The sequence below is a fragment of the Azospirillum sp. TSH20 genome (assembly GCF_003115935.1).
Taxonomy (GTDB): Bacteria; Pseudomonadota; Alphaproteobacteria; order Azospirillales; family Azospirillaceae; genus Azospirillum.
The window spans coordinates 1-55657 of sequence record NZ_LGQU01000054.1; the positions used below are offsets into that span (position 1 = coordinate 1).

Genomic DNA, 55657 nt, shown 5'->3' on the forward strand with positions numbered 1-55657 from the left:
CGGCGGGAGGACATCCCGGTGCTGGCCCGCCATTTCATGCAGCGCTCCGCCGAGGCGTCGGGCCTGCCGGTCCGTGAGTTCGGCGAGGACGCGATGGCGGCGCTCCAGGCCTATGACTGGCCGGGCAATGTGCGCCAGCTGCGCAACGTGGTGGACTGGCTGCTGATCATGGCCCAGGGCGACCCGAAGGAGCCGATCCGCGCCGACACCCTGCCGCCGGAAATCGGCGCCATCACGCCGACCGTGCTGAAATGGGACAAGGGCGGCGAGATCATGGGCCTGCCGCTGCGCGAAGCCCGCGAGGTGTTCGAGCGCGAATATCTGCTGGCGCAGGTCACCCGCTTCGGCGGCAACATCTCCCGCACCGCGTCCTTCGTCGGCATGGAGCGCTCCGCCCTTCACCGCAAGCTGAAGTCGTTGGGCGTCCATGGCAGCGAAAAGGGGAAGATGTTCATCGAGTGACGGGTGGCTTGTATGGGAGCGCTAAAGTGGTCATATTGAATTGACCATTTTGGAGGTTGCCATGGGATTGCCAGTGGTGACGGTCAGCGTGACCGAGTTCAAGGCGAAATGCCTGTCGCTGTTCGACGATCTGGAGGATCACCGCGTCGCCAAGATCGTGGTGACCCGACACGGACGCCCGGTGGCTGAATTGAACCCGCCCGATCGGACGTTGTCGCCGTTGTTTGGCGCCCATTCCGGTTCCGTCCAGGTGGTCGGCGGCTATGACTTGACCCGGCCGACCTTCGACGACGACGCCTTCGACGCCGAAAGCGGAATTCTTCACCGGTGACCGCCGAATGATCCTTCTCGACACCCATGCGATCCTATGGCTTGACGCCGGGATCGAGCTTTCTGCCGATGCACGCGAGCGCATAGAGCAGGAACGGTCGGCCGGCGGGATCCTGATCTCGACCGTCTCGGCCTGGGAAATCGGCAAGTTGGTGCGCAAGGGCCGAATTCGGTTGGATTTGGAGCCATCAGCCTGGATACAGCGTTTTCTCGCCGCGGCCGGGCTGCGCTGCCTACCTCTGTCACTCGAGGCGGCGCTGGGGGCATCGAGCTTGCCGGAGCCGCTCCATAACGATCCGGCCGACCGGATGCTGATCGCCACCGCCCGCGAACTCGGCGTTCCTCTCATGACCCGGGACAGGCTGATCCATGAGTATGCAGCCACATCGGGGACCATTCGGGTGCACTCCTGCTGATCCAGGCCCGCCCCTTCCGACTTTGACCGGAGCCATCCCATTGTCCGCCCCCATCACCCTGCCGCGCGCCGTCATCTATGACTGGGACAACACCCTGGTCAGCAACTGGGACACGGTGCGCGAGGCGCTGAACCATGCGCTGGTCTCCTTTGGCCTCGCCCCCTGGAGCGCAGAGGAGGCGCGCGAGCGGATCAAGGCGTCATTGCGCGACAGCTTCCCCCGCATCTTCGGCGAGCGCTGGACCGAAGCGCGCGACCTGTTCTACGGCTATTTCGCCGCCCACCATCTGGATGGGCTGAAGCCGCTGCCGGGTGCGGAGACGCTGCTGCGCCATTTCCACGAGCGCGGCGTCTATCAGGCCGTCGTCTCCAACAAGAACGGCAAGTTCCTGCGGGCGGAGGCCGATGCGCTGGGCTGGAGCCGCTATTTCGGCAAGCTGGTCGGCGCCCAGGATGCCAAGTTCGACAAGCCGCACATCGCCCCGGTGCGGATGGCGCTGGAACCGGCGGGGATCGCGCCGGGTTCTGATGTCTGGTTTCTCGGCGATGCCGACATCGACATGGAATGCGCCCATGGCGCCGGACTCGTTCCGGTGCTAATAGGGCAGGGCGAGGGGAGCGGCTTCGACCGTTTTCCGCCCGCCCATCGCCACACCGACTGTACGGCGCTGCACAGCGTCCTGTATGGCTTGGTGGACGGCAATGGTGATACCATATCCCTGCAAACGGCTGTCGAGACGGTACCTGCGCGCACCATACCTGCACCGTGAAACGGGGAGCGGACCACCTGAAGAAGGGGTCCCAAGAACATTGAAGAAGGGGGCATGAAAAATGTCTGAAAAAAGCCAAAACGTGCAGGACGTGTTTCTCAATCACGTCCGTAAGAACAAGACTCCCGTAACCGTCTTTCTCGTGAACGGCGTGAAACTCCAGGGCATTATTACTTGGTTCGACAACTTCTCGGTACTTCTGCGGCGCGACGCGCATTCCCAGCTCGTCTACAAGCACGCAATCTCGACGGTCATGCCGGCCCATCCCATTCAACTTTTCGAGCCGCCCAAGGAAGGTGAAAGCGTCTGATCCCTTGACCAATGGTAACGGCGCGGCCCCTGAAGGCGCCGCGCGGGCCATCGTGGTCCACCCTGTCCTCCGCATCGAGGCGGACGGGGACATGCGCCCTCCCGAATCCCGGCTCGAGGAGGCGGTCGGTCTTGCCCAGGCCATTCAGCTGGACGTCGTCCATGCCGAATGCGCCAAGGTGAACCGGCCGCAGCCATCGACCCTGCTCGGCTCCGGCACGGTGGAGCAGCTGGCCCAGGTGGTGGAGGAGACCGAGGCGACGCTCGTCATCCTCGACCATGCCCTGTCGCCGGTCCAGCAGCGCAACCTGGAACGGGCGCTGAAGGCGAAGGTCATCGATCGCACCGGCCTGATCCTGGAGATCTTCGGCGCCCGCGCCCGGACGCGGGAAGGCATGCTGCAGGTCGAGCTGGCGTCCCTGACCTACCAGAAATCCCGGCTGGTGCGGTCCTGGACCCACCTTGAACGCCAGCGCGGCGGCTTCGGCTTCCTCGGCGGCCCCGGTGAGTCGCAGCTTGAGCTTGACCGCCGCCTGATCGGTGACCGGATCATCAAGATCAAGAAGGAGCTGGAGGAGGTGCGGCGCACCCGCGGCCTGCACCGCAAGGCGCGCGCCAAGGTGCCGTACCCGGTCGTGGCGCTGGTCGGCTACACCAACGCCGGCAAATCGACGCTGTTCAACCGGTTGGCGAACGCCGACGTCTTCGCCCAGAACCTGCTGTTCGCCACGCTCGACCCCACCATGCGGCAGGTGACGCTGCCGTCGGGGCGGAAGGTGATCCTGTCGGACACGGTCGGCTTCATCTCCGACCTGCCGCACGGCCTCGTCGCCGCCTTCCGCGCCACGCTGGAAGAGGTGGACGCCGCCGACATCATCCTGCATGTCCGCGACATCGCCCACATCGACAGCGAGGCCCAGAAAGCCGACGTCCATGAGGTGCTGTCCGACATGGGCATCGACCCGGAGACGGACGACCGGGTGATCGAGGTGCTGAACAAGATCGACGCTCTGGACGAGGAAAGCCGCGCGGCGGTCCTGGCCCAGACCGGGCGCAATCCGCGCGCGGTGGCGGTCTCCGCCCTGTCCGGTGAGGGGATCGACGATCTTGATCGCCTGCTCGACCAGCGGATGAACGTCAATCGGCAGGTTGTCGACCTGTCCGTCGACCTTGGCGATGGGGCGGCGCTCGCCTGGCTCTATGCCAGGAGCGAGGTTCTGGACCGGCGCGACGACGAGGAGCATGCGCATCTGCAGGTCTCCATCGACCCCGTCGATCTCGCCCGGTTCGAGAAGCGGTTCCAGCCGGCCGAACAGCCGACCGAGCAGGTCCAGCCGCAACCTTAAGCGGCGTGAGCCTGTACTCCTGGCCGAAGGAAGGGGGTGCGACACCGGGTCTATGACCTGTTGCACCCCACTCCGGTCTTACGACGAATGCGGCGTGGTTATTTCCCCGTTGGCGCCCGATTATGGGAACGGAGCAGTGCGCTCCCCCATCAGGAGGACTGCCAATGCGGTTGCAAACCGATCCGTCGTGCTTTTCGATCACGGCTTTCCTCGCCGATCAGGTTGCTATCGTCGCCCGTCAGGAGAAGCTGCCGCCGGGTGCGGCGCTGCTGCGGTTGCAGGAGCTTTCGCGCACCCCCGAAGGCCGTGCGACCCTGATGCGACTGATCGAATCCGCCGCCCAGCGGGAGCCGAATGCCGAAGAGGCCGCGAAGATCGAAGCAATCTGCCGTGAGCTGGCTGCCTGGGGCTATGGGGGTTTCACGGGCGGAACCCGCCACGATCCTCATCACGACCACCGCGCCGCGGCCTGACGGTGATTTGACACATGCTTGAGGGATGACGGCGGGGGCGATGGCGGGCCATAATGGACCGTACGCCATTGCCGCGGTCCTGTCGTGCTCCGTTCCCCTTCCCGTACCGTCCTGATCGGCGCCGGCCGCCTATTCCCGGCACTGCTGATCCCGGCACTGCCGCTGCTTCTGGCAGTCGCCCAGTCCGTGGCGGCCGAACCGGTGCGGTACGGAATGCCTCTGCCGCCGGGCTATGTCGAGGAGCCGGCGGTGCCGCCTGAGGATCCGCTTCCCCCGCCGCCGAAGCCCTTGCCGTTGGCGCCCGACGAACCGCTGGTCGTCGCGCCGGACGCTGCGGAGCTGTTGAAGGATTGCAAGCAGCAGGCCTTCACCGACTGCTTCCGCCTGTGGCAACCGCCGCCTCCCCCCCCTCCGGAACCGGAGAAGGAAACCGCGGGCACCCCACCGCCACCTCCACCGCCCGACCCCAAAGCGCCGCGTGAGCCGGCACAGGGCGGCCCGGTGCCGCCCCCACCGCCCGATCCCGCCAAGGAAGCCGCAGCCGCCGCCGCCGACCGCGCCACCTTCGATGCGCTGTCGAAGGCGCTGAAGGACAGCGGGCTGGACGGCAGGGTTCTGCTGACCGACCCGAAGGGCGACGATCCCACGTTGAAACTGGACAGCGTGCCCGGCAAAACGCCGGCGGCGAGGCGCTGAACCGCCATCACCTCAAGCCATCAGGAACCTTCCGACCATGACGGGTTTCCCGCTTCCCGACATCGATCAGGTTTCCGACCTGATCCGCTCCGTCGCACGGACGGAGATCATGCCGTATTTCCAAAAGCTGGACGCATCAGGCATCCGGCAGAAGACTGGCCCGACCGACCTCGTCACGCTGGCGGACGAGGCGGCGGAGCGGGCCTTGACCCCGGCGCTGTCCACCCTGGTGCCGGGCAGTCGCGTCATCGGCGAAGAGGCCGCGTCGGAGGACGAGCGTGTGCTCGACCGCATCCATGGCGACGATCCGGTGTGGATCATCGATCCGGTCGACGGCACCATCAATTTCGCCCAAGGCCGGCCGATGTTCGCGGTGATCGTGGCGCTTGCCTGGAAGGGCGAGACGGTTGCCGGCTGGATCCACGATCCGGTCGATGGCCGGATGGCGACGGCGGTAAAGGGGCAGGGCACCCGGCTGAACGGCAGCCGCGTCCATGTCGCGCCGGCCGTGCCGTTGCCGCAGATGGTCGGCGCGCTGTCCACGCGGTTCTGCGCGGAGGAGATGGGGCGGCAGTTGGAGGAGCGCAGCGCCGGGCTGGGCGAGCGCGCCTGCCTGTCGAGCGCCGCGCAGGAGTATCTGCGGCTGCTGGATGGGCGGGCGCATTACTCGCTCTATCACCGGCTGATGCCGTGGGATCATGCGGCCGGCGTGCTGATGCATGCGGAGGCCGGCGGCTATTCGGCGCTGATCGACGGCACGCCCTATCGGCCTGGGCTGCTCAATGGGAGCATCCTGCTGGCGCCCGACCGCGACAGCTGGCAGGCGCTGCACGGGCAGCTTTTTGGGTGAGTAGATTGGGTAGGGAGGTGCTGATTGCCCCCTCCCTAACCCTCCCCCGCTTTGCGGGAGAGGGAACTCCGCCTATCCTTTGCAGTGCGTCAGGCTGACAAGCATTCAATCCCCTCTCCTTCGAAGAGGGGGAGGGATAGGGAGGGGGCATCCGCTGCAACCATCCTCCCCGCAACACCTCAATGCGTCAGCAGTGCCGGCAAGGTCAGCCCATCCAGCACCGTGCGGGTCGCGCCGCCCAGCACCAGTTCGCGCAGACGGGAATGGCCATAGGCGCCCATCACCAGCAGGTCGGCGCCCTGGTCGCCGCAGCAGGACAGGATCATGTCGCCGACCTCGCCACCCGACGCGATGACCGACTGCGGGCGGGCGGCGATGCCGTGGCGGTGCAGCCAGTCGACCAGATCGGCGGCATCGTTGCTGTGCTGGCCCGGCGGCTCGACCGACAGGACGGTGACGGAATCCGCCGCTTCCAGGAAAGGCATGGCGGCGCGGACGGCGCGGGCCGATTCCGGGCTGTTCTTCCAGGCGACCAGCACATGGCGGCCGATCGGGGCCGCGGCCGGCTGCTTCGGCGGCAGAACCAGCACCGGGGTGGGGGTCTCCAGCGGCAGGCGGTCGGGAATGTGGTGCAGCGACACCCGTTCGCCGGCCCGCACCGCGGCCGACTGCGCCACCACGACCAGATCGGCGTAGGACGCCCGCTCCGCCAGCAGTTCGACGTGATCGCCCTCTTCGATCGTCCAGTCGAAGGACAGGCCGTCGAGCGCCTGACGCACCTCCCGCTCGATGCGTTCGGCATTCTCGTGGGCGATGGCGGTGGCCTCCGCCATGTAGCCATAGGAGGCGGCGCGGCCGGTGGCGCCCGCCGGCATCGACACCGGGGTGGCGATGTAGAGAGCCTGGATATGGGCGGAGAAGCGCTTGGCCAGGGCAGCGGCCACCGCCAGACGGCTGGCGTAGGCGTCGTCGTTGGCCATGTGCAGCAGGATGGTCTTGATCGGCATGCCCTCGCGTCTCCCAATCTTATGCTTTGGCCCGCCATCGGCTCGACAGTCGGCCGGCGGAGCGCTTTCCTGTCAGATAACGCTCCGCCGGGGCGAATGGCAATGTCTGCAAGCGGACGGTGCTACTTCACCACCACCGCATAGTGGTCGAGCGGCGCCACCGCCTTGATCAGGCCGCGCGCCTTCAGGAACTCGGCGAAGCGGGTGTAGCGCTCGGCATCCAGCGCCGCCGGGCTGTGGGAGAAGCGCGGCAGGGTGTCGGCCCAGGCGCGGCGGTTCAGCTCGTCGTTCAGCTCCGGCCGGCCCTTGACGAAGGCGGCCTGCGACTCCTCCGGATGGTTCAGAATGTAGAGCGTCGCCCGTTCCACCGCCGCCAGGAAGCGCTTGAAGCGCGGGTCGTTCGCCTTGTCCTTGTGGGCGACCAGGACCAGCTCGTCATAGGGAGGGACACCCTCCTCCTCCGGGTAGAAGGCGCGGCCGGGATGCTTCTCGATCTCCATCTGGTTCAGTTCGAAATTGCGGAAGGCGCCGATCACGGCATCGACCTGTCCCGACAGCAGCGACGGCGAGAGCGAGAAGTTGACGTTCACCAGCTCGACGTCCTTCAGGCTCAGCCCCTGCTTCTCCAGCATGGCGCCGAGCAGGGCGTCCTCGAAGCCGGCGATTGAGTAGCCGACCTTGCGGCCCTTCAGGTCCTTCAGCGTCTTCACCGGCCCGTCGCGCAGCACAACGACGGAGTTCAGCGGCGTCGACACCAGCGTGCCGATGCGGACCAGCGGCAGCCCCTCGTCCACCTGCAGGATCAGCTGCGGCTGGTAGGAGACGGCGATGTCGGTGCCGCCGGCGGCGACCAGCTTCGGCGGATCGTTGGGGTCGGCCGGGGCGGTCAGCGTCACATCGAGCCCGGCATCCTTGAAGAAGCCCTTCTCCTGCGCCACCACCAGCGGGGCATGGTCGGGATTGACGAACCAGTCCAGCATCACGGACAGCTTGTCCTGGGCCAGGGCCGGAAGCGAGGTCATCAGGCTGGCGACCATCAGGCCGGCGCCAATTAGGTGTTTCATCGGCAGGTGCTTCATCGGGTGTCTCTCCCCCTTCGAGGGTTGGCGGCTTAAGGGTTGGCGTCGTCGGCAGGTTGGGTATCGGGTTGCCAGGGCAGCGCGCGGCGGGCCAGCGCATCGACGGCGGCGTACAGCGTCACCGCGAACAGCCCCAGCACCAGCACGGCGGCGAACAGAAGGTCGATCTGCATGCGGGCGTTGGCGTGCAGCATGAGGTAGCCGAGGCCGGAGGACGACCCCACCCATTCGCCGATCACCGCGCCGATCGGCGCCACCGCGGCGGCGACACGCACGCCGGACCAGAAGGCGGGCAGGGCGGCCGGCAGGCGGATGCTCCACAGGATGGCGGCGGGGGAGGCTCCCATGGTGCGGGCAAGGTCGAGCCAGCCGGGATCGGTGCGCCGCAGCCCGTCGAACAGCGCGGTCGTCACCGGGAAATAGATGACCAGCACCGCCATGGCGATTTTGGAGGCCATGCCGTAGCCCAGCCACAGGACCAGCAGCGGCGCCAGGGCGAAGACCGGAATCGCCTGACTGACCAGCAGCAGCGGCATCAGCCAGCGCCGCGCGGTGCGGAAGCGCGCCAGCAGAAGGGCACTGACACCGCCCAGCGCCACGCCGGCCACCAGCCCGATCAGGATCTCCGACAGGGTGGTCAGGCCGTGGGTCAGCAACAGGGGCGCCTGCCTCTGCATCGCGTCGGCCACCGCCAGTGGGCTGGGCAGCAGGTAACGCGGCAGGCCGGTGGCCCAGACCAGCGCCTGCCAGCCGGCGACCAGCACCAGCAGGGTGACCAGGGCGCGCAGCAGCGCCTTCATTCCGCCAGCCTCCGCAGCAGCTCGGCCTGATGGGCCAGCAGGCCAGGATCGTCGACACGGCGCGGCACCGGGCCCGACGGCTCCAGCGCCGGCCCCATCACGGCGGGACGGCCGGTCATCACATGCAGGCGGTCGCCGATGCGCAGCGCCTCCAGCGGGTCGTGGGTGACCATCAGGACGGTGCGGCCGGCCAATGTCTCCGCCGCCGTCTCCTGCAGCCGCAGCCGGGTGATGGCGTCAAGCGCGGAGAAGGGCTCGTCCATCAGGACCAGTGGCTTGTCCTCCATCAGCGTGCGGGCCAGCGCCACCCGCTGCCGTTGCCCGCCGGACAGGGCGGCGGGGCGGTCGCGTTCCCGCCCCGCCAGACCGACGCGGTCCAGCAATACGCGGGCCTGCTCCACCCGCGCCGGGCCGGGCCGGCGATGGCGCAGCCGGTCGCCGAGCAGGACATTGTCGAGGACGGTCAGCCAGGGCAGCAGAAGGTCCTGCTGCGCCATGTAGGCGATGCGGCCGGCCAGCGGCTCTCCATCGCCGGTAACGACTTGCGTCGGCGGTTCCGGTTCGGCGAGCCCGGCAAGAATGCGCAGCAGGGTGGTCTTGCCGACGCCGCTCGGTCCCAGCAGGCAGGTGGTCCGGCCGGCCGGCAGCTCCAGCGTCAGGTCGGAGAACAGCAGCGTGCCGCCATAGGTCAGCCGGGCGCGCGAGATCGTCACCGAAAGCGGCGTCATCGCAAGCATGTCGTTCTGGCGGAAAAGGAGTGGGTGCGGTCCCGCATCACTGATCCCTACGCCGGCATGAACCGGATCAGGTTCCAGGGGTCGTCCCGCAACAGGACCTCTCAGCCGCCCATCGGCTCCCCCCAGTGAAGGCGGCGACTATAGGCGCGGACGATCCGCGACCGCAAGCATTGCCGGATCGGAGTTCCGGCCCGTGGAAGCCGGTAGGTGGATGCCGGCCAGTGGAAGCGGGCGCTTGACCGGAGCGTGGCCGCGCCTAGTTTCTGGCGGGCATCATGGAGTGCCAGCCCTGACCACGCCCTTTCGCACCCCGCTGTTCATCGGCGGCGAGATCTATCGCGGCTCGACCTATGGGCCGAAACATCCGCTGGCGATCCCGCGCGTCTCGACCGCCATCGACCTCAGCCGCGCCATGGGCTGGCTGCCGGACGAGGTCTATCTCGACACCCATGTGGCGAGCGAACGGGAACTGGCACGCTTCCATACCGCCGATTACATCGCGGCGCTGAAGCGGGCGGAAGCGGAACAGCGGGTGGATGAAGCCACCGCCGCCCGCCACAATCTCGGCAAGCTGGAGAACCCGATCTTCGCCGAGATGTACCGGCGGCCCGCCCACAGCAGCGGATCGGCGCTGCAGGCAGCCCGGATCCTGGGCGACCGGCCGGCCGGTCTGGTGTATGCGCCGGCGGCGGGGACCCACCATGCGCGGCGCGACCGGGCCAGCGGCTTCTGCTATTTCAACGCGCCGGTGCTGGGCATCCTGGAACTGCTGGACCATGGGCTGGAGAGGGTGCTCTACGTCGATCTGGACGCCCACCATGGCGATGGGGTGGAGGAGGCCTTCGTCGACGACGATCGGGTTCTGACGATCTCCATCCACGAGGATGGTCGCTGGCCCTACACCGGCAAGGCGGAGGATCGCGCTGGCGGCATGGCCCGCAACCTGCCGGTGCCGCCGGGCTTCAACGACAGCGAGATGGAGCATGTGATGGAGGCGGCGGTGCTGCCGCTGGCCCGTGCCTTCCGTCCGCAGGCAATGGTGATCCAGACCGGCGCCGACGCGCTGGCCGAAGACCCGCTGAGCCGGCTGGAGCTGTCCAACCGCGCGCTGTGGGATGCGGTGGCGGCCCTGCTGCCGCTGGCGCCGCGGGTGCTGGTGGTGGGCGGCGGCGGCTATAACCCCTGGTCGGTCGGGCGCTGCTGGGCAGGGATCTGGGCGGTGATGAACGGCATCGACCCCGCGATCAAGCCGACGGCGGAGGCGGAGGCGGTGTTGCGCGCCCTGACCTGGAGCCGCGCCGCCGGCCGCAATCCGCCGGAACACTGGTTCACCACGCTGGGCGACGAACGCCGGCCGGGCCCGGTGCGCGACACGGTGAAACGGGTGGCGGAGATGGCGCTGTCCTGAACCGCAGCAAATCGTTTCATTTGGGTCGAATTTCGAACCAAGCCGTGACGATTCGTTGACGGACCTGGATTGTTCGGTGATCCTCATTCCACTGCGCCGGTGCAGCTTCCGCGTCGGATGATCCGGCCTTGGGCCGGGCTTTGGTAGGAGAACGGGCGGGCGGATGTCGAACACGACCCTGTTCCTGATCGCCATCGTCATCATCATGCTGGCCGCTGTCCCGGTCGCCATGATGCTGAAGGATTTCCTGCCGAACATCATGGAAAAGAGCAGCGGTCTGGAGCAGATCGAGAACCGCGTCTATGTGCTGCATGCGGAATCGCAGGAGCTTCAGAACCGGGTCAACCAGCTGGTTCAGCGCCGCAACAGCCAGTCATCCGACCGCAACCGGCTGGAAAGCGACATCCGCAAGGCGGAAAAGCAGATCCGCGAGCTGGCCGAGCAGCCGCCGATGTTCGTGCATGAGGTCGGTGACCCGCAGGCCGGCCTGATGAAGTTCGTCGCCACCGTCACCCAGGAAAAGGCGTCGGCCGCCGCAAGGGCCGCCGGCGACCGCGGGCCCGTGAACCCGATCTGGCGCTGCGCCAACGTGGCGGAGGTCTGGGCCTCCAGTTTCGACGAGGCGAAGCAGATGTGCGACGTCGCCTTCCCCTTCAAGCTGGGGTTCCAGAAGACCTTCATGCGGGGGGACGCGAGGACCGGCGGCAAGGGGGGCGTGCCGGTGCCGCCCGCCACCGCTCGCGCCAAGGCCGGTGCCGCGACATGATGATCAACTTCATCATCGTCCTGGCGATCGTCGCGATCGGCGCCTGGCTCGGCAATGTGCTGATGACCGTGGAACAGCGGGTGTCGCAGGCGCGCCAGCGCGTGCGCGGCGTGCGCAACAGGCTGGACAAGCTGGACGCCACCATCCACCGCCTGCACCGCGAGGAGGAAAACCTCCATGCCGAGATCGAGGAGCTGACGCGGGACATCGTGGAACTGCGCAAGAAGCAGGTCGAGGTGCAGCAGCGACTGACCGAAGCGCAGTCAAAGCGCCGCCCGCAGATCCTGGTGCTGACCGACCGGCGCAATCCCGGCGACAAGGAATGGCTGGTGACCGTGGTGAACCAGCAGATCGGCGAGATCGACGCCACCCACCCGCTGGCGGTTGAATGGGCACGCGGGCGCAATTATCTGGTGTGGGCGGAATCAGACCGCGAGGCGGCCGAACGCGCCAACCGCCGGTTCAGCGCACGTCCCGGCTATCAGGTGCGGTCGGTGGCACCGGTCAAGGAAGACCTCTACAGCCCCAGTGCCGCCCGCAGCGCGGCGTAGAGACGGAAAAGCCCTTCTCCCTGGGTGGGAGAAGGGCTTCCGGAAACAAGAACAACCTGACCTGTCGGGCCAGCCTCAGCGCGCCTTGGCGGTGGCCGGGGTCTGGCGGAAGGCGTCGTGCAGGTAGGGCGACAGCGCCTGACGCATGTTGCGCAGCCATTCGTGGATGATGATCAGCGAGCGGGAGGCGACCGGCGGGGTCATGCCCAGCTTCACCAGATCCTCGCGGGTCATCGTCGCAACCTGATCCAGCCGGTGGCCGGTCAGGCGCGCCCAGGCCGGAGCGGTGCAGGGCTGCATGGAGATGACCTGCAGGCCCTCGCGCTCCACCATCTCGGCCTTGCGGCGGGCGTACTGGCTGTCCTCAAGCTGCGAGAAGGGGCCGGAGAAGCCGTTTTCGACGAGGACGCGCTTGGCCTTCGGGGCGATGGTCGCCACCCGCTCCAGCGTCGTCATGCCGGTGGAGAGCGAGGCGAGGTCGACGGTCACCGGAACCATGAAGGTCAGCCGTTCGCCGTCGCCGACGTAATAGTCGAAGCCCGACACCTCGGCCCAGTTGAAGAACCACTGCGAGATGTTGCCGCCGAAGTCGTACAGACGGCCGCCGCGCTGCAGTTCCGGACCGATCAGATCCCAGAACTCGTAGAAGCCGTCGCCCGACCCCATCATGTTCATGAAGTCCTGGGTGATGCGGCGATGTTCGACCACGTCCGGGCCGAACAGGCGGGCGAGACGCTCGTTCACCTCGTACTCGACGACCTTCAGTTGCAGGCCTTCCAGCATGGCAGTCGCCATCAGGTGATGGGACAGCAGCGTCTTGCCGACGCCGCCGCGGTCATTGAGGACGAAGATCGTGCCCAGCATGCGATCGCCTTTCCAGTATGCGTTCGTTGATTCGTCTTGGGTCGTCGTGGGAGGCACAGGCGGAGACGCCGGCGAACCGGTGTCCCGCGCAGCCGCCGCGGGGGTCTGGTTGGAGGCCGGCTGTGGTTCCGGCCTGGAGATCTTGGAGTCGGAAGAGGCGTCTTGCGTCGCGCTGTCGTCGGCGCTGCCTTCCTCCGCCGGCCCATCCTCGGCAATCGGGATCGCCGGGGCGAGCAGGTCCTCCGGTGCGGGGGAGGCGGGTTCGGTCTCGTCCGCCTGCGGTGCAGATGCGGCGACGTCGGGCTCTGATCCAGCCGGCTCGGGCTCTTCCATTACCGGTTCATCCACCGCCACGGTATCCGCGACGGCGTCCTGAACCGCTTCCTCTGCAGCCTCCGCCACAGGTTCCGGTTCGGAAGCCGACACCGGCGCCTCGTCCACAGCTTCCGCATCGGAGTCGGCTGCTTCGTCCTCCTCCGCGTCGTTCAAACCGGCGGACAGCGCGGCTTCGTGGACGGCAGCCAGCGTCTCCGCCGGCATAACGGAGGCGCCGGCATGGTCGTCGGCAGCCTCGCCGCGCCCCTCGTTCCCGACAAGGAAGAAGGCGGAGCGCAGGGTGACGGGCGAAATCGGCTGGTTGTCGCGGGCGGTCACGCCCAGCTTCGCCAGCAGATCGGAGATCTCGGCCCAGGACAGGCCGCGTTCACGCATCAGCCCGATGTCGGCGTAGCTCTCGCGCACCGCCTGCATGGCGCTGCGGTTGCCTGCCGGGCGATCGGCAAGGAGCCGTTCAAGTTCCGAGCGGTCGATCGACACCGTATGGGATTCCGGCAAGATGAAATGGCGGCGGGGAAGCGCCTGGATGTTGGATCGCAAGGATTCCATTCCCCTGGGGCCGAAAAAATAGTACAAGCGGCCATCACGCGCAAACGGTTTCCAAACGACATCAACGGCGCTAAACATCGTTGCCCGATCAGGGGCGGGCCGTGACTGGTGCAACTTCGCCGAGGTTCCGGCAGTTCGCGCCATCATGTCGGCTTTTGGAACCGGCCGTCGGTTGCGCGGGTTGCCATACGGGGGCACCGTCGCATCATGCCGGCCGGGCGCCTTCATCGGGCTGGGATTGGAACCGGGGTAAGGCCACGATGCCTCACGATTTTGGTTCATCACGGGACCGGCGATCCGCGCCTCTCCTGGGAGCGGGTATCGGCTTCCACGAGTTGCGGCAGGCATGCGAAATCTCCGCCCTGCGCGAGGATTTGGAGCGGCTGGCGCATGAGGCCGGCGCCCTGCGCGACGGCGTGGAACACGCGGTCGAAATCGTGCGCGACCGCTTCGCCGCGCTGAGCGCGGCGGAAATGGCCGACCCCATGGTTCTGGCCCCGCTGCTGCAGTTGGCGGTCACCACCCTGTTGGATATTCGCGAGCAGGCGCGGCATCTCAACACCCAGACCGGACCGCTGGCGGACGACGAACGCCCGTCCTGGCTGGGCGCCGCCGATGCGCCGCGCCTGCGACAGCCGGCTGCAACCGTTTGGGACGATCATGCCGACCACCGATCGGACAGCGCCGACGGGGGGATGGACGTGGATCCGGCCCCGGTTCCGCTCGATTCGCAGCCGCCGCGTCCGACCAGCCCGCCGGCTCGCGCGGGGCAGCAGGCGCTGGCCGCACCGCACCCGCCGGAGCCTCTTTCGCCCGTACCGGTCCCGGAGCCCTTCCTGACTGCACCGGCGGGCGCCCGGACGCGAGCAAAGCCCGAGGTCCCTGTGGCAGAGGAGGCCAAGCCAGAGGCGCCTGTGTCAGAGCGACACGCATCCTGGCTGGCTGGTGAACCGGCGCCGCCGCCGCCGCCTTCGCGCGCCGCGACGGTGCGTGCAAGCGGCGGAGGGCAGCGCACCCCGGGCGGTATCGACTGGCTCGGTCCGGCAGGGCGTTGACCCTTTTTCGATGGCTGGAGACTTATTGGCCGGGTCGCGACTCGGGTCGATGACTCTCGTGCACATCGGTGCGCAAAAGGTCAGGATCTGAACGATAGAGCTTGCAAATTCGGGTTGGTTCTAGTACAAACGGCCTATCAGTAAAGAAAAATTTACCAAAATTCGCCGCTTATTCCGCAACACTGGGAACGCCCGAGGTCGGTCACATGCTCAGGATCGACTCCATCGCCAAGCAGAATATGTCCCAGCGCGTCCGTTCGCCCGGGCAGCCGCTTCGCGTGCTGGTGCTTGAACATGACGACGCCGTTTCCGACGCATTGTCCGTCCTGGTGGCGGACCTGGGCCACACCGTCTGCGGCGTCGCGCGGACGGAGGTCGAGGCGGCGGCACTGGCCGGACGTGAGCGGCCGGATCTGGCGTTGACCGATGTGCGATTCGGCGGCGGGGACGGCATCGCCACGGCGCGGAGGCTGAACCTGGACCATGGCCTGCGGTCCATCTTCCTGTCGGGAAACAGCGACCACGGCACCATGGCCCGCATCACCGAGACCTATCCGCTCGGCGTCGTGCACAAGCCGTTTTCCCATGCCCAATTGAAGATCGCCCTGGATCTGGCCGCCCGCCGCCTTCGTTGAACCCGGCTTTCCTGGAATATCGACTTCGGTGGTCCCGCTTTGGCCAGCAGGAATCCTGCGCTACGGCGAAGGAATCGGTTTTCCGGTGCCCACTGCTCTGCTATATTTGTTCTTGGAGTGTTCTGGTGCGGAGCGGCTGGGCGAGTGCGTCGGTCCGGGCATCGCCGGGGCATGTCCGACGGCGGTTGACCGGCGTCGGTCCCTCGTGCTTCGTTGCGCGGGACCGGGGGGATGGTCGCCATTGAACAGCCGGCCCTGCGAATGGGAACCCTCGGCATCTGGATGCCTCCGCCGGGCATCCTGACGGGTCGGCATGGATGCTGGGACACTCGCGCTTAGGAGCAACGAGCGATGAATGTTTGGACGTTTACGGGACGCCTGGGCGCGGACGGCGAATTGCGCACGACCCAGAGCGGCGAGAAGGTGCTGGGCTTCCGCGTCGCCAACGACGTCGGCTTCGGCGAGCGCAAGACGACCCAGTGGGTCGATTGCTCGATCTGGGGCCGCCGCGCCGAGTCGCTCGCTCCGCACCTGACCAAGGGCAAGAGCGTCGTCGTGTCGGGCGAGGTGACCCTGCGCGAGTATGAGAAGCGCGACGGCACCCGCGGCGCCGGCCTGTCGGTCCGCGTGGCCGAGATCGACTTCACCGGCGGTGCCCGTGAAGAGGGCGGCGGCAACTTCGGCGGCGGTGGCGGCGGCTACGAATCGCGTGGCGGCGGCAGCGGTGGCGGCAGCGGCTATGGTGGTGGCGGCGGCAACTACGGCGGCGGCTCGTCGGGCGGCGGTCGCAGCGGCGGCGGTGCTCCGCCCCGTCACGAGGATCTCGACGACGAAATCCCGTTCTGAGGCGCCACGCCACAGCGGTAGGATCCATCGGCCGGATGCCCGTCATCCGGCCGATTTCTTTTTCGGGCCCATCAATCCGCGAGCATCGCCCGCAATCGCGGCGCCATGTGGTCCAGGAAGGCGCGGACGCGACGCGGCGCACGGTCGCGGCCGGTGTAGACGGCGTGGATTTCCTCGGTGTCGACCAGCGCGTCGTCCAGAACCGCCACCAGCCGGCCCTCGCGCAGATCGGCGCGGACGTGATAATCGGCCAGCCGCGCCAGCCCGAGGCCGAGCAGTGCCATATGGCGCACCGTCTCGCCATTGTTTGCCAGGATGCAGGTCGGCACCTCGCGGTCGATCAGACGGCCGCCGGATTTCAGCGGCCAGACCGCGGCGGCGCGGCGGAAGTTGAAGCCCAGGCAGTCATGCGTCTCAAGGTCGGCAGCGGACATCGGCACGCCCTTGCGTTCCAGATAGGCGGGCGAGGCGACGATCCGGCGCCGGACGACGCCCAGCCGCTGGGCCAGCAGTGCCGAATCGCTCAACGGTCCGGCGCGGAAGGCGACATCGACGCGGGCGGCATAGAGGTCGACCACCTCGTCGGTCATCGTCACGTCCAGCGTAATGCCGGGATGGTCGCGCAGGAATTCCGGCAGCAGCGGCAGCAGGCAATGCTGGCCGAACGGGACCGAGGCATTGGCGCGGATCAGACCGGTCGGCGCGCGGGCCCCGCCGGCGATTTCCGCGTCGAGCGCGTCCATCTCCCCCAGCAGCGCGTCCGCCCTTTCGCGGTAGAGTTCCCCTTCGGCCGTCAGCCGCAGCTTGCGGGTGGAGCGTTCGACCAGCCGCACGCCCAGCCGTTCTTCCAGCCGCCCGATCAACTTCGCCGTGGATGATGGCGTCATCCCGACATCCCGGCCGGCGGCGCTGAAGCTGCCGCGGGCGGCAACCCGCAGGAACACCCGCATTTCCCAGGCGCGTGGATCGCTCATGCCGGCATCTCCGCTCTCACCTTGTCTCTGAATGACAAAATCATGGGAATGCGGTGGGCATTCCCGTTCCCGACCTTATGGCGCACATCGTCTTCCCAGCACAGTCATTCCTGGAATGGAGAGTTTTGAAATGCCTCTCGCACTGCTGGCGCTGGCGATCAGCGCCTATGCGATCGGGACGACCGAGTTCGTCGTCGTCGGATTGCTTCCTACCGTGGCGAACGACCTGGATGTCAGCCTGCCGCTGGCCGGCATGGTGGTCAGCGTCTATGCGCTGGGCGTCACCTTCGGGGCGCCGGTGCTGACCGCGCTGACCGGCCGTGTGCCGCGCAAGCCGCTGCTGCTCGGGCTGATGGGGGTGTTCGTCGCCGGCAACCTGCTGGCCGGTGTCAGCCCGAATTACGAAACGCTGCTGGTGGCGCGGGTGCTGAGCGCTTTTGCCCACGGCGTCTTCTTCTCGGTCGGGTCGACCATTGCCGCCGATCTGGTACCGGAGGACAAGCGTGCCTCCGCGATCGCCATGATGTTCTCCGGCCTGACCATCGCCATCGTCACCGGCGTTCCGCTCGGTACCTGGATCGGCCAGACCTTCGGCTGGCGCGCCACCTTCCTGGCGGTGTCGGCGCTGGGCGTCATTGGCGGGGTGGGCGTCGCGGCGCTGGTTCCGGCACGGCTCAGCCAGCCGCCGGCTGCCGGCTTGGGGGTGCAGGTCGGCGTGCTGGCAAAGCCGCGCCTTCTGCTGGCCTTCGCGATCACCGCGCTGGGCTATGGCGGCACCTTCGTCGCCTTCACCTTCCTGGCGCCAATCCTGGAGACGATCACCGGATTCTCCAGCGCCACCGTCAGCCTTGTGCTGGTTCTTTATGGTGCCGCCATCGCGGTCGGCAACCTCGTCGGCGGCAAGCTGGCCAACCGTAGGCCGGTGCGGGCACTGGCCTGGCTGTTCGCCCTGCAGGCACTGGTTCTGATCGTCTTCACCTTCACGGCGGATTCCAAGATCCCCGCGCTGGTCACGCTGGCGGGCATGGGGGCGTTGGCCTTTGCCAATGTTCCGGGGCTGCAGCTCTATGTCGTCCAACTGGCGCAGCGCCATGCGCCGGGGGCGGTCGACGTGGCGTCGGCGCTGAACATCGCCGCCTTCAACCTGGGCATCGCGGCGGGCGCCTTCTTCGGCGGGCAGGTGGTGTCCTCCCCGCTCGGTCTCGGCGCCACGCCTTGGGTCGGCGGACTGTTCGTGCTGGGTGGTCTGGTCCTGACGCTGGCGAGCGGTGCCCTCGACCGGCGGGAACAGGCCGTTCCGGCGGCTTGCTAAACCGCATCGACCTCCAGCGTCAGCGTGTCGAGCAGGAAGCTGCCGTCGTCGGTGATGTCGAAACGGTTGTGGACTTCGGCCGCCGCGCTGCGCTGGAGCGAACGGATGGCCTGGGCATGGAGGTCGGGCGTGCGGGTGCGGGCGGTCCAGACCGGGAACTCCATGCGCAGGCGACGCGGGGTCAGCGACCGGACGGCGAAGCCCGCCCGAGCCAGGGCCGCCATCCATTCCGCCGCCGTATAGTTGCGGACGTGGGAGGGGTCGCGCAGCACCTCCACCACCTGCAGGTGGGTGTCCAGCACGGCGGCAGCCGGGGCGATGCAGTCGATGAAGATCGCGGTGCCGCCGGGCGCCAGCACCCGCCGCGCCTCGCGCAGGCCCGCCTCGAAATCACGCCAATGGTGGGCGGTGAAGCGGCAGAGCACCACGTCGAACCGGCCGTCATCGAAAGGCAGCCGCTCGGCCGCGGCCTGCCGGGTGGCGATGTTGGTCAGGCCGCGCTCCGCCGCGGTACGGGTCACCGCCTCCAGCATCTCCGGCGTCAGGTCGACGGCCGTTACCTCCGCCACATGCGGCGCGGCGCGGTAGCTGACATGGCCACCACCGCAGCCCAGATCCAGCACCCGCGCGTCGGATCGGCCGCGCAGAGCCTGTTCGATCTGCTCGAGGTCGGCACCGCCGGCATGGACGGCGCTGGAGACATAGGCGTCGGCGCGCGGGCCGTAATTCTCGGCGATGACGCCATGGTGGCTTTGGGTCATGGGGGCTTCCTTGTGACGGGGTGGCTGATGGGGCAAGCGTCGCGCCGATTTCAACCGGGTACAAGGCGGGTGGTTATCCTGGTATAAACACTGCCACCATGACCTCTGCGACCTCTGAAATCACTGCTCCCGCCGCCGATCCGTCCGCAGAACGCCGGCGCCTGCTCGGCGCCTTCCTGCGCCGCCATCGCGAGCGGCTGACTCCGGCGGAAGCCGGTTTGCAGGGTGGTTCCACCCGCCGCCGTACACCCGGCCTGCGGCGCGAGGAACTGGCGCAGCTCTGCGGCATCAGCCCGACCTGGTACAGCTGGCTGGAACAGGGGAGGGACGTATCGGTTTCGTCCGCCGCGCTGGCCCGGTTGGCCGAGGCGTTGCACCTGACCACGGCGGAACGGGCCTATCTGTTCGAAATGACGCGCAAGCGCGATCCGGATGCGCCGCCGGCCGGTCTAATGGATCGCCCGCCGCCGTCGCTGCTGGCGGCGCTGGAAGCGATGACCGCTCCGGCCTATCTGCTCGACCGGCTATGGACGGCGGTCGGCTGGAATCCTGCGGCGGAGCGTCTGTTCGGCGGCTGGCTGGGGCAGGGGGGTACAGAGCGCAATCTGCTGCGCTACGTCTTCCTCGATCCCACGGCGCGGAGCTTCATCCTGGATTGGGACAATCGCGCCCGTCGCCTGCTGGCGGAGTTCCGCGCAGAAACCGCCCGTCATCCCGAAGACCCGGCGGTGCAGGCGCTGGTCGCCGGGTTGCGGCGGGAGAGCACGCTTTTCTCAAGGATGTGGGAAGACCATGGCGTGCTGGAGCGGGAAGGGGGCCTGCGCCGCTTCGACCATCCGTTGGACGGGCCGTTGACATTGGAACAGCTGACCCTGCGCCCCGGCGGCCGATCCGCCTACACGCTGGTCATGCTGCTGGAGCCGGCGGAAAGCGCGGCTTAGCCCACTTGTTTGAGCGAGTTGTAGCGCTATCAGGATGAAGTCCCGCCTCGACTCCGTCTGCGTGTCTTTGCATACTCCAGTTGCGCCGAGGTTTTTCGGATTATGCACCAACTGGAGAGATAAATGAATCGTGCCGTTTTGGTCGTCGTTACCTTGGGGCTGTATGCAACCGTCGCGTCTTCGGCACTCGCTGAGTCCAAAAATCTGACACCCTCCTATGCTACCTGTATGGAGAATAGTGGGGGCGCAACCTTTTCGATGATCGACTGCATGACGGTTGAATACGAACAGCAGGACAAGCGCCTGAACGCCGCCTACAAAGCTGCAACAAAACAGCTTGAAGGCAAGCGTGTGCAGGAGCTTAAGGAGGCACAGCGTGCCTGGATCAAATTTCGCGATTTGAACTGCGGCTTCCTGGCCGGGGGCGAAGGGCAGATGGCTCGTATCGAGAGCAACTCGTGCATGCTGCATATGACAGCGGAACGAGCGGACGAATTGAAAGGTTTCACACAGGAATAGAAAGCGGGTGCAAGAGCGCGGCTGTCTCATCCGCGCTTCCAACCACCACGCTACGAAGCCACGGGACGATCAGAACCGACAATGCGCGTGCAGTTTGGGTAACTTGGCAGAACGTTGAAATTTCGGAGCTTCGACACAGTCTTCAGGATTGGCAGGAAGCGTGCAGTTTGGGTAACTTGGCAGAACGTTGAAATTTCGGAGCTTCGACACAGTCTTCAGGATTGGCAGGAAGCAAGCCAACTGGGCCGATGCCTGAAACGATTTTGCCGGTTTTTGGATTGAAAGAAAATTGGCTGGGGCGCCAGGATTCGAACCTGGGAATGGCGGTACCAAAAACCGCTGCCTTACCACTTGGCGACGCCCCAACCGGCGCGGCGATCGTTCGTATCGCCGGAAGGAGCGGCACCATAATCGGAAGCCCGGCTGAACGCAACAGGCTGTTTTCAGAAAATTTTCGCTGCCAAATTAGACATCCGAGAAGTCGCTCAGCGGCCCTCCCGGCGCCATGCCATCAGCAGTCCGCCCAGCACCAGGGCCAGCACCGCGCCCACCGGCAGAAGCGGCACGTCGGTCACACCGGTAACCGTGTAGTCGCCGTTGGCGCGCAGGCCGATCCAGCCGGAGCCGGTCTGGCTGCGGTCGGGCTGGGTGCGGCGCACCTCGATTCCCGGATTGGGGCCGCTGTCGGTGTCGGTCACCCAATGGATGCCGCCGCCGGTCGCCTCGGCCACCGGCTTCATGCGGTCGCCGGTGGAACGAACGTCGGCCAGTTCCGGCGTGTTCACCGCGCCGACCACGGCCAGCGTCGTCCGTTCCCCATCGGAGATGCGGTAGATGCCGGGGGCGGCGGCGGTCACGGTGGCGACGGCGCGGCCGGTGCGGTCGTCGGTCAGCTGCAACGTGCTGGTCTGGTCCGACGGGTCGGTGATGGTGACGGAGCGCGGATCGGGGGTGAGGGAGCGGCGTTCGACCGTGATGCGGTTGCCGTCGACATGGGCGCGCAGGTCGTTCTCCTCCAGCTCCGGTTCCTTCATCAGCCAGTGGGCGAGGCGGCGCAGAAGCTCCGCCTGCGGGCCTCCGCCCTCGAAGCCACGGCTCCACAGCCAGATCTGGTCGGAGGCGAGCTGAGCCACCCGGCCCTTGCCGACGCGGTCGAGCACCAAAAGCGGCCGGTTGTCGGCGCCCTGCATCACCACCGTGCCGTTGTTCGGCGTCACATCGACCTGATGGAACCAGCGGCCCCAGGTCGGCGGCGCGTTCAGCCGGTCGCCGGGAAGTCCGGCGGTCACCGGATGACGGCGGCCGACATCGGTGACGGTCGGCAGGAAGGGACGGTCCACCGTCTGGCCGCTGGGGGCCGCCGGCAGGATCGAGCCCAGCGGGGTGCGGTAGAGCGACAGCGGGCCGGCATAGCCCTGGCCGGAGGTCTCCAGCAGCGCACCGCCCTTGCGGACGTAGTCGGCGATGTTCTCCAGATACATCTGCGGCAGCACGCCACGGCGGCGGTAGCGGTCGAAGATGATCAGGTCGAACTCGTCCAGCTTCACCTCGAACAATTCGCGGATCGGGAAGGCGATCAGCGACAGCTCGCGGATCGGCGTGCCGTCCTGCTTTTCCGGCGGACGCAGGATGGTGAAATGGACCAGATCGACCGCCGGGTCGGCCTTCAGCAGGTTGCGCCATGTGCGCTCCCCGGCATGGGGCTCGCCGGAAACCAGCAGAACACGCAGCCGGTCGCGCACGCCGTTGACCACCACCGCGGCGCGGTTGTTGGCGAGCGTCAGTTCCTGCTTCGCCGGCTCGACCTCAAGCTCAAGCACATTCTGGCCGCCATGGGTGACGGGGAGGTCGACGCGGACGTCGCGGCCGACCGGCACGCGGATGGTGCCCGGCGTGCCGCCATCCTGGCGCAGCGTCACCGCGGCGTCGGCGGACTGGTGGCCGGGCATGTCGTCGACGCGGATGGTCAGTTCCACCGGCTTGCCGACGATGCCGTAGTTCGGCGCCTGCACGATAGCGATGCGGCGGTCGCCCTCGTCGCGGTCGCCGGTCAACAGGGTGTGGATCGGGCCGATGTCGGCCAGCTTGCCGGGCACTTGCGGGACGTCGTGCACCTGACCGTCGGTGATGAAGACGGCGCCGGCCATGCGGCGGCGGGGCACGTCGGCCATGGCGCGGTTCAGCGCGTCGAACAGGTGGGTCTCGTTGATCGAGCCGCCATTTTCCGCACCTTCGGTGCTGCGGACGACGCGCACCTCTAGGTCGTCGAAGCGCTTCAGCCGCTCGGTCAGCTGTTCGGCTGCCCGTTCGGTGCGGGCGCGGCGGTCGCCGATGGCCTGACTCGGCGAATCGTCGATCACGACGACGGCGACGTCCTTGATCGGGTCGCGCTTCTCCTGGACCAGCGACGGGTTGATGAGCGCCAGCGCCAGGACCGCCACCGCCAGCAGGCGCAGCAACGTGCCGCGTGCCCGGCGCAGCGCCGCGACCAGCACCACCAGAAGGGCGAAGCCGATCAGGACGCCCAGCACCGGCCAGGGCAGCAGCGGCGCCAGCGCCACGGAAAGTCCGGAGAGCAGATCGACGGGCATTTACTGGCCGAGCCTTTCCAGGATGGCGGGCACATGGACCTGATCGGCCTTGTAGTTGCCGGTCAGCGCGTACATCACGAGGTTGACGCCGAAGCGATAGGCCATCTCGCGCTGGCGCTCGCCACCGGGGATCACGGCGAACATGGGCTGGCCATTGCGGCCGACCGCCCAGGCCGACGCCCAGTCGTTGCCGCCAATGACGACGGAGGACACGCCGTCATTCGCCTTCCCCTCCCGCGCTTCGATCCACAGTTGGCCGCCGGCATAGCGGCCGGGGAAGTCCGACAGAAGGTAGAAGGATTTGCGCAGCACATGGTCCTGCGGCACCGGGGCCAGCGGCGGAATGTCCAACCCCTCGACCAGAGTCTGAAGCACCGCAGGGCCGCCGCCCGGCGCCTGATCGCGGGTGTCGAACAGGATGGTGCCGCCGTTGCGCATGTATTCGTTCACCCGCTGGCGCGCCTGATCGGACAGCGGCTTCTGCCGGTCGGACACCGGCCAGTAGAGCAGGGGATAGAAGGCCAGCTCGTCCTGTTCGGGATCGACGCCCACCGCGCCCGCGGCCTCCACCGCGGTGCGCAGGCCGAGCACGCTGACCAGCCCCTCCAGCCCGGCGCGGGCGGTGTCGTCGACGCTGCTGTCTCCGGTGCGGACATAGGCGAGGTAGGTTTCCTCCGTCACCTTGATCGCCTTGTCCTGATCCAGCGCGCGGGCGGGCTGCGGTGCCGACGTCAGCGCCAGGGCGAGCAGCAGGCCGGCCGCGGCACCCCCGGCGCCACGGCTGAGACGCGGCGGGCGCAGCAATCCGCGCAGGGCCAGCGCGATCAGCAGGTCGATTGACAGCAGGGCGAGCGCCGCCGCCAGCAGCGACGGCTTCAGCGGAACCTCGCCGCGGGCGCCATAGCCGTCGCGCCCGACCCCGGCCGGCATCGGCGGCAGCGGGGAGAGGGTGGTGACGGCGGCGGTCAGGTTCAGCGCGCGCCGAGCATCGTCGGTGCCGTAGAATCCCGGCGGGTGGCGCGGCCCGATCACGTCGGCGGTGGCGTTGCCGGGGATCGGGAAGGCGGTCGGCGGCGGCGGAACCAGCCGGCCGGTGCCGTCCAGCACCTCCACCGGATCGAGCGAGGCGGTCGCCGCCGTTCCCGTCACGCCGCCGCTGAGCGCCACCAGACGGCGCAGCATGTCGACGAACAGGCCGGACAGCGGCAGGTTCGACCAGTCCGGGCTGGCGGTGGTGTGGACCAGCACGACCCAGCCGTCGCCGCGCTTCTGCGAGGTGACCAGCGGCGTGCCGTCGGCCAGCCTCGCCCAGGTGCGGTCGGCCAGATCCAGCGCCGGTTCGGCAAGCACCTGCCGGTTGACCTGCACATCGGGCGGGATGGTCAGCCCCTCGAAGGGCGACTTGGGCGGGAACGGCTGCAGCCGGGCCGGCTCCGACCAGGACAGGGCACCGCCCAGAGCGCGGTCGCCGATGCGCAGCCGCTCCGGCACCAGCGTGTCGGCATGCTGGGCGAGACGCGGGCCGGCGAAGCGGATCAGCACGCCACCCTTCTTCACCCAATCCTCGATGTCCTGCACCTCGGTACCGGTCAGGGCGCCGATGTCGGACAGGATCAGCACGGCCAGATCGCGTTTCAGCAGGTCCAGCGTCTCGCCGCGCCGCACCTCGTTGTAGGGCGACAGCGCGCGTTCGAGGTAATAGAGGTCGGACAGCAACGGCTGGCTTTCCCCCTCCGACCGGCCGGAAACGAGGCCGACGGGACGGCGGCGCCAGCGCTCGTCGAGCAGGACGGTGGCGCCGGCGGTGGTGTCGCCCTCCACCCGCAGGCTGGCGGCGTCGTTACGCAGCTCGGTCGGCACGTCCAGCCGGACCTCCCGCATTTTCTGGCCGGGTTCGAAAGCGACCGTCTGGCGGGTCAGCAGCCGGCCGTCGGTGGCGGCAAGACGGACGGTCACCGGCTCCGGCTTGGATGGGTCGGCGCGGACGACACGGGCGGTCAGGGCGGTGCCCTCGCTAGACGGCGGCAGCAGCAGGTGGGGCGGATGCTCGGCGGAATCGTCGAGAACGTCGGCGGACCCCAGCCGCTGCAATCCGGCGGCCAGCGCGGCGGCCTGGTTGTCGCCGACGCCGTCGCTGAGCCAAACCGCGTGGATGGAACCGCGTCCATTGGCCTGCGTCGCCACCGCCTTGAGGGCCTCCAGCGCTGCGGCGCGATCGGTCGGCCAGGGCAGGGGGACCATCGCCTGGGCCAGACGGCGCGCCTCCTGCGCCGGCACGATGGCGCTGGCATGGATCGGCTGGCCATCGGCCGGCGGGGCGGTGGGCAGCAGGATCACCGGGCGCTGCTGGCGGTCGGCCTGGGCTATCAGCTCGTCCATCGTGCGCTTGCGGGTCGGCCAGTCGCGTCCGGCGGCCCAGCCATTGTCCACCACCAGCAACAGCGGCCCGCCACCGGGCAGGGCTGCGCGCGGATTCAGCAGCGGCCCGGCCAGCGCCAGGATGATGAGCGCCGCCACGATCAGCCGCAACAGCAGCAGCCACCAGGGCGTGCGGGCCGGCGTCTCCTCCTGAGCGGTCAGGTCGCGCAGCAGGCGAATGGCGGGGAACTGGATGGTGCGCGGCGCCGGCGGCGTGACGCGCAGCAGCCACCACAGGACCGGCAGGGCTGCCAGTGCGGTCAAGACCCAGGGGGCGGCGAAGGCGATCGGTCCTAGACCCAGCATTGGCGCGTCTTCAAGAGGGGAAAGGGCAAGAGGGTGACGTGGTTGGCCGGCGCGTCACACCGCCTCCATCGCCATCGCACCCCACAGGGTGAGCAGCGCGGATTGCGGCGAACGGTCGGTGCGATGGACGGCGAAGCTCCAGCCGGCGGTGCGGGCCAGCGCCGCCAGCCCGTCCTGCTGGGCCTTCAGCCGCTCGCGGTAGGCTTCGCGGACGGCCTCCACCCGGGGGACCAGAAGGTTCGTTTCACCCTCCATGCCGTGGAAATCGACACGGCCGTCATAGGGCAGCGTTTCTTCCGCCGGATCGAGGATCTGGACCAGATGGCCGCGCAGGCCGCGGCCGGTCAGCCCGGCGACGGTGGCGTGGATCTCCGGCAGGGGAGACAGCAGGTCGCCGAACAGAACCGCCTGGGCATGGCGGGGCAGGGGCTCCACCCGCGGCAGCGGGTCGGGCGCCGCGGCGGCGCGCGGGTCGGTCATCAGCCGGGCGATGCGGTCGATGGCGGTCTTGCCATGGTCGGGCCGCACGCCGCTGTTCAGCAGCGCCACCCGCTCGCCGCCGCGGGCCAGCAGGACGGCGGTGGCAAGCGTCAGCAGATCGGCCCGCTCGCGCTTGGTCGGCAGCCCGGATGCCGAGCGGAAATCCATCGAGGCGGAGCGGTCGCGCCACAGCCAGACGCTTTGCGCCGCCTCCCATTCATTCTCGCGGACATAGACGGGCTGGGTCTTGGCCGACTGGCGCCAGTCGATCATCGACGGCGCGTCGCCCGGCTGGTAACGGCGGAACTGCCAGAAGGTCTCGCCCAGACCGACACGGCGGCGGCCGTGGACGCCCTGGGCGACGGTGGCGGCCACCCGCTCCGCCGCGACCAGAAGCGGCGGCAGGGCGGACGCCAGCTCCTCCGCGCGATGGCGCGCCAGCAGGGTGTTCGACAGCTGACCCGGTTGCGGGGAGGTTGGGCTTCGCGGCATTGCGGCTCCGCTGCGGAGGGTCACATCAGGGGGGCGCAGAGGCGGTCGATGACGTCGTCCAGCGTCACCCCGTCGGCCCGCGCGGCGAAATTCAGCGCCATGCGGTGCTTCAGGATCGGCTTGGCAAGCGCCACCACATCGTCCAGCGACGGCGACAGCCGGCCATCCAGCACCGCGCGGGCGCGGGCGGCGAGCATCAGCGCCTGACTGGCGCGCGGGCCGGGGCCCCAGGCGACATGCTGGCGCACCTCCAACAGCTCCGACATTTCCGGCCGGCCACGGCGGACGAGGTCGAGGATGCCGTCCACCACCCCTTCACCGACCGGCACGCGGCGGACGAGGCGCTGTGCAGTCAGAAGATCGGCGGCCGACAGCACCGTCACCGCGCGCTCGTCGGTCGAGCCGGTGGTGGCGATCATCATCCGCCGTTCGGCCTCGCGATCCGGATAATCGACGTCGATCTGCATCAGGAAGCGGTCGAGCTGGGCTTCCGGCAGCGGATAGGTGCCTTCCTGCTCCAGCGGGTTCTGGGTGGCCAAGACGTGGAAGGGCTCGGGCAGGGGATGGTATTGGCCGGCCACCGACACCCGGTGCTCCTGCATCGCCTGGAGCAGGGCGGACTGGGTGCGCGGGCTGGCGCGGTTGATCTCGTCCGCCATCAGCAGCTGGCTGAACACCGGGCCGGGCAGGAAGCGGAAGGACCGGCGGCCGCTTTCCCCCTCCTCCAGCACTTCGGAGCCGAGGATGTCGGCGGGCATCAGGTCGGGCGTGCATTGGATTCGCTTTTCGGCGAGGCCCAGCACGGTGCCCAGCGTTTCCACCAGCCGCGTCTTGGCAAGGCCGGGAACGCCGATCAGCAGGACATGGCCGCCGGCCAGCAGCGTGACCAGGGTGCGGTCGATCACCTCGTGCTGGCCGAAGATCACGCGGCCGATGCGGTCGCGGACCGAGGCGAGCCGGTCGCCCAGCGCCTCGATCTCCTCCATCAGCCGTTGCGGGTCCTCTGGCACGGGAGGCTGCCCCCTCAGGATGTCCTGTGCGCTCAAGGTCTGCTGCTCCCCGATGATGGGCCGGTCGGTGTCGTCGTCGCGGCCACCCTTGGTAAGGTTGCCGTGACGTGAAACACGGGATCCGCATGGTTGGCCCTGTTCCTGCGCCTTGTCGACACCCATTTTCCGAATTCCGCCGCCGGATGGACCGCCGGACGGATGGCCGCAGGACCAACAGGGTGGACCTAGCGGTCGAGTGTGGCGAAAATGCGCATGTCCGGGGACAAAACGGCTCCCAACTCCATGAAGGTCGGTAACGCGATGGCGAATGACAAGCGCTCAGATGGACAAACCGTTTCGGGGACGCCGCCGGACCTGCCGTCTGACCTGCCGGCCGCGCTGGGCCGGACGCCGACTCTGGAGCAGTACGACATCCGCATTGCGCGCGACGGCACCTGGTTCCACAATGGCGATCCCATCCGCCGGATCGAACTGGCGAAGCTGTTCTCCACCGTTTTGAAGCGCGACGACGACGGCGATTACTGGCTGATCACGCCGGTCGAGCGCGGCAAGATCGTCGTGGAGGACGCTCCCTTCGTCGCGGTGGAGATGACGGTGGCCGGCAGCGGGGCCGAACAGGTCCTGTCCTTCCGCACCAACCTGGACCATTGGGTGGAGGCCGGCCCCGAACACCCGATCCGCGTCGCCGTGAACCCTGAAACCGGGGAGCCGGCACCCTACATCGAAATCAGAAGCCGGCTGGAGGCGCTTATCCTGCGGGCCGTGTTCTACGACATGGTGGAGCGCAGCGAGACGCGCCGCACCGAAACCGGCGAGTCCGAGGTGGGTCTATGGAGCAACAAGGTCTTCTTCGCGCTGGGCAAGCTGCCTGGCGACTGAGTCTGGACGAGGTCCGCCGACGCTTTCCGGCGATGAGCACCGATGCGGCTGTCGAAAATGCCGTTCATTCGAACCGGATGCCGCCCAGGACGGCGGCCAAGATCAGGGGCGACCACGACCTCAATCCGGAAATGGGTCCGCCATCCACCCTGCGCGAGGCGGCGGTTCTCGTCCCCCTGGTCGACAGGCCGGAGGAACTGACCGTCATCTTCACCCAGCGCACGACGACGCTGAGCGCCCATGCCGGCCAGATCAGCTTCCCCGGTGGCCGGATGGAGCCGGAGGACGGCAGCCCGGAGGAAACGGCGCTTCGCGAGACGGCGGAGGAGATCGGGCTGGAGCGCGGCCGGATCGAGATCGTCGGCCGGCTGGACACCTATGTCACGCGCACCGGGTTCCGGGTGACGCCGGTGGTGGGCGTGGTGACGCCGCCCTTCATGCTGACGCCCGACCCGACCGAGGTGGCGGAGGTGTTCGAGGTGCCGCTGTCCTTCATCCTCGACCCGTCCAACCCGCAGCGCCACAGCCGCGAATTTCTGGGCAAGCCGCGCTGGTTCTATGCCTTCCCCTATCCGCAGCGCTACATCTGGGGGGCGACCGCCGGCATGCTGGTGAACCTGCGCGACGTGCTGGGCGCCGCCGTGCGGGAGGCGGGGGAGGGACCAAACTGACAACGGTGGAACGGGAAACGGGAATCGGATAGCGTCCCGCGCCATGACCGTTGCCGCACGCCTGTCGCCCCAACCCTGGATGACCGCGCCCGAAAGCCTCGCCGTGTTCGATGCCCTGGCGTCTGGCGGCGCCGATGCGCGCTTCGTCGGCGGCTGTGTGCGCGATGCGTGGCTCGGCCGGCCGGTGAAGGACATCGACATCGCCACCCATGCTCCGCCGGAACGGGTGATGGAATTGCTGGAAGGCGCCGGGATTCGCGTCATCCCCACCGGCATCGCCCATGGCACCGTCACCGCGCTGTGCGGCGGCAAGCCCTATGAGATCACCACTCTGCGGCGCGATGTGGAGACCTTTGGTCGTCATGCTCGCGTCGAGTTCACCGACGACTGGATCGAGGACGCCGCCCGCCGCGATCTGACCATGAACGCGTTGAGTTGCACGCCCGACGGCGCCATGTTCGATCCGTTCGGTGGTCTGGCCGACCTTGCCGCCGGCCGCGTCCGCTTCGTCGGCGAGGCGCGGCGGCGGATCGAGGAGGACGTGCTGCGCCTGCTGCGCTTCTTCCGCTTCCATGCCCATTACGGCCGCGGAGAGCCGGATGCGGAGGCGATGGCCGCCTGCCGCGAGCTGGCGCCGCGCCTGCCGACCCTGTCGGGCGAGCGGGTGCGGGGGGAGCTGTTCCGCCTGCTGACGGCCCCCTGCGCGGCTTCGGTCTGGCGCCTGATGATGGGGCAGGGGATCATGGTCCACCTGCTGCCGGAAGCCATGGACACCGACCGGCTGGAACGGCTGATCGCGGTGGAGCGCGACCTGGCGGTGACGCCCGATCCGACCCGCCGGCTTGCGGCGGTGCTGGACAGCGACCGGCCGGGCGCGCTGCGGGCCGCCGAGGCGCTGCGCCTGTCCAACCACGAGCGCGACCGTCTGCTGGCCATGGTCGAGCCGCCGGTCGCCTTGGCGCCGGCCGCACTAACGCCCGCTGGCGACCGCAAGGCTCTGCGACAGGCGCTCTACCGCCTTGGCGACGCCGAGCTGTTCGGCGACCTGCTGCTGATCGCCGCAGCCATTCACGACGGCCCGCTGGACCTCACGGCATTGCGCCGGGCGACGGCGGTGGCGGCCGACCTGCCGGGCTTGAAGCTGCCCATCGCCGGCCGCGACCTGCTGGAATTGGGAGTCCCGCGCGGTCCGGCGGTCGGCGAGACGCTGAAGCGCGTCGAGGAACGGTGGATCGCCGAGGATTTCCAGCCGGGCCGCGACGCCTGCCTGGAGATGGCGACGGGGTTCCTCGATCAGCCGTCCGGGCGTTCGGCGTAGCGGCGGCAGTGTTCCAGATAGGCCGCCTCGTGGCCGACGATCAGATCGACGATGCTGGACCACAGCCAGGACGGCGCATCCAGGCTCTTGGTGCGGTTGCGCACCAATTCGGCCTGCCATGACTTGCGTGTCGCCTCGTCCATCTGGCGGGCATGCGCCTTGCCGACCACGGCGGCCAGGAAGAAGGCGGCGCGGGTCGCTTCCTCGCGCGTCAGATGGTCGAAGTCGAGCTTGATGTCCTGCGGCAGCAGTTCGCGCAGGAATACCGCGCGGTCGAGCAGGCGGGCAGGGCGCATGCGGTCGCCGAGATAGGGTGAGAGATTCTGCGCGCCGGTCACCACACGCTCGGCATTGTCGCGCGGCATGCCATTTTTCGTAGCGCGGGGAGCGGCGGCCTGCACCGCCTCCTTGATGTCGATCAGGCTGAGACCGCCCTCGTCGTAATGACCCTCGCCGACGCCGAGCAGCACCGCAACCCGCAACCGGCCCAGCGAACTGCAGCCCTTCACCCAATAGGCGGCGTCCAGAAGCTCGATCGGGTCATCGTCGTCGCGGGAGTGCAGGGCGGTCACCAGACGGCGCACCTGATCCCTGGCGAACAGTTCCTCCACCGCCGCGCGCTCCTGGTCGGTCAGCGGCCAGAAGCGCTTGCCGAGCGGGATCGTCGGGCGGATGTCCTTGATCCGGTCCTTGGCCAGATGCTTCCAGGTGCGGCCGATGGCCTGACGCATGCCGACGCGGACGACCGACGGCTTCTTCCGCAGGGTTTCGCCGCCGAGATCTCCGTCGAGGGTCATCATGTAGCCCTCGATCATCTGCTCCAGCATCAGCGCGGTGGTGACGCCGGGCAGATCCGACCCGCGCGCCGCAGTGGCGAGCGACAGGCCGAGGCGGATCAGGTCGTGGGCGGGGTTGCCGACCACCGTCTGGTCGACGTCGCGAATCTGGATGTCGATGCGGCCCTTGGCATTGGCGACCGGCCCGAGATTGCCGACATGGCAGTCGCCGCAGATCCAGACCGGCGGCCCGTCCGGCACCTTGCCGCCGGACTGCTCAAGCCATTCGTAAAACTTAACCGTGCTGCCGCGCACATAGGCGTGGGCGGATTGGGCCATCTTGAGGTTGCGGCGCTGGGATAGAACCGCCTGACGCTGGTCGGGCGGGGTGGGCTGGTTCTTCAACGACATCATCCATCCGGGTCAGAAGGTGCGACGCCGGAAATGGGTAGCGGAAATCCGAATTGCCACGGCTCAACCGGTCAACCAACTGAATGCGCGAAATTTGAAGTTTTCCCGCTGGATGCGACTCCCGCAAGAAAACGCCACTGGATATAACCGGTGAGCGGACGCGGTGGCGGACTGGCCGCCACCGCCGCCGCTCAGCTGGGAGACAGAGGATGTCGGATATCCTCAAGCTCCTGATCCTGCTGTTGCAGGTGGTCAAGCTTGTGCTTGAGTACCTGAACCGCTGATCGGGCGGGCGCGTTGAGGCTGGTACCCTCGGCGCGCCTTCCCAGAAGATAGTAAGAATCACACAGCCTAACAACTGCGCTCTGGCGTTACGTCGTCACAGCATTATTTGGAAATGCCGCCGGTGAGGGCGGACAAGAAACACATAAGGAAGGTTATGGAAATTAACCCCATCGTTAGCCGCTCCAGCCTTGCGAATTCGAAAGCAAGAACCGGATAGCCCGGACAGCACCAAATTCGCGACCCTCGGGCCGTTCATCGCAAGGGAGAATGGCAATGAGACAGCTCGACGGGAAAACTGCAATCGTCACGGGCGCCAGTTCCGGTATCGGACGCGAGGCGGCGCTGCTGTTTGCCGAACATGGCGCGAAGCTCGTGCTCGTGGCCCGGCGGCGCGGCGAACTGGAACGGCTGGCCGACGAGATCCGGGACAATGGCGGCAATGCCGTCGCCGTGGCCGGCGATGTCGCTGACTCGGAGACCGCGCGGGAAGCCGTGGAGGTCGCCACGCGACAGTTCGGTGGCCTTGACGTCGCCTTCAACAATGCCGGAACGACCGGCGCGATGGTGCCGGTTCCGGAAATGACGGCGGAGATGTGGCATGAGGTGATCGCCACCAATCTGACCAGCGCCTTCCATGCCGCCAAACACCAGATTCCGGCTATGCTCGCCCGTGGTGGCGGATCGCTGATCTTCACCTCGACCTTCGTCGGCCACACGGTCGGCTTTCCCGGCATGGCCGCCTATGCGGCCAGCAAGGCCGGACTGATCGGGCTGATGCAGGTGATCGCCGCCGAGTACGGACCGCACGGCATCCGTGCCAACGCGCTGCTGCCGGGCGGCACCGACACACCGATGGGACGCGCCGTGTCAAACACGCCGGAGGCTCTGGCTTTCGTCCAAGGTCTTCATGCGCTGAAGCGGCTCGCCACGCCGCGTGAAATCGCACAGTCGGCGCTCTATCTGGCGTCGGATGCGTCCAGCTTCACCACCGGAACCGCGCTGCTGGTCGACGGCGGCGTGTCGATCACCCGAACCTGACGGGGTAGGGCCGCCTGTCATTCGTCGACCGGCGGCCCACCTGCCCTGCCCTATTCCGCCGCCTGCGGCCGCAACGGTTGGACCACGTCGCCCTTGAGATTCATCGCCTTGGCAAGCGCATCGATGCGGCGCTGGACCGCTTCACCCGACGGGACACTGCCATCGTCGGGCAGGGTCAGCACCACCCGGCCGTCGCCGACCTTCAGACTGCTACGTTCCAGCAGCGCCGTAGCGCCGCCGGACAGCGTGTGGGCGAGACGGAGCGCCAGACCCAGCACCAGCGCCTTCATGCCCTGCCCTTCGGTTACCAATGTCCGCACCGGTGCGGTCAGCGGCACGTCAATGGTGCCGGAATAGCGGGCGTGGGCTGCGAGCGCCAGGAACGCCCGCTCGTCATGGTCCAGCGCCGGAAACGGATAGCGCAGCACGCGCAGGAAGGCATGCTCCGCCCGGTAATCGGGATGGTCGGCCCAGCCGACATCGCTCAACAGGCAGGCGGCGTGGCGCAGGCGGATGGCGTTGTCGTCCTCCCCGGCGAACAGCCCGGCGGTCCAGGACATCAGCAGGGCCGGATCGCCCATCCGCACGAAGCGCTGCGCCCAGTCGGCGGCCGACGCCATCAGCGGATCCTCGCGCTGCCCCTCCGGCGAGAGCAGCGAATAGAGGTGCCCCTCGCGCAGTCCATAGGCGGAGAAGACCAGCTTCGAGGGCTGGGCGATGCGCAGCAGCCGTTCAAGCACCAGCCCGGCCAGGGGCAGCGTGTCGAGCCGGCGACGCGATCCCGCCATCTTTTCCAGCGACGAGCGGCTCTGCCGGCCGATCAGCCCGGTGAACTCCCGCGCGTCGGCGGCGGGGATGGTGTAGTGGTGGATGATGTGCAGCGGATGGCCGGACTGCTCCATATGCAGCTTGGCGATGGCGCGCCAGCTTCCGCCGACCGGATAGAAGGGCCGCCCCTTCATCGCCGACAGCCAGGGCAGCGATTCCAGATGCTGGTCGATCAGCTTGGCCGGACCACCCTTGGACGAGCCGACCTCCATCAGCCGCAGCGGGCCGAGCGGCAAAGTCACCTGCCTGCCGATCACGCCACGGTCGAGCGGGACCAACTCCAGGCTGCCGCCGCCGAGGTCGCCGACGAGCCCGTCGGCGCCGGGGGTGCCGGACAGCACGCCCATGGCCGACAGCCGCGCCTCCTCCTCACCGCTGATGACGCGGACGGTCAGGCCGGCGCGGCGGCGGATGGCATCGACGAAGGCGGCGCCGTCGCGGGCGTCGCGCACGGCGGCGGTGGCGATCACGTCCAAACGGCCGACGCGCATGCCCTGGGCCAGCGTGGCGAAGCGTTCCAGCGCCACCAGCCCCTGGGCGACGCCATCGGGGTTCAGCACGCCGGACTTCTCGACACCGCGGCCGAGACCGCACAGCACCTTCTCGTTGAACAGGGCGAGCGGAGACCGGGTCAGCCCGTCATAGACGACCAGACGGATTGAATTGGAGCCGATGTCGATCACGCCGACGCGCTCGCGGGCGTGGTCGGGGGCGCGATCGGAGGCGGCAGCCATGCCGAATCCGCCGACGCCCGCCTGTCCGACGTCGCCGGGGATGGCGGCCGCGCGTTTGTCCTTGCTCATACTCTCGCTCCCGTCACCCGCCCTCAGGACACCGCATGCAGCATAAGCCGCGGCGGCGTGCGCTTGCTGCTGAGCGCGCTGCCCCGGCCGGACAGGCTGGGGTTGGTCATGAAGTAATTATGGGCGCTGAACGCGTCCGGGCCAGCTTTGATCCGATGGTACACGCCATCGGGCCCCAGCTTCCAGGTGCTTGCGTCGTCCTTCATGTTGGCGACCATGATCTGGTCGAGCACCTGTTCGTGCACGGTCGGGTTTTCGATGGGAACCAGCGTTTCGATGCGGCGGTCCAGGTTGCGGGTCATCCAATCGGCCGAGGAGATGAACACCTTGGCCTGATTGCTGGGCATGGGATGGCCGTTGCCGAAGCAGATGACGCGGCCGTGCTCCAGGAACCGGCCGACGATGCTGCGCACCCGGATATTCTCCGACAGCCCCTTCACACCCGGCCGCAGGCAGCAGATGCCGCGGATGATCATGTCGATCTGCACCCCGGCCTGCGACGCCTTGTACAGCTTGTCGATGATGACCGGATCGACGAGAGAATTCAGCTTCACCCAGATCGACGCCGGACGGCCGGCGGCGGCATGGGCGATCTCCGCCTCAATCAGGTCGAACAGGCGCTGGCGTAGCGTGATCGGCGCGATGGCGATCTTCTCCAGCACCTTCGGCGTCGCGTAGCCGGTCATGAAGTTGAACATGACGGCGGCGTCGTGGCACAGTGCCGGATCGCAGGTGAAGAAGGACAGGTCGGTGTAGACCTTCGCGGTGATCGGGTGATAGTTGCCGGTGCCGAAATGGACGTAGCTGCGCAGCGCCTTCTTCTCGCGCCGCACCACCAGCGACACCTTGGCGTGGGTCTTCAGGTCGACGAAGCCGTAGACCACCTGGGCGCCGGCGCGTTCCAGATCGCGCGCCCAGCGGATGTTCGCCTCCTCGTCGAACCGGGCCTTCAGCTCGACCAGCGCGGTCACCGATTTGCCGGCCTCCGCCGCCTCGATCAGCGCGGCGACGATGGGGCTGTCCTTGCTGGTGCGGTAGAGCGTCTGCTTGATCGCCACCACCTGCGGGTCGCGGGCCGCTTGCCGGATGAACTGCACCACCACGTCGAAGGATTCGTAGGGGTGGTGGACGACGATGTCCTTGTGACGGATCGCCGCGAAGCAGTCGCCGCCGAAATCGCGGATTCGTTCCGGGAAGCGGGCGTTGAAGGGGCGGAAGACCAGATCCGGCCGCTCGTCGACGATCAGCTGCTTGGTGTCGGTCAGGCCGATCAGCCCATCCAGGATGAAGACGTCGTCCGAGGCGACGTTCAGCTCATGGCGCAGGAAATCGCGCAGGTCGGCAGCCATGCCGCTGTCGGTGGCGAGCCGGATGACGCTGCCGCGCCGGCGGCGCTTCAGCGCGCTTTCGAAGGTGCGGACCAGATCCTCCGCCTCTTCCTCGATTTCAATTTCGCTGTCGCGCAGGACGCGGAAGACGCCGTGCGCCTTGACCTGGAACGGAGGGAACAGGCGGTCGATGAACTGCATCACCACCTTTTCCAACTGAAGGAAGCGGATGTCCGAGCCGGGCAGGCGCAGGAACCGCTCCAGCTGCGACGGCAGCGGCACCAGGGCGTCGATGTGCCGGCCCTTGACCGGGTCGTGCAGTTGCAGCGCCAGCGAGAATCCCAGATTGGGCAGGAACGGGAAGGGGTGGGCGGGATCGACGGCGATGGGGGTCAGGATCGGGAAGATGTCGTCCAGGAACTTCGCTTCCAGCCAGTCCAGCTCGCCCTCGCTGAGGTCCCTGGGATCGACCACGGAGATTCCGGCCTCCCGCAGTTCGCCCTTCAGCGTGCGCCACATCGTCTGCTGACTGTCCATCAGCAGGGAGATGCGCTGCTTCACCGCGGACAGCTGCTGGGCAGGAGTCAGATTCTCCGGGCTCGGCGCCTTCACGCCGGCGGCCACCTGCCCTTTCAGGCCGGCGACGCGAACCATGTAGAATTCATCGAGGTTGCTGGCGGAGATCGACAGGAAGCGCAACCGCTCCAGAAGCGGGTGATTGGGGTTTGCGGCCTCGTCCAGGACGCGCTGGTTGAAGGCCAGCCACGACAGCTCCCGATTAATGAAGCGTTCCGGAGCGTTTGGCTCGATACCGACCGAATCGAGTTCCTGGAGTTGCGTCACGTCGACCTCTGAAATCTTGAAACCCTGGGCGCCGGCGCTTGCCTTTGAGCGGTGCCGACGACGGTTATATGGTGGGCAGACAGAGTATCCCATATGCGTTACGGTTTCAGGACTCCCATTTGGCTATACGCTGCGACTGCGCCCAGTCCTCTCCCTCCCCTGCCCCTCCCCTGACGCGACCGATTTCAGCCATGAAGACGCTGTTCCTGCTGCGCCACGCTAAATCCTCCTGGGACGATCCGTCGCTGGGCGACCACGACCGGCCGCTGAATGCCCGTGGCGAGAAGGCGGCCACCCTGGTCGGCGGCCATCTGGCCAAGCATCACGCCCACATCGACCTCGTCCTGTGTTCCACAGCGGTGCGAGCGGTGGAGACACGCAAGCGCGTGATGGCGGCCATCGGCGCGCCATACCCACCGGTGGAGCATGAGCGGGGACTTTACCTGTGCGGCGCCCGCACGCTGCTGGAACGGCTGCGCGACGCGCCGGATAGGGCGACCGGCCTGATGCTGGTGGCGCACAATCCGGACCTGCACGAGCTGGCGAACGCCCTGACCGGCAGCGGCGACCATGGGCTGCGCCATGCGCTGGCCGACAAGTTTCCGACCGGCGCCTGCGCCGTGCTGGTCTTCGAAACGCTGCATTGGGCCGACCTGGAATTGGGGGCCGGGCGGCTGGCGGATTTTGTGCAGCCGCGTAAACTCTCTTAACCTGCGGCGACGGTTGGGGTATCCACGGAGCCACCTGGTTCATTCGAGGCCGCGCTCCGGCCGGATTCGGGAGGATGCCGACCCTTGCCACCCGCCATTCCGCCCGTCAGCCCGTCCGTACTTCCCGATGCGCAGCCCTCAACCCCCGCCGCTTTCCGCGAGGTGGAGCTGAAGCTCCATGCCGCATCGGCGGATCTGGCTCGGGTTGCCTCCCTTCCGGGGCTGCTGGCGCTGGCCGACGGGCCGGCGACGACGCAGCGGCTGCGCACCGCCTATTTCGACACCCCCGACCTGAAGCTGGCGGCGAACGGCGTGGCGTTGCGCGTGCGGCAGGAGGGCGACCGCTTCATCCAGACGCTGAAGACCGTGAACAGCGCCAGCCCCGGCGATTCCGCCGCCGTGGCGGTGCGGCGGGAATGGGAATGGGTCGTCGCGGGCGAAGCGGTGGATATCGGCGTGCTGAGCGATCCCGGCGTCGCCGGGCTGGTTCCGGCGGCGGCACTCGATGCGCTGGACTGCCTGTTCATCACCGATTTCCGCCGCACCACCCTGCTGCTGCGCCCCGATACGCTGACGGCGGTCGAGCTGGCGGTGGATGACGGCGCCATTTATGCCGGCGGCAACTCTCTGCCGGTCGGCGAGGTGGAACTGGAGCTGAAGGCCGGCAAGGTCGCCAGCCTGTTCGACCTGGCGCTGACCCTGCAAGCCGCCATCCCCATGCGCATCGGCACCGAAAGCAAGGCGGAGGCGGGGCTGCGGCTGGTCACCGGCAAGGCGCCGGGGCCGGTGGAGGCCGAACCGCTCGGCCTGTCGCCGCTGACCACGGTGGCGGAGGCCTACCGGCACATCCTGCGGCAGGCGTTGCGCCAGTTCCTCGCCAACGAATCCTGCGCGCTTGCGGGCGGCGATGTGGAGGGGCTGCACCGCATGCGCGTCGCGTTGCGGCGGCTGCGCATCGCCCATCGCTTCTTCGCGCCGCTGGTCGCCTCCCCCGAGGCCGACCGGCTGGTGGAGGAAAGCCGCGCGCTCGCTAAGCGGCTGGGGCCGGCGCGCGGGTGGGACGTGCTGATGTCCGGCGTCATCGACCCGCTTCTCGCCAATCCGAAGGCAGCGCCGGGCATCGACCGCACGGCGTTGGAGCGGCTGGCCTCGCTCGCCCGGACCGCGGGTGCCGGACCGGCGCGGGAAGCGATGGCGGCGATCCTGGCACCGGGCTGCACGACCATGGTCCTGGCGCTCGCCGCGTGGCTGGAGCATGGCCGCTGGATGTCGGAGGCCGACGGCGACCGCCGGGCCGCGCTGTCGGCCCCGGTCACGACGGTGGCCGGCGGCTGGCTGTCGGCGCGGATGGCGAAGCTCGGCAAGACGGCGAAGCCGCCGGAGGATGCCAAGGCGCGCGACAAGCTGCGCCGGCGGCTGCGCACGCTGCGCTACACCGCAGACTTCTTCCGCGGCCTGTATCCGGAGGCCGCCACCCTGCCCTTCTTCGCGGCGCTGGAACCGTTGCAGGCGGCGCTGGACGCCGAGCAGGACGCCATCACCGGCGCCCGCATGCTGGGATCGTTGAAGGGAGGGGAACAGAAGACGGCCGCTGCCGTCGCCGCCTGGATCGACCGCCAGTCAGACAAGCGGCGCAAGGCGCTGCCCGATCTGTGGAAGCGCTTCCGCGCGGTGCCGCCCTTCTGGTCATGACCGACCCGCGCCGGGCGCCGGTGGCAATGGCGCGCCCAGCGCATATATCGTCAGCCGGCCGGCCTTAGGGGCACCGCTTTTCGGCCGGCCGTTTTTCGTCATGCGTCGCGGCGCCTTGCCGCTTTCCATCCGGAAAAGCTTCGGGTAAAAGAACACTCCATGAACAAGTACATCAGCGTCCGCGGCGCGCGGGAACATAACCTGAAGAACGTCGATGTGGATCTGCCGCGCGACGAGCTGATCGTCATCACCGGCCTGTCGGGATCGGGCAAGTCATCGCTTGCCTTCGACACGATCTATGCCGAGGGGCAGCGGCGCTATGTGGAGAGCCTGTCGGCCTACGCGCGCCAGTTCCTGGAGCTGATGCAGAAGCCGGATGTCGATTCGATCGAGGGGCTGTCGCCGGCCATCTCCATCGAACAGAAGACGACGTCGAAGAATCCGCGCTCCACCGTCGGCACGGTGACGGAGATCTACGACTACATGCGCCTCTTGTGGGCGCGCGTCGGCATCCCCTATTCGCCGGCCACCGGCCTGCCCATCGAAAGCCAGACGGTCAGCCAGATGGTCGACCGCATCATGGCGATGCCGGAGGGCACGCGCCTGCTGCTGCTGGCCCCCTTCGTCCGCGGCCGCAAGGGCGAGTACAAGAAGGAAATCCAGGACCTGCGCAAGCGCGGCTTCCAGCGCGTGCGGGTCGACGGCACCATGTACGAGATCGACGAGGTGCCGGCGCTCAACAAGAAGCTGAAGCACGACATCGAGGTGGTGGTCGACCGCATCGTAGTGCGCGAGGGGCTGGGCAACCGTCTGGCCGATTCGCTGGAAACCGCGCTGGGGCTGGCCGACGGCATCGTCTGGGTCGAGAATGCCGAGACCAACGAGCAGACCGTCTTCTCGCAGAAGTTCGCCTGCCCGGTCAGCGGCTTCACCATTCCGGAGATCGAGCCGCGGTTGTTCTCCTTCAACAACCCGTTCGGCGCCTGCCCGGCCTGCGACGGGCTGGGCAGCAAGATCTATTTCGACCCGATGCTGGTGGTGCCGGACGAGCGGCTGACGCTCGCCAAGGGTGCCATCGCGCCGTGGGCCGGATCGACCTCGAAATATTACGACCAGACGCTGGAAAGCATCTGCGAGCATTTCGGCGCGTCGATGACCACGCCCTGGCAGGATCTGCCGGAAAAGGTGCGCCAGACCATCCTGTTCGGCTCCGGCGGCTCGGCCATCACTATGACCTATGACGACGGGCTGCGGCGCTACCAGACCAACAAGCCGTTCGAGGGCATCGTCAACAATCTGGAACGGCGCTATCGCGAGACCGACAGCGCCTGGACGCGCGACGAGCTGTCGAAATACCAGTCCTCCCAGCCCTGCGAGGTCTGCAAGGGCGCGCGGCTGAAGCCGGAGGCGCTGGCGGTCAAGATCCGCGGTCGCAACATCTCGGAGGCGGCGGAACTGTCCATCGCCGGCGCCGGTGCGTGGTTCAGCGAGTTGAACGAGCATCTGCGCCCCAAAGACCGCGAGATCGCCTATCGCATCCTCAAGGAGATCAACGAGCGGCTGGGATTCCTCAATGCCGTCGGGCTTGAGTATCTGACGCTCAGCCGCGGGTCGGGCACACTGTCCGGCGGCGAGAGCCAGCGGATCCGGCTGGCCTCGCAGATCGGCTCCGGCCTGACCGGCGTGCTTTATGTGCTGGACGAACCGTCCATCGGCCTGCACCAGCGCGACAACGACCGGCTGCTGGAGACGCTGAAGCGTCTGCGCGACATCGGCAACACCGTTATCGTCGTCGAGCATGACGAGGACGCCATCCGCAGCGCCGACTATCTGGTCGACATGGGTCCCGGCGCCGGCCAGCATGGCGGGACCGTCATCGCCCAGGGCCGCCCGGAGGAGGTTCAGAAGAACCCCAACAGCATCACCGCCCAGTATCTGAACGGCACCCGCTTCGTGCCCGTGCCCGACACCCGCCGGCCCGGCCATCCCGGCCAGTTCCTGGAGGTGCAGGGCGCCCGAGCCAACAATCTGCAGAACGTCTCGACCAAGATTCCGCTCGGCACCTTCACGTGCGTGACCGGCGTGTCGGGCGGCGGCAAGTCGACGCTGATCATCGAGACGCTCTACAAGGCGGTTGCGCGCAAGCTGATGGGCGCCCGCGAGCATCCGGCGGACCATGACGCGGTGCTGGGGCTGGAGCATCTGGACAAGGTCATCGACATCGACCAGTCGCCGATCGGCCGCACCCCGCGCTCCAACCCCGCGACCTACACCGGCGCCTTCACGCCGATCCGCGACTGGTTCGCCGGCCTGCCGGAATCGAAGGCGCGCGGCTACGGCCCCGGCCGATTCTCCTTCAACGTCAAGGGCGGGCGTTGCGAGGCCTGCCAGGGCGACGGCGTCATCAAGATCGAGATGCACTTCCTGCCCGACGTCTACGTCACCTGCGACGTCTGCCACGGCAAGCGCTACAACCGCGAGACGCTGGAGGTAACCTACCGCGACAAGACCATCGCCGACGTGCTGGATATGACGGTCGAGGAGGGCAAGGAGTTCTTCAAGGCCGTCCCCGGCATCCGCGACAAGATGGACACGCTGGAGCGGGTCGGCCTCGGCTACATCCACATCGGGCAGGCGGCGACCACGCTGTCTGGCGGCGAGGCGCAGCGCGTCAAGTTGTCCAAGGAACTGAGCCGCCGCGCCACCGGCCGCACGCTGTACATCTTGGACGAGCCGACCACCGGTCTGCATTTCGCCGACGTCGAAAAGCTGATGGAGGTGCTGCATGCGCTGGTCGACCAGGGCAACACGGTGCTGGTGATCGAGCACAATCTGGAGGTCATCAAGACCGCTGACTGGATCATCGATCTGGGTCCGGAGGGCGGCACCGGCGGCGGCGAGATCGTCGCCGAAGGCACCCCGGAGGATGTCGCAAAGGTGGAGCGGAGCTATACCGGACGCTACCTCGCCCCCTACCTGAAGGCGAAGCCGGCGGTGCGGAAATCGGCAACCCGAAAGAGGGCGTGAACAAACACAAGCTGCGCCACGTTCTCCCCTGCAGAGTTCGCATTGCATGGGAGACGAGAGGCATGAGCAAGACGCTTCTGACCGGCTTGGGGGCCGCCGTGGGTGCGGCCCTCCTGCTGGCGGCCTGCGGGTCTGACAAATCCACCACCAGCACGACGACCACGACGACCACCAGCCCCGGCTATGGTTCGACGGCCGTGCCGCCGCCGCCCACCGGTTCCACCACCGTCGAGCGCAGCACGACGACGAAGAGCGAGTGAGCCGTCGCTCCGGTTGACGTTTCTGGCTCGATGTTCTGACTGACTCCTGATCGACTTGCAGCCGGCCTTCTTTGCGGGGGCCGGCCTTTTCCTGTGACCGTATCCTGTTCTGAATTGTGTTAAACTGCGGTCATGATGAACCCGGTACGCCTGCGCGCTCTCGACGCCGTGAAGCGCATAGTCCTTGAGCAATTGGCGGGGCATCCAGCCCGCGTCTACCTGTTCGGCTCCTGTGCCCGCGGCGACGTAGGGCACTGGAGTGACATCGACGTAGCCATCGACCCGCTCGAACCGCTTCCTCCCGGTCTGATCGGGGAGATCAACGAAGAGTTGGAAGAGAGCACTGTTCCATACTTCGTCGATGTGGTGGACCTGCGGACGGCTGGACAGGAGGTCCGGCAGGAGGTCGAACGGGAAGGTATAGAATGGACAAGGTAAGCCGGAAGCTCGACAACGCACGCCAAGCCCTGGCACGTTTTCAGGAGGTCCTCGCCCGCCCCGTTGATGATGTCGTTCGCGATTCCGCAATTCTGCGCTTCACCTTGGCAAGCGAGACGGCCTGGAAAGCTGCAAGGTCGGTGATCGACGACCAGATGGGAGCCGAACACCTCACTTCGGCAAGTCCGAAAGCCATGGTCCGAGAAAGCCAGATTGCCGGCTTTCTGACTGAGGAGCAGGCTGAGGCGGCAATGAGAATGATGAACGACCGTAATCTGACGATTCACACCTACGATGAAGAAAAGGCGAACGAGCTGTTTTCGCGCCTACCTGCCCATGCCGCACTCATTGAATCCTGGATCTCGGCGATGCAGAGCGCCATAACCCGCCCCTGATCCGCCTGCTCCTACAGTGTTCTGGAAAGTCCAATGACCGACACCCTTCGCCCCGTCCATGTCATCGGCGGCGGTCTCGCCGGCTCGGAAGCCGCGTGGCAGCTCGCCTCCCGCGGCGTGCCCGTCGTGCTGCACGAGATGCGGCCGGTCCGCAAGACAGAGGCCCACGACACCGACAAGCTGGCGGAGCTGGTCTGCTCCAACTCCTTCCGGTCGGACGATGCCGAATACAATGCGGTGGGACTGCTGCATGAGGAGATGCGGCGCTGCGGCTCGCTGATCCTGCGCTGCGCCGACGCGCACAAGGTGCCGGCCGGCGGCGCGCTCGCCATGGACCGCGACGGCTTTGCCGATGCGGTGACGGAGGCCGTCTCCACCCACCCCCTCATCACCATCCAGCGCGAGGAGGTCGCCGGCCTGCCGCCGGAGGAGTGGGACAGCGTCATCGTCGCCACCGGCCCCCTCACCTCCCCGGCCCTGGCCGAGGCGGTGCGCAGCCAGACCGGCGAGGAGTCGCTGGCCTTCTTCGACGCCATCGCGCCGATCGTCTATCTGGAGAGCATCGACCTGTCGAAGGCGTGGTTCCAGTCGCGCTACGACAAGCCCGGCCCCGGCGGCACCGGCAAGGACTACATCAACTGCGCCTTCGAGAAGGATGACTACCGTGCCTTCATCGACGCGCTGATCACCGGCGAGAAACTGGACTTCAAGGAGTGGGAGAAGAACACCCCCTACTTCGAAGGCTGCCTGCCGATCGAGGTGATGGCGGAGCGCGGCGTCGACACCCTACGCTACGGGCCGATGAAGCCGGTCGGCCTGACCAACCCGCACAAGCCGGAACGCCGGCCCTATGCGGTGGTCCAGCTGCGCCAGGACAATGCGCTGGGCACGCTGTACAACCTCGTCGGCTTCCAGACCAAGCTGCGCCATGCCGAACAGGCGCGCATCTTCCGCATGATCCCCGGCCTGGAGAACGCCGAGTTCGCGCGGCTGGGCGGCATGCACCGGAACACCTTCCTGAACAGCCCGCGCATCCTCGATGGCGCCCTGCGACTGAAGTCGCTGCCGCGCCTGCGATTCGCCGGGCAGGTCACCGGCTGCGAGGGCTATGTCGAGAGTGCAGCCGTCGGCCTGCTCGCCGGCCGCTTCGCCGCCGCGGAGCGTCTGGGCCAGGAAATCAGCACGCCGCCGGTGACTACGGCGCTCGGCGCCATCCTCGGCCACATCACCGGTGGAGCCGAGGTGGAGACGTACCAGCCGATGAACGTCAATTTCGGCCTGTTCCCTCCGGTGGACGACAAGATCCGGGGCCGCGACCGCAAGCTTGCCTACACCCGCCGGGCTCTGGCCGATCTCGACGGCTGGTTGAAGGACTGACCGGCAATCGCAAGCGCGGGCGTCAGTAGCGCCCGCGCATCGCCGCCCAGCCCAGCCGAAGCTGACGGAACGGGTTGGCCAGCATCACGCGCGGGGCAAACACGTCGTTGTCCTCCCGCGCGATCACGCTCAGATGCAGGTCGGCCAGCGTCGCCGGCAGCAGCGCCGGAACCGCGGCCTTGGGCACCTCGCGGCGCAGGGCGCGGGCCTCGGCCAGATGCTTGCGGGCGACCTCGGCGATCTCCCCCACCACCGGCCGCAGCTGCGGCGTCGAGCGGCCGGCGAACAGATCCTCGCTGCCGGCGCCATGCCGCTGCATCAGGTCGTCCGGCAGACGCTGCCGGTGCTGGCGGGCGAGGAAGGGAACCGCGCGCAGAATGCCCGAAAGGGCATAGGCGATGCCGACATGACGCGCGGCCGTCATCGCCGCCGCATCCCGCACGCCAACGATTTCCAGGGCCAACTGGACCAGCGGCGCCCCCGTCACCTCGGCATAATTGACGAGACAGGTCAGGTCGGCCGGTGGCGTATCGTCCAGATCGGCTTCGCGCGCGTCAATCAGCCGGTCGAACAGGGCACGGCTCAGCCCCAGTCCGCGCGCGGCCTGGGCCAGCGGCTCCATCACCTCGTGGCGCGGTACGGATCCATCCTCATAGACGGCTTCGATGCCGTCGCGCCAGAATTGCAGCCGCATCTGGCCCAGGATCGGTTCGCTGACCACCTCGCGCGTCTTCGCGATCTCCAGGTTGAAGGCGTAGAGCGCAAAAGTCGCCTCCCGCCTGTCGGCTGGGGTAAACAAACCTGCCAGAAAGTGGTCGTTGTCATATTTCCGAACCTCCCGTCCGCAATAGGACAGGTCGGTCGCAGCCTTCACCATGTGATGCTCGATTGGAAAAAGAGGGGAGGAGCGATGGAAGGACGGGCCAAAGCCAGTTGCTACGCCTATATGAAGCACACACGGTCGCACCGCCAGCCCCGACGCGCAGCAGGCAGGGATCCCATGACGGATTTCAATATCGCCCCGACGAAACCCCGCAAGACCGGCCCGGTCGCCCGCAAGGACGAGACGGGTGAGAATTTCCCGGTCGCCTCCCGCCTGATTCCGAAGCACCTGCGTCCCCATGTGATCGCTTTCTACCGCTTCGTGCGTCTGGCCGACGATATCGCCGACGATCCGGATCTCGAACCGGAGACCAAGCTGGCCTATCTGGAGGCGCTGGAACGGGCGCTGACCTCCGGCCAAGCCAAGCACGCTTATCTGAAGCCGGCCACCGAGCTGCGCGAGAGCCTGCAGAAGACCGGGGTCAGCGACCGCCATGCCCGCCAGATCCTGCGCGCCTTCCGCCGCGACTCCGTCGGTGCCCGCTGCCACAGCTGGAGCGATCTGCTTCTCTACTGCCGCTTCTCCGCCAACCCGGTCGGCCGCTACCTGCTGGATCTGCATGGCGAGGGGGTGGCCGCCGGGCCGGCGTCGGACGCGCTGTGCTCCGCGCTGCAGGTATTGAACCATCTGCAGGACGCGCGGGAGGACTGGACCCAGCTCGGCCGCTGCTACATCCCGCTGGCCTGGTTCGACGAGGCGGGAATCAGCGTCGAACGCCTGGTGGAGGTCGAGAGCGACGCCCGCATGCGCGCCATCTTCGATCAGGCGCTGGAGCATACCGACCGGCTGCTGGAGCGTGCCGCCGCCCTGCCCGGCCTGATCCAGCACCGTGGCCTGCGGATGGAGGCGGCGGTGATCCTCAGCCTCGCCGAATCGCTGTCGCGGCGGCTGAAAGCGCGTGACCCGATGAAGGCGCGGGTTACCCTGGGCGCCCATCACAAGCTGGCCGCCGTGGCGCGGGGGCTGGCGCGGAGCTTCTCCGCCGCATAAACTCCGGGGCCACACGTCGCGACGTGCGCCAAAATGCACGTCAGGACGGGCAATGCCCAGGATGCTACAGATGACCCCTCCGCCGCTGGAGACGGCCCCGCTGGAACCGGTATCCACGACGTTGCCGGACGACAAGTCACCCGATACGGCGACCAGCGTCACCGCGAAATCGGGCAGCACCTTCTACTGGCCGATGCGTCTGCTGCCCGCGTCCAAGCGGGCGGCGATGTTCGCGATCTATGCCTTCTGCCGCCGCATCGACGACATCGCCGACGATCCGGGCGAGCCCGCCGCCAAACGGGCGGCGTTGGACGTCTGGCGGTGCGACATCCGTGATCTCTATGTCGGCGGGGCTCCCGGCGGCCCGCTGACCTCGGCACTGAAGGGCGCGATCGAGCGGTACGGCCTGCCACGGGCGGAGCTGGAGGCCCTGATCGACGGCATGGCGATGGATGTCGCTGGCGAGGCACCCGGTTCCGGCGGCATGCGGGCGCCCGACCTCGATACGCTCCGGCTCTATTGCCGCAGGGTCGCCGGTGCCGTCGGCATGCTGGCGATTCGCGTGTTCGACCGCGCCGATCCGGCAACGGAGCGCTTCGCCCTGGCATTGGGCGAGGCCCTGCAGCTCACCAACATCCTTCGTGATCTGGCTGAGGATGCCGAATTGGACCGGCTCTACCTGCCGCGGGAACTTCTGCTGGCCGCCGGCATCGACAGCGACCGCCCGGACGAGGTCCTGGCCCATCCCGCCCTGCCCCGCGCCTGCGAGGCGCTGGCCGAACTGGCCGAGGCCCGCTTCGCCGAAGCGCGCTCCGCCATCGCAGGTCATGCGCGGGGTTCGCTGTGGGCGGCCACCGCCATGATGGTGCTGTATCACCGGCTGCTGAGACGCCTGCGTGCCGCCGGCTGGCGCGACCTGAACGCGCGTGTCCGGGTCGGCCGGCGTGAAAGCGCCTGGGTGGCGGTGCGCTGCATGCTCGGCTTCCCCCCGGCCGCCTGATGAGCGAGGCGGGCATCGTCCATGTGATCGGCGCCGGGCTGGCCGGGTTGGCCGCCGCCGTCCGGCTGGCGGAGGCCGGTCGGCGTGTCGCGGTCTATGAGCAGGCTCCGCAGGCCGGTGGGCGTTGCCGCAGCTTTCACGACGCCACGCTCGGCCGGTCGATCGACAACGGCAACCATATGGTGCTCAGCGGCAATCGGGAGCTTCTCAACTATGCGAAGCGGACCGGCGGTAGCGATGCACTGGAAGAGTTGCGGCCGGCGGCCTTTCCCTTCCTCGACCTGCGCGACGGCGCCAGTTGGACGCTTCGCCCTGGCGGGCTGTGGTTATTCGACCCGGCCCGCCGGGTGCCCGGCAGCCGGCCGCGAGACTATCTGGCATCACTCCGTTGCCTGACCGCCCGGCGGGGGCAGTCGGTCGCCGATTGCCTGTCACCCAACGGAATGCTGTTCGAGCCGCTGTGGCGCCCGCTGGCGGTCTCCGCGCTCAATGGGCCGGTGGAGCGCGTCTCCGCCCGTCTGTTCGGCGCCGTGCTGCGCGAGACGCTGTTGCGTGGCGAGGCGGCCTGCCGGCCGGTGCTGGCTCCGCGTGGCCTGTCCGCCGCCTTCGTCGATCCGGTGCTGGCACGGCTGCGGGCCGCCGGTGCGGCGCTGCATCTCGGCGCGCGGGTGGAGGGGCTGACCTTCGACGAGGACCGCGTGACCGGCTTTTCCGCCGGCGGCAGTGCGGTTGCGCTCGGTCCGCTCGACAGCGTGGTTCTCGCCGCGCCGGCCTGGGTGGCGGAGCGACTGGTGCCGGGGCTGACCGTGCCGCCGCCGGGTCCGGCCATCGTCAACCTACATGTCCGACTGGACGGGTCGGTGCGGCTGCCGGGCGGCCTCCCCTTCGTCGGGCTGGTCGGCGGCACCGCGGAATGGCTGTTCGCCCGCGACGACCTGCTGTCGGTCACTGTCAGTGACGCCGACACGCTGGCCAACCTGCCGGCCGAGGAGATCGCTGCCCGACTGTGGGCCGAGATCGCCCCGCACCTGCGACTCGGAGGTGCGACACCGCCCTTCCGCGTGGTGAAAGAGCGGCGGGCGACGCCGGAGCAGTCGCCCGAATCGGTCGCGCGCCGTCCGGGCGCCCGCACCCGCTGGAGCAACCTGACGCTGGCCGGCGACTGGACGGAAACGGGGCTTCCTGCCACGTTGGAGGCTGCCGTGCGCTCGGGAAACCGGGCTGCCGATGCCACTTTATCGAATGGAAATAACCCTATACGACGGTCGGGACCGTTTCCGGCCTTCACAAGCTTCCGTCATCGGCCTATTTGGACGGACGGAGGTGCCGTGCTCGCAAGGCCCGGCCCGGAAGGACAATCAAAGAAGAGAGGGTAAATCAAATGGCGTTCGAACTTCCGCCGCTTCCGTATGCGTACGACGCTCTGGCTCCGTACATCTCGTCGGAGACCCTGCACCTGCACCATGACAAGCACCACCAGACCTACGTCACCAACCTGAACAACCTGACCAAGGACACCCCGCTGGCCAACGCCAGCCTGGAGGAGGTCATCAAGGCTTCCGCCGGCGACGCGTCCAAGGTCGGCATCTTCAACAACGCCGCCCAGGTGTGGAACCACACCTTCTTCTGGCAGTGCCTGAAGAAGGACGGCGGCAAGATGCCGGCGGCCCTGGAGCAGCGCATCGTCGCCGACTTCGGAAGCGTCGAGAAGTTCAAGGAAGAGCTGACCCAGGCCGCCCTGACCCAGTTCGGCTCGGGCTGGGCCTGGCTGTACCTGGACGGCGGCAAGCTGAAGGTCGGCAAGACCGGCAACGCCGACACCCCGCTGGCGCACGGCCAGAAGCCGCTGTTCACCATCGACGTGTGGGAGCATGCCTACTACGTCGATTTCCAGAACCGCCGCGCCGACTTCGTCAAGGCGGTCATCGACAACCTCGCCAACTGGGACTTCGCCGCCGAGCAACTGGCTGCGTAATTTTCCATTCCCCCCTCCCCTGCGAAAGCGGGGGAGGGTCGGGGTGGGGGCAAGCGCCGCCAGGTCTTGCCAAAAACGAAGGCGCCCCTTTTGGGGGGGCGCCTTCGTCGTTTCCAGTGCTGTGGCTTGCCTTAAACCGGCAGCATCGCCGCCGCGACCCGCCGGCCTTCGGCCAGCAGGACGTTGTAGGTGCGGCAGACCGCCCGGCTGTCCATCAGCTCCACCACCACGCCCTGTTCGCGCAGGCCGAGGCGCAGGTCCTTCGGGATCATCCGCATGGTGGGGCCTGTGCCGAGCAGAAGGATTTCCACCTTCGGCTCCGCCTCAAGCACGGGGGTGAAGTGGCCCACCGACAGGGAGGCGGCGTCGGACGCCTCCCATGCCAGGGTGCGGTCGGGCAGGACGATCACCGCGCCGACGCGCCACTGGCCGGAAATGCAGAACTGTCCCGGACCATAGCCGTCGATGACCTGACGGTCAGACGGGATCATCGGCATGATGTCGGCCATGCTGCCCTCTCCTTCCCCAAACGTCCGGCGTTACGGCGTGGTCGCCGGGGTGTTGCCCGCCGAGGCGGCATCGGGCGTACCGCGCCGCAGGCGGTTCTCGCCAAGGAACAGCAAGATGGGGGCGGCGATGAACACCGACGAGCTGGTCGCAAGGATAACGCCGAAGATCAGCACGATGCCGAAGTCCTGCAGCGCCTCGCCGCCGAACAGCGCCAGCGGAATGATCGACAGCAGGGTGCAGACGGAGGTGCCGACGGTGCGGTTCAGCGTCTCGTTGATCGACATGTCGATCAGGTCGCGCAGCGGCATCTTCTTGTAGATGCGAAGATTCTCGCGCATGCGGTCATAGACCACCACCTTGTCGTTCACCGAATACCCCATGACGGTCAGGATCGCCGCCACGGCCGTCAGGTTGAACTGGATGTCGGTGATGGCGTAGAAGCCGACGATCTTGGTGATGTCGAGGATCAGCGTCACCACCGCGCCGAAGCCGAACTGCCATTCGAAGCGGAACCAGATGTAGACCAGCATCGCCAGCATGGCGAGGCCCAGCGCCAGCATGCCGTTGGCGAACAGTTCGCCGCTGACCGACGCGCCGACCGCTTCGACACGGCGGACCTGGGTGCCGGGGATCGCCTGCGCCAGCGTGTTGCGCACCTTGTCGGCGGCCACCTGCTGGGCGGCATCGTCGCCGGGCTGGCGTTCCAGGCGGATCAGCACGTCCTGCGTCGATCCGAACTCCTGCAACGCCACCTGCCCCATGCCAAGGCCGGACAGGGTATGGCGCAGCGAGGCGAAGTCGGCGGCCTGGGGCGTACGGGCTTCGATGACGATGCCGCCACGGAAGTCGATGCCGTAATTCAGGCCGGGGTGGAAGAACAGGATGACGGACGCGATGGACAGGATCGCCGACACGACGAGGCCGGCGATGCGGCCGTTCATGAACGGGATCTTGGTGTTGTCGGGGACGAGGCGGAGATGGAACATCGTAAGACCTCTCAGACCGGCAACGCGGCCGGACGCGTCCGGCGCAGCCAGGTCACCATCATCAGGCGCACGAGCACCGTGGCGGTGAACATGGAGATGAGGATGCCGAAGGTGATGGTGACGGCGAAGCCCTTGATGGTGCCGGTGCCGAAGACGAACAGCAGCGCCATCTTGATGGCCGTCGTCAGGTTGGAGTCGACGATGGTGCTGTAGGCGCGACTGAAACCGGCCTCCATCGAGGCGAAGACCCCGCGGCCCTTCTTCGTCTCTTCGCGGATGCGCTCGTTGATCAGGATGTTGGCGTCGACCGCCAGACCCAGCGTCAGCAGGATGCCGGCGATGCCCGGCAGCGTCAGCGTGGCGTGCAGCAGCGACAGCGCCGCGATGGTCAGCACGATGTTGACGAGCAGGGCGAAGCAGGCGAAGGCACCGAACAGCCCGTAGCAGGCGATCATGTAGACGCAGACCATCAGGAAGCCGACGACGACGGCGGTCAGGCCGGCGCGGATCGAATCGGCGCCCAGGTCGGGCCCGACGGTCCGCTCCTCGATCACCTTCAGCGGGGCCGGCAGGGCGCCGGCGCGCAGCAGGACGGCGAGGTCGTTGGCGTTGGCGGCGGTGAAGTTGCCGCTGATCTGGCCGCGGCCGCCGGTGATCGGCTCGCGGATGACGGGGGCGCTGATGACCTTGTTGTCGAGCACGATGGCGAAGGGCCGGCCGACATTCTGCTTGGTCACCTCGGCGAAGCGGTTGGCGCCCGCCGTGTTGAATTCGAAATTCACCACCCATTCGCCGGTCTGCGGGTTGGTGCCGGCCGATGCGTTCTGCAGCGTGGCGCCGTCGACCTCGACCTTCTTGCGGATGACATATTTGGACTGGTAGCGGTCGCCTTCGGCCGACGGCAGGATCTCCGACCCCGGAGGGGCGCGGCCGGTGCTGGGATCGGCGTTCACGTCGACCAGCCGGAAGGTCATCTTGGCGGTGGTGCCCAGCAGCCGCTTGATGCGGTCGGGGTCTTCCACGCCGGGCAGCTGGACCAGGATGCGGTCGTTGCCCTGGCGGGCGATGGTCGGCTCGTTCACGCCGGTCTCGTCGATGCGGCGGCGGACGATCTCGATCGACTGTTCGATGGCCTGGGTGGCGCGGTCGCGCAGCGCGACCTCGCTCAGCGCCACGGTCACCGTGCTGCCGTTGACGGTCACGTCCAGGTCCGGCTGCCCACCGCCAAGCGCCGTGCGGCCCACCGGGCTGGAGAGCTGGCGCAGGGCCTTCACCGCCTCTTCGGCCTGGGCCGGGTCGCGCAGCTGGACGGTCACGGCGCGCTCGCCGGCGTTCAGCGCGGTGTAGCCGATATTGGCGGTGCGCAGTTGCTGCCGGGCGCCATCGACCAGACCTTCCACCCGGTCGCGGATGACGGTGGCCATGTCGACTTCAAGCAACAGATGCGATCCGCCGCGCAGGTCGAGACCCAACGACACCCGGGTGTTGGCATACCAGGACGGCAACGCCGCCAGCGTGTCGCGGCCCAGGAAGTTGGGCAGCATCAGGATGAAGCCGGCGATGCAGGTCGCCAGGATCAGGTAAATCTTCCAGCGCGAAAAATAGAGCATGCGTCACTCGAATCCGATCAGACACCCGGTCCGGGCGACCGGTCCGCCGCTTGCGGGCGGACGACGGCCGGGCCGGACGGGAAGCGCCTTCGGGCCGACCCGCGGAAGAGGGGCCCGGCTGCGGCTTACTTGCGGCCGAACAGCTTGCCGATCCCGCCGGCGGCGGTGGTGTCGGCCGGCTTGGCCTCGCCCTCGGTGGCCGGGGTGGTGGCGTCGCCGCCGGACTTGCCGGCCGGCTCGGTCTTGGCGAGCACGAGGTTCACGGTGGAGCGCAGGCAGCGCACACGCACGTTCTCCGCGATCTCGACGGTGATCTCGTCGTCGGTGCCGACCTTGGTGACGGTGCCGATGATGCCGCCGCCGGTCACGACGCGGTCGCCGCGGCGGATGGCCGACAGCATGGTCTTATGCTCCTTCATCTTCTTCTGCTGCGGACGGATCAGCAGGAAGTAGAAGACGACGAAGATCAGGATCAGCGGCAGAAACTGGACGAGCATGTCACCGCCGCCGCCAGCCGGGGCCGCCGTCTGTGCATAAGCCGTCGAAACGAACATCTGGAAGCTCCTTACAGGTTTGGTCTCGGCACCCAATCGGCGTTCCGCCGGGACGCCGCGACTATAGCCGCCCATGACTGGGATGCAATGGTGATGCGCCACAATCCGCAGGGCGGCCACAGCTTGTGTGCTTGCCCTGCTGTGTTACCGTGCGAAGGCGTCGGAAAGATGGCTGCGCGGGCGCCCACTTTCCATGGAACATCCTGAAAAAATATCCGGAAAATTATGTCGCAATCCGTCAATAGCTCAGGCATGGGCGCTGGTGCAGATCAGTCGCTTCTCCCCCTGCTGACCCGCATCGCCGAGGCGCTGGAGCGTCTGGCCCCGCCGCCCGACCGGCCGCTGGACTTCGGCGGGGCGGACGCCTTCGTCTGGCATCCCGATCCCGACCGGCTCGAAGCGGTGCCGGTGGTCAACCGCGTCGACATCATGCTTCTGCAGGGGATCGAGCGGCAGCGGGAAATCCTGCTGGACAACACCCGCCGCTTCGCCGCCGGGCTGCCGGCCAACAACGCCCTGCTGTGGGGGGCGCGCGGCACCGGCAAAAGCTCGCTGGTCAAGGCGGCCCACGCCGCCATCTGCCTGGAGCGGCCGGGCGAGCTGGCGCTGGTGGAAATCCACCGGGAGGACATCCCCACCCTGCCCCGCCTGCTGACCCGTCTGAAGGGAGAGGCGCGGCGCTTCATCCTGTTCTGCGACGACCTGTCCTTCGACCATGACGACGCCCATTACAAGTCGCTGAAGGCAGTGCTGGACGGCGGCATCGAGGGACGGCCGGATAATGTGGTGTTCTACGCCACCTCCAACCGCCGCCACCTGATGCCGCGCGACATGATCGAGAACGAGCGGTCGACCGCCATCAACCCGGCGGAGGCGGTGGAGGAGAAGGTGTCGCTGTCCGACCGCTTCGGGCTGTGGCTGGGCTTCCACAACTGCGACCAGGATACCTACTTCGCGATGATCGAGGGCTATGTCCGCCATTTCGGACTGGACATCCCGGCGGACCGGCTGCGCGCGGAGGCCGTGGAATGGTCGATCACGCGCGGAAGCCGGTCGGGCCGGGTGGCCTGGCAGTTCATCCAGGACCTGGCCGGTCGCCTCGGGCAGCCCCTTCGCTGACCTTGCGGTCCATCTGATCGCTCGGGTCGACGGCCTGGCTGCCCTTGCGCAGCTCGAAATGCAGCTGGGGCGAGGATACGCCGCCGGTCTGGCCGACCCGGGCGATCACCTGCCCCCGCTTCACCGTCGCGCCGCGTTCCACCTCGATCTTGTCGAGATGGGCATAGGCGGTGATCCAGCCGTCGGAATGCTTCAGCAGCAGCAGGTTGCCGAAGCCGCGCAGCTCGTTGCCGGCGTAGGCGACCACGCCGTTGTCGGCGGCGACCACCGCGGTTCCCTTCGGCGCCGCGATGTTCAGGCCGTCATTGTGCAGCCCGTCGGGCTTCGGACCGAAGCCGGAGATCAGCTTGCCCTTCACCGGCCACAGGAAGCGGGCGCTGCCACGCGGCGGCGGCGCGCCGACTTCGGCCTTCGGCTCCGGCTTGGGCGGCGGCGCGGCGGTGGCCACCTCCTGCTGGGGCGCAGCCGGGGGCGGCGTGGTTGCCGCCGGGGCCGGGGCGGGGATCGGCGTCGGAGCCGGCTTGCTGCCGGGCGGCCGCAGCATCGTCGGCGCCTGCCCCGGCTGATAGGTCGTGTCACCCTGGGCGGCCGGCGCGGCGGGCGACTGCTGGGCCGACGGCTCCGGCATGGCGCCCGGCTTCGACGGCGGCGGCAGCGGCGTGGCCGAGATGCCGCCCGACGGGGAGGATGCACCCGGCGGCGGCAGTTCGGCCGACTGGATCGAGCCAGACCCGGCGGTAGAGCCACCCGGCGCGTTCCCCTGCGGCGTCAGGGAGATGGCACCGCCACTCGCCACGCCGCCGGATGCCACCATGGTGCCGCTGCCGTCGTTGGCGCCCGGCAGGCGCAGGGGCTGGCCGACC

At 67.8% G+C, this 55657-nt stretch carries 54 protein-coding genes, 1 tRNA gene and 1 riboswitch (1 of these 56 cut by a window edge); of the genes, 34 read left to right on the top strand and 21 right to left on the bottom strand.

The window, feature by feature from the left end; all coding sequences use genetic code 11:
- The 9 genes from TSH20_RS15800 to TSH20_RS15840 all read left to right on the top strand — a co-directional run.
- Positions 1-462, top strand: a 462-nt coding sequence (locus tag TSH20_RS15800) for a helix-turn-helix domain-containing protein (protein ID WP_146207482.1), incomplete at its 5' end; no start/stop codon positions are given.
- A gap of 61 nt (positions 463-523) precedes the next feature.
- Positions 524-793, top strand: a complete 270-nt coding sequence (locus tag TSH20_RS15805; RefSeq protein ID WP_109075641.1) for a type II toxin-antitoxin system Phd/YefM family antitoxin — start codon at positions 524-526, stop codon at positions 791-793.
- Positions 794-800: 7 nt separating this feature from the next.
- Positions 801-1208: a type II toxin-antitoxin system VapC family toxin gene (locus tag TSH20_RS15810; RefSeq protein ID WP_109075642.1), complete on the top strand. Its 408-nt coding sequence runs from the start codon at positions 801-803 to the stop codon at positions 1206-1208.
- 40 nt (positions 1209-1248) lie between these two features.
- Entirely contained in the window at positions 1249-1977 is a 729-nt protein-coding gene (locus TSH20_RS15815; RefSeq protein WP_109075643.1) for an HAD hydrolase-like protein, read from the top strand.
- Positions 1978-2038: 61 nt separating this feature from the next.
- Complete coding sequence (gene hfq, locus TSH20_RS15820; protein ID WP_012974114.1) at positions 2039-2287, top strand: RNA chaperone Hfq; 249 nt, start codon at positions 2039-2041, stop codon at positions 2285-2287.
- A 91-nt stretch (positions 2288-2378) separates the two neighbouring features.
- Positions 2379-3632 carry a GTPase HflX gene (gene hflX, locus TSH20_RS15825; protein ID WP_247871360.1) on the top strand — a complete coding sequence of 418 codons (1254 nt, stop codon included), beginning with the start codon at positions 2379-2381 and terminating at the stop codon, positions 3630-3632.
- Between the two features lie 164 nt (positions 3633-3796).
- Complete coding sequence (locus TSH20_RS15830; protein ID WP_109075644.1) at positions 3797-4105, top strand: hypothetical protein; 309 nt, start codon at positions 3797-3799, stop codon at positions 4103-4105.
- A gap of 84 nt (positions 4106-4189) precedes the next feature.
- Positions 4190-4801 (top strand): hypothetical protein, encoded by a 612-nt coding sequence (locus TSH20_RS36155; RefSeq protein ID WP_109075645.1) that lies wholly within the window; start codon positions 4190-4192, stop codon positions 4799-4801.
- Between the two features lie 37 nt (positions 4802-4838).
- Positions 4839-5651, top strand: coding sequence for an inositol monophosphatase family protein (locus TSH20_RS15840; protein ID WP_109075646.1), 813 nt, complete (start codon positions 4839-4841; stop codon positions 5649-5651).
- Between the two features lie 179 nt (positions 5652-5830).
- Here the strand turns inward: TSH20_RS15840 and TSH20_RS15845 are convergent, their stop codons facing one another.
- The 4 genes from TSH20_RS15845 to TSH20_RS15860 all read right to left on the bottom strand — a co-directional run bounded on the left by TSH20_RS15845 (position 5831) and on the right by TSH20_RS15860 (position 9265).
- Positions 5831-6658, bottom strand: a complete 828-nt coding sequence (locus TSH20_RS15845; RefSeq protein ID WP_109075647.1) for a universal stress protein — start codon at positions 6656-6658, stop codon at positions 5831-5833.
- 122 nt (positions 6659-6780) lie between these two features.
- Positions 6781-7722 (bottom strand): ABC transporter substrate-binding protein, encoded by a 942-nt coding sequence (locus tag TSH20_RS15850; RefSeq protein ID WP_109075719.1) that lies wholly within the window; start codon positions 7720-7722, stop codon positions 6781-6783.
- Between the two features lie 47 nt (positions 7723-7769).
- Positions 7770-8537: an ABC transporter permease gene (locus TSH20_RS15855; protein WP_109075648.1), complete on the bottom strand. Its 768-nt coding sequence runs from the start codon at positions 8535-8537 to the stop codon at positions 7770-7772.
- Positions 8534-9265, bottom strand: a complete 732-nt coding sequence (locus TSH20_RS15860; protein WP_247871359.1) for an ABC transporter ATP-binding protein — start codon at positions 9263-9265, stop codon at positions 8534-8536. The genes TSH20_RS15855 and TSH20_RS15860 overlap by 4 nt, the downstream gene beginning before the upstream one ends.
- Before the next feature lie 35 nt (positions 9266-9300).
- A riboswitch (TPP riboswitch) is annotated at positions 9301-9407 on the bottom strand.
- A gap of 102 nt (positions 9408-9509) precedes the next feature.
- Here TSH20_RS15860 and TSH20_RS15865 point away from each other — a divergent pair.
- From TSH20_RS15865 to TSH20_RS15875, 3 genes are all read left to right on the top strand, one after another.
- Positions 9510-10682 carry an acetoin utilization protein AcuC gene (locus TSH20_RS15865; RefSeq protein WP_109075650.1) on the top strand — a complete coding sequence of 391 codons (1173 nt, stop codon included), beginning with the start codon at positions 9510-9512 and terminating at the stop codon, positions 10680-10682.
- Between the two features lie 163 nt (positions 10683-10845).
- Positions 10846-11448, top strand: coding sequence for a hypothetical protein (locus tag TSH20_RS15870; protein WP_109075651.1), 603 nt, complete (start codon positions 10846-10848; stop codon positions 11446-11448).
- Positions 11445-11999 carry a hypothetical protein gene (locus TSH20_RS15875; RefSeq protein ID WP_109075652.1) on the top strand — a complete coding sequence of 185 codons (555 nt, stop codon included), beginning with the start codon at positions 11445-11447 and terminating at the stop codon, positions 11997-11999. Before TSH20_RS15870 ends, TSH20_RS15875 begins: the two co-directional genes overlap by 4 nt.
- A 75-nt stretch (positions 12000-12074) precedes the next feature.
- On the opposite strand, the gene TSH20_RS15880 is transcribed toward TSH20_RS15875, so the two are convergent.
- Complete coding sequence (locus TSH20_RS15880) at positions 12075-13739, bottom strand: hypothetical protein (RefSeq protein ID WP_247871358.1); 1665 nt, start codon at positions 13737-13739, stop codon at positions 12075-12077.
- Between the two features lie 269 nt (positions 13740-14008).
- Here TSH20_RS15880 and TSH20_RS15885 point away from each other — a divergent pair, with 269 nt between their 5' ends.
- The 3 genes from TSH20_RS15885 (at position 14009) to TSH20_RS15895 (ending at position 16284) form a co-directional block, all read left to right on the top strand.
- Entirely contained in the window at positions 14009-14803 is a 795-nt protein-coding gene (locus tag TSH20_RS15885) for a hypothetical protein (protein ID WP_109075653.1), read from the top strand.
- 206 nt (positions 14804-15009) lie between these two features.
- The gene (locus TSH20_RS15890) at positions 15010-15438 is read left to right on the top strand and encodes a response regulator (protein ID WP_109075654.1); all 429 of its coding nucleotides are present in this window, start codon (positions 15010-15012) and stop codon (positions 15436-15438) included.
- Between the two features lie 351 nt (positions 15439-15789).
- Entirely contained in the window at positions 15790-16284 is a 495-nt protein-coding gene (locus TSH20_RS15895; protein WP_109075655.1) for a single-stranded DNA-binding protein, read from the top strand.
- Between the two features lie 71 nt (positions 16285-16355).
- Here TSH20_RS15895 and TSH20_RS15900 read toward each other — a convergent pair whose 3' ends face one another.
- Positions 16356-17258 (bottom strand): LysR substrate-binding domain-containing protein, encoded by a 903-nt coding sequence (locus TSH20_RS15900; RefSeq protein ID WP_109075656.1) that lies wholly within the window; start codon positions 17256-17258, stop codon positions 16356-16358.
- Between the two features lie 130 nt (positions 17259-17388).
- Between TSH20_RS15900 and TSH20_RS15905 the strand changes: the two genes are divergently transcribed.
- Positions 17389-18570 (top strand): MFS transporter, encoded by a 1182-nt coding sequence (locus TSH20_RS15905; protein WP_109075657.1) that lies wholly within the window; start codon positions 17389-17391, stop codon positions 18568-18570.
- On the opposite strand, the gene TSH20_RS15910 is transcribed toward TSH20_RS15905, so the two are convergent.
- Positions 18567-19331 (bottom strand): class I SAM-dependent methyltransferase, encoded by a 765-nt coding sequence (locus TSH20_RS15910; RefSeq protein WP_109075658.1) that lies wholly within the window; start codon positions 19329-19331, stop codon positions 18567-18569. The genes TSH20_RS15905 and TSH20_RS15910 overlap by 4 nt on opposite strands.
- Before the next feature lie 98 nt (positions 19332-19429).
- On the opposite strand from TSH20_RS15910, the gene TSH20_RS15915 reads away from it, so the two are divergent.
- Positions 19430-20272 (top strand): helix-turn-helix transcriptional regulator, encoded by an 843-nt coding sequence (locus TSH20_RS15915; RefSeq protein WP_109075659.1) that lies wholly within the window; start codon positions 19430-19432, stop codon positions 20270-20272.
- A 123-nt stretch (positions 20273-20395) separates the two neighbouring features.
- Complete coding sequence (locus TSH20_RS15920; protein WP_109075660.1) at positions 20396-20791, top strand: lysozyme inhibitor LprI family protein; 396 nt, start codon at positions 20396-20398, stop codon at positions 20789-20791.
- A gap of 290 nt (positions 20792-21081) precedes the next feature.
- On the opposite strand, the gene TSH20_RS15925 is transcribed toward TSH20_RS15920, so the two are convergent.
- From TSH20_RS15925 to TSH20_RS15945, 5 genes are all read right to left on the bottom strand, one after another.
- Positions 21082-21156: transfer RNA gene (locus TSH20_RS15925), tRNA-Gln, on the bottom strand.
- Positions 21157-21276: 120 nt separating this feature from the next.
- The gene (locus tag TSH20_RS15930; protein ID WP_109075661.1) at positions 21277-23382 is read right to left on the bottom strand and encodes a glutamine amidotransferase; all 2106 of its coding nucleotides are present in this window, start codon (positions 23380-23382) and stop codon (positions 21277-21279) included.
- Complete coding sequence (locus tag TSH20_RS15935) at positions 23383-26106, bottom strand: DUF4159 domain-containing protein (RefSeq protein ID WP_109075662.1); 2724 nt, start codon at positions 26104-26106, stop codon at positions 23383-23385.
- 54 nt (positions 26107-26160) lie between these two features.
- Positions 26161-27078 (bottom strand): DUF58 domain-containing protein, encoded by a 918-nt coding sequence (locus tag TSH20_RS15940; RefSeq protein WP_109075663.1) that lies wholly within the window; start codon positions 27076-27078, stop codon positions 26161-26163.
- 20 nt (positions 27079-27098) lie between these two features.
- On the bottom strand, positions 27099-28064 hold the full coding sequence (locus tag TSH20_RS15945; RefSeq protein WP_109075721.1) for a MoxR family ATPase: 966 nt from the start codon (positions 28062-28064) through the stop codon (positions 27099-27101).
- A gap of 306 nt (positions 28065-28370) precedes the next feature.
- On the opposite strand from TSH20_RS15945, the gene TSH20_RS15950 reads away from it, so the two are divergent.
- Genes TSH20_RS15950 through TSH20_RS15960 form a run of 3 tightly spaced genes read left to right on the top strand, consistent with a single transcriptional unit; the run spans position 28371 to position 30956 of the window.
- Positions 28371-28967 carry a DUF1285 domain-containing protein gene (locus TSH20_RS15950; RefSeq protein ID WP_247871357.1) on the top strand — a complete coding sequence of 199 codons (597 nt, stop codon included), beginning with the start codon at positions 28371-28373 and terminating at the stop codon, positions 28965-28967.
- Positions 28968-28999: 32 nt separating this feature from the next.
- Complete coding sequence (locus TSH20_RS15955) at positions 29000-29638, top strand: CoA pyrophosphatase (protein ID WP_109075664.1); 639 nt, start codon at positions 29000-29002, stop codon at positions 29636-29638.
- Positions 29639-29681: 43 nt separating this feature from the next.
- On the top strand, positions 29682-30956 hold the full coding sequence (locus TSH20_RS15960; RefSeq protein WP_109075665.1) for a CCA tRNA nucleotidyltransferase: 1275 nt from the start codon (positions 29682-29684) through the stop codon (positions 30954-30956).
- Here TSH20_RS15960 and TSH20_RS15965 read toward each other — a convergent pair.
- Positions 30932-32137, bottom strand: a complete 1206-nt coding sequence (locus TSH20_RS15965) for a DUF2252 family protein (protein ID WP_247871356.1) — start codon at positions 32135-32137, stop codon at positions 30932-30934. The two genes, TSH20_RS15960 and TSH20_RS15965, sit on opposite strands and share 25 nt — an antisense overlap.
- Positions 32138-32701: 564 nt before the next feature.
- On the opposite strand from TSH20_RS15965, the gene TSH20_RS15970 reads away from it, so the two are divergent.
- On the top strand, positions 32702-33466 hold the full coding sequence (locus TSH20_RS15970) for an SDR family oxidoreductase (RefSeq protein ID WP_109075667.1): 765 nt from the start codon (positions 32702-32704) through the stop codon (positions 33464-33466).
- Positions 33467-33516: 50 nt separating this feature from the next.
- On the opposite strand, the gene TSH20_RS15975 is transcribed toward TSH20_RS15970, so the two are convergent.
- Positions 33517-35097, bottom strand: a complete 1581-nt coding sequence (locus TSH20_RS15975) for a Ppx/GppA family phosphatase (protein WP_109075668.1) — start codon at positions 35095-35097, stop codon at positions 33517-33519.
- 23 nt (positions 35098-35120) lie between these two features.
- Positions 35121-37268 carry an RNA degradosome polyphosphate kinase gene (locus TSH20_RS15980; protein WP_109075669.1) on the bottom strand — a complete coding sequence of 716 codons (2148 nt, stop codon included), beginning with the start codon at positions 37266-37268 and terminating at the stop codon, positions 35121-35123.
- A 191-nt stretch (positions 37269-37459) separates the two neighbouring features.
- Here TSH20_RS15980 and TSH20_RS15985 point away from each other — a divergent pair, with 191 nt between their 5' ends.
- The 7 genes from TSH20_RS15985 to trmFO all read left to right on the top strand — a co-directional run bounded on the left by TSH20_RS15985 (position 37460) and on the right by trmFO (position 45167).
- The gene (locus tag TSH20_RS15985; RefSeq protein ID WP_109075670.1) at positions 37460-37978 is read left to right on the top strand and encodes a histidine phosphatase family protein; all 519 of its coding nucleotides are present in this window, start codon (positions 37460-37462) and stop codon (positions 37976-37978) included.
- An 84-nt stretch (positions 37979-38062) separates the two neighbouring features.
- Positions 38063-39670 (top strand): CYTH and CHAD domain-containing protein, encoded by a 1608-nt coding sequence (locus TSH20_RS15990; protein ID WP_109075671.1) that lies wholly within the window; start codon positions 38063-38065, stop codon positions 39668-39670.
- A gap of 159 nt (positions 39671-39829) precedes the next feature.
- Entirely contained in the window at positions 39830-42697 is a 2868-nt protein-coding gene (gene uvrA, locus TSH20_RS15995) for an excinuclease ABC subunit UvrA (protein WP_109075672.1), read from the top strand.
- A gap of 62 nt (positions 42698-42759) precedes the next feature.
- Positions 42760-42957, top strand: coding sequence for a hypothetical protein (locus TSH20_RS16000; RefSeq protein ID WP_109075673.1), 198 nt, complete (start codon positions 42760-42762; stop codon positions 42955-42957).
- Between the two features lie 132 nt (positions 42958-43089).
- Entirely contained in the window at positions 43090-43395 is a 306-nt protein-coding gene (locus TSH20_RS16005; protein WP_109075674.1) for a nucleotidyltransferase domain-containing protein, read from the top strand.
- The gene (locus tag TSH20_RS16010; RefSeq protein ID WP_109075675.1) at positions 43383-43790 is read left to right on the top strand and encodes a nucleotidyltransferase substrate binding protein; all 408 of its coding nucleotides are present in this window, start codon (positions 43383-43385) and stop codon (positions 43788-43790) included. Before TSH20_RS16005 ends, TSH20_RS16010 begins: the two co-directional genes overlap by 13 nt.
- A 33-nt stretch (positions 43791-43823) precedes the next feature.
- Positions 43824-45167, top strand: a complete 1344-nt coding sequence (gene trmFO, locus TSH20_RS16015; RefSeq protein WP_109075676.1) for a methylenetetrahydrofolate--tRNA-(uracil(54)-C(5))-methyltransferase (FADH(2)-oxidizing) TrmFO — start codon at positions 43824-43826, stop codon at positions 45165-45167.
- Between the two features lie 22 nt (positions 45168-45189).
- Here the strand turns inward: trmFO and TSH20_RS16020 are convergent, their stop codons facing one another.
- On the bottom strand, positions 45190-46044 hold the full coding sequence (locus tag TSH20_RS16020; protein WP_109075677.1) for a phytoene/squalene synthase family protein: 855 nt from the start codon (positions 46042-46044) through the stop codon (positions 45190-45192).
- Between the two features lie 123 nt (positions 46045-46167).
- On the opposite strand from TSH20_RS16020, the gene hpnC reads away from it, so the two are divergent.
- From hpnC to TSH20_RS16040, 4 genes are all read left to right on the top strand, one after another.
- Positions 46168-47040, top strand: coding sequence for a squalene synthase HpnC (hpnC, locus tag TSH20_RS16025; protein WP_109075678.1), 873 nt, complete (start codon positions 46168-46170; stop codon positions 47038-47040).
- Between the two features lie 70 nt (positions 47041-47110).
- The gene (gene hpnD, locus TSH20_RS16030; protein WP_109075679.1) at positions 47111-48040 is read left to right on the top strand and encodes a presqualene diphosphate synthase HpnD; all 930 of its coding nucleotides are present in this window, start codon (positions 47111-47113) and stop codon (positions 48038-48040) included.
- The gene (hpnE, locus tag TSH20_RS16035) at positions 48040-49416 is read left to right on the top strand and encodes a hydroxysqualene dehydroxylase HpnE (RefSeq protein ID WP_109075680.1); all 1377 of its coding nucleotides are present in this window, start codon (positions 48040-48042) and stop codon (positions 49414-49416) included. The genes hpnD and hpnE overlap by 1 nt, the downstream gene beginning before the upstream one ends.
- Before the next feature lie 5 nt (positions 49417-49421).
- Positions 49422-50015, top strand: a complete 594-nt coding sequence (locus tag TSH20_RS16040) for a superoxide dismutase (RefSeq protein ID WP_109075681.1) — start codon at positions 49422-49424, stop codon at positions 50013-50015.
- A gap of 131 nt (positions 50016-50146) precedes the next feature.
- Here the strand turns inward: TSH20_RS16040 and TSH20_RS16045 are convergent, their stop codons facing one another.
- The 4 genes from TSH20_RS16045 to yajC form a co-directional block, all read right to left on the bottom strand.
- Positions 50147-50524, bottom strand: a complete 378-nt coding sequence (locus tag TSH20_RS16045; RefSeq protein ID WP_109075682.1) for an Mth938-like domain-containing protein — start codon at positions 50522-50524, stop codon at positions 50147-50149.
- A 30-nt stretch (positions 50525-50554) separates the two neighbouring features.
- Entirely contained in the window at positions 50555-51511 is a 957-nt protein-coding gene (secF, locus tag TSH20_RS16050) for a protein translocase subunit SecF (protein ID WP_109075683.1), read from the bottom strand.
- Between the two features lie 11 nt (positions 51512-51522).
- A complete protein-coding gene (secD, locus tag TSH20_RS16055; protein ID WP_109075684.1) occupies positions 51523-53121 on the bottom strand; it encodes a protein translocase subunit SecD in 1599 nt (532 codons plus the stop codon).
- 125 nt (positions 53122-53246) lie between these two features.
- Positions 53247-53675: a preprotein translocase subunit YajC gene (gene yajC, locus TSH20_RS16060; protein ID WP_109075685.1), complete on the bottom strand. Its 429-nt coding sequence runs from the start codon at positions 53673-53675 to the stop codon at positions 53247-53249.
- A gap of 252 nt (positions 53676-53927) precedes the next feature.
- On the opposite strand from yajC, the gene TSH20_RS16065 reads away from it, so the two are divergent.
- A complete protein-coding gene (locus TSH20_RS16065) occupies positions 53928-54794 on the top strand; it encodes an ATP-binding protein (RefSeq protein ID WP_199231990.1) in 867 nt (288 codons plus the stop codon).
- Here the strand turns inward: TSH20_RS16065 and TSH20_RS16070 are convergent.
- A protein-coding gene (locus TSH20_RS16070; protein ID WP_247871355.1) for a peptidoglycan DD-metalloendopeptidase family protein crosses the window boundary here: on the bottom strand, positions 54751-55657 show its 3' portion. It continues 380 nt past the right edge of the window; only the last 907 of its 1287 coding nucleotides appear in the window; its start codon lies beyond the right edge, outside the window; the stop codon is at positions 54751-54753. The two genes, TSH20_RS16065 and TSH20_RS16070, sit on opposite strands and share 44 nt — an antisense overlap.

Coding starts and splice junctions, on each gene's coding strand:
- TSH20_RS16000 (WP_109075673.1), top strand. CDS start 42,760: ATGAGCAAGACGCTTCTGACCGGCTTGGGGGCCGCCGTGGGTGCGGCC.
- TSH20_RS15840 (WP_109075646.1), top strand. CDS start 4,839: ATGACGGGTTTCCCGCTTCCCGACATCGATCAGGTTTCCGACCTGATC.
- TSH20_RS15890 (WP_109075654.1), top strand. CDS start 15,010: ATGCTCAGGATCGACTCCATCGCCAAGCAGAATATGTCCCAGCGCGTC.
- TSH20_RS15920 (WP_109075660.1), top strand. CDS start 20,396: ATGAATCGTGCCGTTTTGGTCGTCGTTACCTTGGGGCTGTATGCAACC.
- trmFO (WP_109075676.1), top strand. CDS start 43,824: ATGACCGACACCCTTCGCCCCGTCCATGTCATCGGCGGCGGTCTCGCC.
- TSH20_RS16005 (WP_109075674.1), top strand. CDS start 43,090: ATGATGAACCCGGTACGCCTGCGCGCTCTCGACGCCGTGAAGCGCATA.
- TSH20_RS15930 (WP_109075661.1), bottom strand. CDS start 23,382: ATGCCCGTCGATCTGCTCTCCGGACTTTCCGTGGCGCTGGCGCCGCTG.
- hpnE (WP_109075680.1), top strand. CDS start 48,040: ATGAGCGAGGCGGGCATCGTCCATGTGATCGGCGCCGGGCTGGCCGGG.
- hflX (WP_247871360.1), top strand. CDS start 2,379: ATGCGCCCTCCCGAATCCCGGCTCGAGGAGGCGGTCGGTCTTGCCCAG.
- TSH20_RS15935 (WP_109075662.1), bottom strand. CDS start 26,106: ATGCTGGGTCTAGGACCGATCGCCTTCGCCGCCCCCTGGGTCTTGACC.
- TSH20_RS15810 (WP_109075642.1), top strand. CDS start 801: ATGATCCTTCTCGACACCCATGCGATCCTATGGCTTGACGCCGGGATC.
- TSH20_RS15985 (WP_109075670.1), top strand. CDS start 37,460: ATGAAGACGCTGTTCCTGCTGCGCCACGCTAAATCCTCCTGGGACGAT.
- TSH20_RS15940 (WP_109075663.1), bottom strand. CDS start 27,078: ATGCCGCGAAGCCCAACCTCCCCGCAACCGGGTCAGCTGTCGAACACC.
- TSH20_RS15950 (WP_247871357.1), top strand. CDS start 28,371: ATGAAGGTCGGTAACGCGATGGCGAATGACAAGCGCTCAGATGGACAA.
- TSH20_RS15875 (WP_109075652.1), top strand. CDS start 11,445: ATGATGATCAACTTCATCATCGTCCTGGCGATCGTCGCGATCGGCGCC.
- TSH20_RS15850 (WP_109075719.1), bottom strand. CDS start 7,722: ATGAAACACCTAATTGGCGCCGGCCTGATGGTCGCCAGCCTGATGACC.
- TSH20_RS15955 (WP_109075664.1), top strand. CDS start 29,000: ATGAGCACCGATGCGGCTGTCGAAAATGCCGTTCATTCGAACCGGATG.
- TSH20_RS15905 (WP_109075657.1), top strand. CDS start 17,389: ATGCCTCTCGCACTGCTGGCGCTGGCGATCAGCGCCTATGCGATCGGG.
- TSH20_RS15910 (WP_109075658.1), bottom strand. CDS start 19,331: ATGACCCAAAGCCACCATGGCGTCATCGCCGAGAATTACGGCCCGCGC.
- TSH20_RS15885 (WP_109075653.1), top strand. CDS start 14,009: ATGCCTCACGATTTTGGTTCATCACGGGACCGGCGATCCGCGCCTCTC.
- TSH20_RS16045 (WP_109075682.1), bottom strand. CDS start 50,524: ATGGCCGACATCATGCCGATGATCCCGTCTGACCGTCAGGTCATCGAC.
- secD (WP_109075684.1), bottom strand. CDS start 53,121: ATGCTCTATTTTTCGCGCTGGAAGATTTACCTGATCCTGGCGACCTGC.
- TSH20_RS15855 (WP_109075648.1), bottom strand. CDS start 8,537: ATGAAGGCGCTGCTGCGCGCCCTGGTCACCCTGCTGGTGCTGGTCGCC.
- TSH20_RS15915 (WP_109075659.1), top strand. CDS start 19,430: ATGACCTCTGCGACCTCTGAAATCACTGCTCCCGCCGCCGATCCGTCC.
- yajC (WP_109075685.1), bottom strand. CDS start 53,675: ATGTTCGTTTCGACGGCTTATGCACAGACGGCGGCCCCGGCTGGCGGC.
- TSH20_RS16020 (WP_109075677.1), bottom strand. CDS start 46,044: ATGGTGAAGGCTGCGACCGACCTGTCCTATTGCGGACGGGAGGTTCGG.
- secF (WP_109075683.1), bottom strand. CDS start 51,511: ATGTTCCATCTCCGCCTCGTCCCCGACAACACCAAGATCCCGTTCATG.
- TSH20_RS16010 (WP_109075675.1), top strand. CDS start 43,383: ATGGACAAGGTAAGCCGGAAGCTCGACAACGCACGCCAAGCCCTGGCA.
- TSH20_RS15895 (WP_109075655.1), top strand. CDS start 15,790: ATGAATGTTTGGACGTTTACGGGACGCCTGGGCGCGGACGGCGAATTG.
- TSH20_RS15900 (WP_109075656.1), bottom strand. CDS start 17,258: ATGAGCGATCCACGCGCCTGGGAAATGCGGGTGTTCCTGCGGGTTGCC.
- TSH20_RS15970 (WP_109075667.1), top strand. CDS start 32,702: ATGAGACAGCTCGACGGGAAAACTGCAATCGTCACGGGCGCCAGTTCC.
- TSH20_RS15870 (WP_109075651.1), top strand. CDS start 10,846: ATGTCGAACACGACCCTGTTCCTGATCGCCATCGTCATCATCATGCTG.
- TSH20_RS15860 (WP_247871359.1), bottom strand. CDS start 9,265: ATGACGCCGCTTTCGGTGACGATCTCGCGCGCCCGGCTGACCTATGGC.
- TSH20_RS15945 (WP_109075721.1), bottom strand. CDS start 28,064: ATGGAGGAGATCGAGGCGCTGGGCGACCGGCTCGCCTCGGTCCGCGAC.
- hpnC (WP_109075678.1), top strand. CDS start 46,168: ATGACGGATTTCAATATCGCCCCGACGAAACCCCGCAAGACCGGCCCG.
- hfq (WP_012974114.1), top strand. CDS start 2,039: ATGTCTGAAAAAAGCCAAAACGTGCAGGACGTGTTTCTCAATCACGTC.
- TSH20_RS15845 (WP_109075647.1), bottom strand. CDS start 6,658: ATGCCGATCAAGACCATCCTGCTGCACATGGCCAACGACGACGCCTAC.
- TSH20_RS15975 (WP_109075668.1), bottom strand. CDS start 35,097: ATGAGCAAGGACAAACGCGCGGCCGCCATCCCCGGCGACGTCGGACAG.
- TSH20_RS15805 (WP_109075641.1), top strand. CDS start 524: ATGGGATTGCCAGTGGTGACGGTCAGCGTGACCGAGTTCAAGGCGAAA.
- TSH20_RS16040 (WP_109075681.1), top strand. CDS start 49,422: ATGGCGTTCGAACTTCCGCCGCTTCCGTATGCGTACGACGCTCTGGCT.
- TSH20_RS16065 (WP_199231990.1), top strand. CDS start 53,928: ATGGGCGCTGGTGCAGATCAGTCGCTTCTCCCCCTGCTGACCCGCATC.
- hpnD (WP_109075679.1), top strand. CDS start 47,111: ATGACCCCTCCGCCGCTGGAGACGGCCCCGCTGGAACCGGTATCCACG.
- TSH20_RS15960 (WP_109075665.1), top strand. CDS start 29,682: ATGACCGTTGCCGCACGCCTGTCGCCCCAACCCTGGATGACCGCGCCC.
- uvrA (WP_109075672.1), top strand. CDS start 39,830: ATGAACAAGTACATCAGCGTCCGCGGCGCGCGGGAACATAACCTGAAG.
- TSH20_RS15830 (WP_109075644.1), top strand. CDS start 3,797: ATGCGGTTGCAAACCGATCCGTCGTGCTTTTCGATCACGGCTTTCCTC.